This window comes from Cellulomonas hominis (genome assembly GCF_005239125.1).
In the GTDB taxonomy this organism is placed as follows: domain Bacteria; phylum Actinomycetota; class Actinomycetes; order Actinomycetales; family Cellulomonadaceae; genus Cellulomonas; species Cellulomonas hominis_A.
In genome coordinates this window covers 1-42,757 of record NZ_SZYE01000010.1, presented here as the reverse complement: position 1 = coordinate 42,757, position 42,757 = coordinate 1, and the positions used below count along the sequence as shown (strand labels likewise).

Annotated in this window: 38 protein-coding genes and 1 pseudogene; 15 read left to right on the top strand and 24 right to left on the bottom strand. The window is 71.7% G+C overall.

All coding sequences use genetic code 11. The annotated features are described in order from the left end of the window. The 4 genes from FA014_RS03000 to FA014_RS02985 all read right to left on the bottom strand — a co-directional run. Positions 1–1,546 (bottom strand): GH39 family glycosyl hydrolase (locus FA014_RS03000; RefSeq protein ID WP_154728230.1); only part of this gene is annotated, 1,546 nt, incomplete at its 3' end. 83 nt (positions 1,547–1,629) lie between these two features. Beyond that, the gene (locus FA014_RS02995) at positions 1,630–3,270 is read right to left on the bottom strand and encodes an ABC transporter substrate-binding protein (RefSeq protein WP_154728229.1); all 1,641 of its coding nucleotides are present in this window, start codon (positions 3,268–3,270) and stop codon (positions 1,630–1,632) included. A gap of 55 nt (positions 3,271–3,325) precedes the next feature. Continuing rightward, a complete protein-coding gene (locus FA014_RS02990; RefSeq protein WP_230322822.1) occupies positions 3,326–4,252 on the bottom strand; it encodes a carbohydrate ABC transporter permease in 927 nt (308 codons plus the stop codon). Further along, positions 4,246–5,292, bottom strand: a complete 1,047-nt coding sequence (locus FA014_RS02985; RefSeq protein WP_154728228.1) for an ABC transporter permease — start codon at positions 5,290–5,292, stop codon at positions 4,246–4,248. Before FA014_RS02985 ends, FA014_RS02990 begins: the two co-directional genes overlap by 7 nt. Before the next feature lie 266 nt (positions 5,293–5,558). On the opposite strand from FA014_RS02985, the gene FA014_RS02980 reads away from it, so the two are divergent. From FA014_RS02980 to FA014_RS02970, 3 genes are read left to right on the top strand one after another with little or no spacing between them, the layout of a single operon-like run. Then, on the top strand, positions 5,559–6,590 hold the full coding sequence (locus tag FA014_RS02980; RefSeq protein WP_154728227.1) for a LacI family DNA-binding transcriptional regulator: 1,032 nt from the start codon (positions 5,559–5,561) through the stop codon (positions 6,588–6,590). After that, positions 6,587–7,978 (top strand): serine hydrolase domain-containing protein, encoded by a 1,392-nt coding sequence (locus FA014_RS02975; protein ID WP_154728226.1) that lies wholly within the window; start codon positions 6,587–6,589, stop codon positions 7,976–7,978. Before FA014_RS02980 ends, FA014_RS02975 begins: the two co-directional genes overlap by 4 nt. Positions 7,979–7,999: 21 nt before the next feature. Further along, on the top strand, positions 8,000–10,051 hold the full coding sequence (locus tag FA014_RS02970; protein WP_154728225.1) for an alpha-glucuronidase: 2,052 nt from the start codon (positions 8,000–8,002) through the stop codon (positions 10,049–10,051). A gap of 192 nt (positions 10,052–10,243) precedes the next feature. Here FA014_RS02970 and FA014_RS02965 read toward each other — a convergent pair whose 3' ends face one another. Beyond that, positions 10,244–10,552, bottom strand: coding sequence for a hypothetical protein (locus FA014_RS02965; RefSeq protein WP_154728224.1), 309 nt, complete (start codon positions 10,550–10,552; stop codon positions 10,244–10,246). A gap of 127 nt (positions 10,553–10,679) precedes the next feature. After that, entirely contained in the window at positions 10,680–10,826 is a 147-nt protein-coding gene (locus FA014_RS02960; RefSeq protein WP_154728223.1) for a hypothetical protein, read from the bottom strand. A gap of 162 nt (positions 10,827–10,988) precedes the next feature. Between FA014_RS02960 and FA014_RS02955 the strand changes: the two genes are divergently transcribed. Then, positions 10,989–11,642: a DUF6308 family protein gene (locus tag FA014_RS02955; RefSeq protein WP_154728222.1), complete on the top strand. Its 654-nt coding sequence runs from the start codon at positions 10,989–10,991 to the stop codon at positions 11,640–11,642. A gap of 100 nt (positions 11,643–11,742) precedes the next feature. On the opposite strand, the gene FA014_RS02950 is transcribed toward FA014_RS02955, so the two are convergent. Beyond that, positions 11,743–12,138: a hypothetical protein gene (locus FA014_RS02950; protein WP_154728221.1), complete on the bottom strand. Its 396-nt coding sequence runs from the start codon at positions 12,136–12,138 to the stop codon at positions 11,743–11,745. Between the two features lie 424 nt (positions 12,139–12,562). On the opposite strand from FA014_RS02950, the gene FA014_RS02945 reads away from it, so the two are divergent. Together FA014_RS02945 and FA014_RS20995 are read left to right on the top strand one after the other, a co-directional pair. Further along, positions 12,563–13,600, top strand: a complete 1,038-nt coding sequence (locus FA014_RS02945) for an HNH endonuclease (protein WP_154728220.1) — start codon at positions 12,563–12,565, stop codon at positions 13,598–13,600. A 30-nt stretch (positions 13,601–13,630) separates the two neighbouring features. Then, on the top strand, positions 13,631–14,395 hold the full coding sequence (locus FA014_RS20995; protein WP_328288168.1) for a very short patch repair endonuclease: 765 nt from the start codon (positions 13,631–13,633) through the stop codon (positions 14,393–14,395). Here FA014_RS20995 and FA014_RS02935 read toward each other — a convergent pair. The 5 genes from FA014_RS02935 to FA014_RS02915 form a co-directional block, all read right to left on the bottom strand. Continuing rightward, on the bottom strand, positions 14,284–15,138 hold the full coding sequence (locus FA014_RS02935) for a hypothetical protein (RefSeq protein ID WP_154728218.1): 855 nt from the start codon (positions 15,136–15,138) through the stop codon (positions 14,284–14,286). The genes FA014_RS20995 and FA014_RS02935 overlap by 112 nt on opposite strands. Positions 15,139–15,265: 127 nt before the next feature. Then, positions 15,266–16,468 carry a DNA cytosine methyltransferase gene (locus FA014_RS02930; RefSeq protein WP_230322821.1) on the bottom strand — a complete coding sequence of 401 codons (1,203 nt, stop codon included), beginning with the start codon at positions 16,466–16,468 and terminating at the stop codon, positions 15,266–15,268. 273 nt (positions 16,469–16,741) lie between these two features. After that, positions 16,742–17,968, bottom strand: coding sequence for an aldose epimerase family protein (locus FA014_RS02925; RefSeq protein ID WP_195969138.1), 1,227 nt, complete (start codon positions 17,966–17,968; stop codon positions 16,742–16,744). Between the two features lie 219 nt (positions 17,969–18,187). Continuing rightward, positions 18,188–20,137, bottom strand: a complete 1,950-nt coding sequence (locus FA014_RS02920) for a DUF2075 domain-containing protein (protein WP_154728217.1) — start codon at positions 20,135–20,137, stop codon at positions 18,188–18,190. A gap of 186 nt (positions 20,138–20,323) precedes the next feature. Next, a complete protein-coding gene (locus tag FA014_RS02915) occupies positions 20,324–21,508 on the bottom strand; it encodes a restriction endonuclease (protein WP_230322820.1) in 1,185 nt (394 codons plus the stop codon). A gap of 246 nt (positions 21,509–21,754) precedes the next feature. Here FA014_RS02915 and FA014_RS02910 point away from each other — a divergent pair, with 246 nt between their 5' ends. The 9 genes from FA014_RS02910 (at position 21,755) to FA014_RS02870 (ending at position 31,218) form a co-directional block, all read left to right on the top strand. Then, positions 21,755–22,618: a nuclease-related domain-containing protein gene (locus tag FA014_RS02910; protein ID WP_154728215.1), complete on the top strand. Its 864-nt coding sequence runs from the start codon at positions 21,755–21,757 to the stop codon at positions 22,616–22,618. A 92-nt stretch (positions 22,619–22,710) separates the two neighbouring features. Beyond that, the gene (locus FA014_RS02905; protein WP_154728214.1) at positions 22,711–23,037 is read left to right on the top strand and encodes a type VII secretion target; all 327 of its coding nucleotides are present in this window, start codon (positions 22,711–22,713) and stop codon (positions 23,035–23,037) included. Next, positions 23,034–24,155: a WXG100 family type VII secretion target gene (locus tag FA014_RS02900; protein ID WP_154728213.1), complete on the top strand. Its 1,122-nt coding sequence runs from the start codon at positions 23,034–23,036 to the stop codon at positions 24,153–24,155. The genes FA014_RS02905 and FA014_RS02900 overlap by 4 nt, the downstream gene beginning before the upstream one ends. 8 nt (positions 24,156–24,163) lie before the next feature. After that, positions 24,164–24,739, top strand: a complete 576-nt coding sequence (locus tag FA014_RS02895; RefSeq protein WP_154728212.1) for a hypothetical protein — start codon at positions 24,164–24,166, stop codon at positions 24,737–24,739. 98 nt (positions 24,740–24,837) lie between these two features. Next, the gene (locus FA014_RS02890) at positions 24,838–26,013 is read left to right on the top strand and encodes an ROK family transcriptional regulator (protein ID WP_154728211.1); all 1,176 of its coding nucleotides are present in this window, start codon (positions 24,838–24,840) and stop codon (positions 26,011–26,013) included. A 16-nt stretch (positions 26,014–26,029) separates the two neighbouring features. Next, positions 26,030–26,836 (top strand): ATP-binding cassette domain-containing protein, encoded by an 807-nt coding sequence (locus tag FA014_RS02885; RefSeq protein ID WP_154728233.1) that lies wholly within the window; start codon positions 26,030–26,032, stop codon positions 26,834–26,836. 260 nt (positions 26,837–27,096) lie between these two features. Then, a complete protein-coding gene (gene mmsA, locus FA014_RS02880; protein ID WP_154728210.1) occupies positions 27,097–28,644 on the top strand; it encodes a multiple monosaccharide ABC transporter ATP-binding protein in 1,548 nt (515 codons plus the stop codon). A 41-nt stretch (positions 28,645–28,685) separates the two neighbouring features. Beyond that, positions 28,686–29,981, top strand: coding sequence for a multiple monosaccharide ABC transporter permease (gene mmsB, locus FA014_RS02875; RefSeq protein ID WP_154728209.1), 1,296 nt, complete (start codon positions 28,686–28,688; stop codon positions 29,979–29,981). Positions 29,982–30,108: 127 nt separating this feature from the next. Next, positions 30,109–31,218 carry a substrate-binding domain-containing protein gene (locus tag FA014_RS02870; protein ID WP_154728208.1) on the top strand — a complete coding sequence of 370 codons (1,110 nt, stop codon included), beginning with the start codon at positions 30,109–30,111 and terminating at the stop codon, positions 31,216–31,218. Positions 31,219–31,284: 66 nt separating this feature from the next. Here FA014_RS02870 and FA014_RS02865 read toward each other — a convergent pair whose 3' ends face one another. The 12 genes and pseudogenes from FA014_RS02865 to FA014_RS19815 all read right to left on the bottom strand — a co-directional run. Beyond that, positions 31,285–31,986 carry a hypothetical protein gene (locus tag FA014_RS02865; RefSeq protein WP_154728207.1) on the bottom strand — a complete coding sequence of 234 codons (702 nt, stop codon included), beginning with the start codon at positions 31,984–31,986 and terminating at the stop codon, positions 31,285–31,287. Between the two features lie 17 nt (positions 31,987–32,003). Further along, complete coding sequence (locus tag FA014_RS20555; protein WP_154728206.1) at positions 32,004–32,636, bottom strand: helix-turn-helix domain-containing protein; 633 nt, start codon at positions 32,634–32,636, stop codon at positions 32,004–32,006. Positions 32,637–32,733: 97 nt separating this feature from the next. Further along, entirely contained in the window at positions 32,734–34,359 is a 1,626-nt protein-coding gene (locus tag FA014_RS20915) for a methyl-accepting chemotaxis protein (RefSeq protein ID WP_154728205.1), read from the bottom strand. A 194-nt stretch (positions 34,360–34,553) separates the two neighbouring features. After that, a complete protein-coding gene (kduD, locus tag FA014_RS02850) occupies positions 34,554–35,330 on the bottom strand; it encodes a 2-dehydro-3-deoxy-D-gluconate 5-dehydrogenase KduD (protein ID WP_328288167.1) in 777 nt (258 codons plus the stop codon). Beyond that, a complete protein-coding gene (gene kduI, locus FA014_RS02845) occupies positions 35,327–36,145 on the bottom strand; it encodes a 5-dehydro-4-deoxy-D-glucuronate isomerase (RefSeq protein WP_230322819.1) in 819 nt (272 codons plus the stop codon). The genes kduD and kduI overlap by 4 nt, the downstream gene beginning before the upstream one ends. Before the next feature lie 11 nt (positions 36,146–36,156). Then, positions 36,157–37,032 (bottom strand): fumarylacetoacetate hydrolase family protein, encoded by an 876-nt coding sequence (locus tag FA014_RS02840; RefSeq protein ID WP_154728204.1) that lies wholly within the window; start codon positions 37,030–37,032, stop codon positions 36,157–36,159. 10 nt (positions 37,033–37,042) lie between these two features. Beyond that, on the bottom strand, positions 37,043–38,272 hold the full coding sequence (locus FA014_RS02835; protein ID WP_154728203.1) for a glycoside hydrolase family 88 protein: 1,230 nt from the start codon (positions 38,270–38,272) through the stop codon (positions 37,043–37,045). A gap of 59 nt (positions 38,273–38,331) precedes the next feature. Further along, positions 38,332–39,060, bottom strand: coding sequence for a ferredoxin-NADPH reductase (locus tag FA014_RS02830; protein WP_154728202.1), 729 nt, complete (start codon positions 39,058–39,060; stop codon positions 38,332–38,334). After that, positions 39,057–39,956 carry a carbohydrate ABC transporter permease gene (locus FA014_RS02825; RefSeq protein ID WP_154728201.1) on the bottom strand — a complete coding sequence of 300 codons (900 nt, stop codon included), beginning with the start codon at positions 39,954–39,956 and terminating at the stop codon, positions 39,057–39,059. The genes FA014_RS02830 and FA014_RS02825 overlap by 4 nt, the downstream gene beginning before the upstream one ends. Continuing rightward, positions 39,956–40,876: a carbohydrate ABC transporter permease gene (locus FA014_RS02820; RefSeq protein WP_154728200.1), complete on the bottom strand. Its 921-nt coding sequence runs from the start codon at positions 40,874–40,876 to the stop codon at positions 39,956–39,958. Before FA014_RS02820 ends, FA014_RS02825 begins: the two co-directional genes overlap by 1 nt. 85 nt (positions 40,877–40,961) lie before the next feature. Continuing rightward, positions 40,962–42,275: an ABC transporter substrate-binding protein gene (locus FA014_RS02815; protein ID WP_154728199.1), complete on the bottom strand. Its 1,314-nt coding sequence runs from the start codon at positions 42,273–42,275 to the stop codon at positions 40,962–40,964. 95 nt (positions 42,276–42,370) lie between these two features. Next, positions 42,371–42,757 (bottom strand): annotated as a pseudogene (locus FA014_RS19815) (hypothetical protein); the annotation flags it as partial.

Genomic DNA, 42,757 nt, shown 5'->3' with positions numbered 1-42,757 from the left:
CGCCGGCGGCCGCGGGCGCCCCGGTGCCCGCCCCGGCCCCCAGCAGCCGCGCGTCGTCCGTCCACGCCGGCGCCTGGTCCGGCGCCCCGGCGACCTCGACCAGCGCGATCCCGTGCCGCCCGAGCGCCACGTCCACGACCCACCGCCCCGCGTCGGCCGCGACCCGGCGCACCGTCAGCGCCGGCACCGACGCGTCGTGCAGGTCCGCGAGCGCCCGGTGGTCCGGGGCGAGCGGGCTGCCCATCGCCTGCCAGGCCGTGCGCACGTTCCCGCGCTCGGCGTCGACGTGCCGCTCGGTGACGACCGCGGGTCCGGCGCCCGGCAGGTCGAGCCGGATCCGGTGGCCCGCCTCGGCGGTCGCGATGCCGTCGAGCGGCTGCCACAGCAGCGCGGTGATGCGCCCGTCGGCGTGCCGGGTGACGAGGTGGTCGTCGCCGCGCGCCAGCACCGCGGACCCGAGCCGGGCCATGAAGGCGTACAGGTGGAACGCCGGCTTGCGCAGCTGGCGGTGGCCGAGCAGCCCGAACCCGCCGTGCAGCGGCGCGGTCGGGATGCCGACCTCCTCGAACACGTCGCAGAGCGTCCAGTAGGAGAACGAGTCGACCAGGTCACCGCCGCGGGCGAGCACCGGCGCGAGGTACGCGGCCTGGTAGGCGGTGTCGTGGATCGGGTTGTCCGGCCGGTACGACGAGGAGAACTCGGTGATGTGCACGGGCAGCCCGTCGAGCGCGGTGCCCGCGAGCAGCGACCGCGGCGTCGCGAGCTGGTCGAGCAGGTCCTGCGGCGGCCGCAGCGTCTGGTAGGTCCCGAACGGCACGTGCTCCGCCGGGCCCGAGGTGTACGCGTGCTTGCTGACGAAGTCGCACGGCACGCCGGCGTCGGCCACGTGCTCGGCGAACCGCGGCAGCCAGTCGTCGGCGCCGGGCGACACCGCGGGCCCGCCGACGGGGATGTCCGCGTCGACCTCCTTCACGGCGCGCGCGGTCGCGTCGTACAGCCGGTGGTAGGCGGCCTCGTCGGCGCCCTGCCAGAAGAACGGCAGGTTCGGCTCGTTCCACACCTCGACCGGCCAGGTGCGGACGGTCTCGATCCCGTAGCGGTCGACCAGGTGCCGCAGCAGCGCCCGCACCAGGTCGGCCCACTCGTCGTGGTCCCGCGGCGGCGTCACGTTGCCCTGCCACCAGAACACCGTCTGGTCCCCGGACGCGAGCGCCGCGGGCATGAACCCGAGCTCGAGGAACGGCGCCATCCCCGCGTCGAGCCAGGTGTCCACCACCAAGTCGAGGTACGCGAAGCCGTACCGCGTCCCGGTACGGCCGCCGTGCGACCAGGGCTGCACCAGCCCCATGTCGTCGTGCAGGATGCCGTGCGCGCGGGTGGCGCCGAACCCGATCTCGTCCTGCACCACCGCCAGCGAGTCGCGGTAGTCGGCGTGCAGCACCTCGCGGGTACGGCCGGTGCCGACGCAGGCGCGCCACGCGGGCGGCAGGGTGCCGACGGGCTGGGACGGGACGACGACGGCGGCGGGTGCGCCGGTGCTGGTCATGGTGGCTCTCCGGTCGGGGGTGGGGACGAAGCTCGCCGCCGTCCCGGGCGCGAGGGCGGTGCGCCCGGGACGACGGCGAGGGCTCAGCCGTTGTCGGCCACGTAGCGGTCGCGCGCGCCGTTGACGACGTCGACGTACTGCGTCGCGCCCTTGCTCTCCAGGTCGGCGACGAACGTGTCCCACTCGGACAGGTCGCGCTGCCCGAGGATGAACTGGATCGTGCCCTGCGAGACCGCGTCCCGGAGCGTGGTGTCGATGAGCGTGAGCTGCTCGTTCTCGACCTCGTCCAGCGGGGCCGGCGGCGCGAGGTCGATCATGTCGTAGTCGGCGATCGACTCCTGGAACGCGACCTCGGCGTCGGAGAACGTCGACCACAGCAGCTCGGTCGCGCCGCCGTAGGCGAAGTTGCCGCCCGAGAAGCCGAAGTCCTTCTGCAGGTGCTTCGTGCCCGACGGGTTGAGGCCCACGAAGTCGACGTCGGCGGCGAGGGTGCGGGTGCCATCAGCGGCCTTCTCGAAGGTCGTGCCCTCGACGCCCCACTTGGTGAACTCCTGGCCCTCGTCCGAGTAGAACAGCCAGTCGATGAACTGCATCATCGCGACGAAGTCCGGCGAGTCGGCCGCGTCGGCGTTGATCATGAGGCCGTTCTCGATCTGCGTGACCGGGTTCAGCACGCACCCGATCGGCCCGCAGGGGAACGGGATCTTCGCGACGGTCGCGTCCGGATCGTTCGTCGCGAGCCCGGGCTCGTACTCGTTGACGACGCTCTGCGCGTTGGTGCCGATCGCCACCGACTTCCCGGTGACGAACTTCTGGATCGCGCTGTCGTCGTCCTGGGTGAAGCTCTCGGGGTCCATCAGGCCGTCGGCGACGAGGTCGTGGAAGTACTCGACCATCTCCTTGTACTCCGGCATCGCGGCGGTGGCGACGAACTCCTCGGCGTCGCCGTCCCAGGTCGCGTTGTTGTAGCCCCAGCCGGCGGAGGTGCCGAAGCCGAGCGCGGCCATGTTGAGCAGGTTGCCGCCGGGATAGGTCTCGGAGAACCGGTCGGAGAACGGGTACTCGCCCGGGCGGGCCTCCTTGATCGCCTCGAGCGTGGTGCGGAACTCGTCCCACGAGGTCGGGGTGTCGAGCCCGAGGTCCGCGAGCACGTCGGTGCGCATCGCGATCGTGTAGTCCTGCCACGGCGCCTCGTGCAGGCCCGGCAGCACGTAGTACTTGCCGTCGGCCTGGCGGAGCTGGTCGATGTTCGCCTCGAGGCCCCAGTCGGCGACCTTCTGCTGGTAGTTCGGCATCAGGTCGACGTAGTCCGACACCGCGAGGATCGCGCCGGAGGACACGAACGCGTCCTCCTGGCCCGGGTAGGTCTTCGCGATGATCGACGGGGCGTCGCCGGCGCCGATCAGCAGGCTGCGCTTCTGCTCGTAGTCGGACATCGGCACGAGCGTCGGGTCGAGCGTCACGTTCGTGCGCTCGGTGATCTCGGACCACAGCAACCAGTCGTCCTGCGACGGGTAGTTCGGGTGGTCGGAGAACAGCATCGAGAAGGTGAGCGGCTCGGTCGCGGTGAACTGGTCGCCGGCGGCGTAGTCCTCCATCGCCCCGGTCCGGTTGTCGAGGCCCGAGCTCTCCTCGTCGTTCTCGGACCCGCCGGAGCAGGCGGTCAGGGCCAGGGCGAGAGCGGCGGCGGCGGCGAGGCCGCGCGCCCGCGTGCGCTGGGACATGGGCATTCCTTTCGTGACGAACATCGTCGTTCGTGGCGGGGAAGGGGAAAGGCGGTCAGCCCTTGACGGAGCCGAGCATCACCCCCGAGACGAAGTACCTCTGCACGAACGGGTACACGCAGAGGATCGGGAGGACGGTGAGCACCATCGTCACGGACTGGATGTTGGCCGAGACCTGTGCGACGTCGGCCGCTGCGGCGCCGGTGGACTGGGCGGTCGACGACCCCGCGATGAGGTTCCGCAGGTAGACCGTCACCGGGAACAGCTCGGACTTGTCCATGTAGAGGAAGGCCGCGAACCAGGAGTTCCAGAAGCTCACCGCGTAGAACAGCAGCATCGTCGCGATCACCGCCTTGGACAGCGGGATGACGATCTTCCACAGGATCCGGTACGTGCCGAGGCCGTCGATCTGCGCGGCCTCCTCCAGCTCCAGCGGGAGGTTCTCGAAGAACGCCTTCATCACCAGCAGGTTGAACACGCTGATCGCGTTCGGCAGGACGATCGCCCACAGCGAGTTCTTCAGCCCGAGGCTCGTGATGAGCACGTAGTTCGGGATCAGACCGCCGTTGAAGAACATCGTGAACACCGCGATGCCGATCAGCACCGAGCGGCCGCGCAGGTGGTGCTTCGAGATGACGTAGGCGTAGCAGGTGGTGAGCACCAGGGCGATCGCCGTCGCGACGACGGTGTAGATCACCGTGTTCTTGTAGTTGGTCCAGAACATCGCGTCGTTCATCACGAGCTGGTACGTCGTGAGGTTGAACCCGACCGGCCAGATGTTCACCTGGCCCGACCGGATCGCGGTGTCCGAGCTGAACGACCGCGCGATGATCATGAGGAACGGGTAGAGCGTCACGGCGACGACGCCGAGCAGCGCCACCACGTTGAACGCCCGGAACACCTTGTACCCGCGGGTCTCCCGCAGCAGGCTGCCGGTGCGCGCGGGCAGCGGGCCCGCGGAAGTCTCGACGGTCGTCACCACAGGCTCGCTCCCACCGCTCGCTTCGAGATCGCGTTCGCGGAGAGGATCAGCGTCAGGCCGATGATCGACTCGAACAGCCCGATGGCCGCCGCGTACGAGAAGTTGTTGGACACCAGGCCGACCCGGTACAGGTACGTCGAGATGACGTCGGCCGTGGGATAGGTCAGCGGGTTGTAGAGCAGCAGGACCTTCTCGAACCCGACCGCCATGAAGGTGCCGATGTTGAGGATGAGCAGCGTGACCATCGTCGGCCGGATGCCCGGCAGCGTGATGTGCCAGGTCTGCTTCCACCGGTTCGCGCCGTCGATCCGCGCCGCCTCGTAGAGGCTCTCGTCGACCGTGGTCAGGGCCGCGAGGTAGAGGATCGTGCCCCAGCCGACGGTCTGCCAGACCTCGCTCGACACGTACACCGCGCGGAACCACTCGGGACGTTGCAGGAACGGCACCGCGTCCCCGCCCAGCGCCGTGACGACCTGGTTCACCGTGCCCTCCAGCGAGAGCAGCTGGAACAGCATGCCGGCGATGATCACGATCGACAGGAAGTGCGGCAGGTAGGACACCGACTGCACGAACCGCTTGAACACCCGCGACCGGACCTCGTTCAGCAGCAGCGCCAGCACGATCGGCAGCGGGAAGCAGAACAGCAGCGTGAGCGCCCCGATGACCAGGGTGTTCCGGAAGACCATCCAGAACGTCGGGTCGGACAGGAACATCTCGACGTAGCGGAACCCCACCCACTCCTCGCCGAAGATGTTGCCGCCGGCGCGGAACTTCCGGAACGCGATGACGTTGCCGAGCATCGGCGTGTACCGGAACACCGCGAAGAAGATCAGCGGCAGCACCGCGAGCGAGTACAGCTGCCAGTCCTTGCGCAGCGCGGTGCGCCACGGGAGCTTGCCGTTCGCGCGGGACCGCCGGGCGCGGCGGGGCGCGCGGGCGGCGCGGGCCGGGTCCGCGGCCGGCGTCAGCTCCGCCGCCGGGCCGGCCGGGCCCGCCGGGACCGGCGCCGGCGTGGTGATCTCCGGGCCCTGGACGGTCATGCGCCACCGCCGTGCGCGGGCGCCGTCCGGCGCGCGTCGCGCCGGACGGGAGGTGCTGCGTCGCTCATGTCGGTCCACTCCGTCGTGGGTGCGGCGGGCTGCGCAGGTTTCGAAAGTTGCGCTGCTCACACCGATACTGTTTCACCCGCACCGTAGGGGCGTCTCACCGCCTCCGTCAACCATCCCCCGAGGGCTGCCGCGGGGCACGAGGCGTGCGCTACAGTCGGGAACCGCTGCTCCGACAGCGACAGTTTCGAAGGGGAGCCATGCCGAGAGGCCGCACGACGATCGCCGACATCGCGAGCGAGGTGGGCGTGTCGATCCCGACCGTGTCGAAGGTGCTGAACGGCCGCACCGACGTCTCGGAGGCGACCCGCGCCCGCGTCGAGGCGGCGCTCGAACGGCACGACTACCGCAAGCCCGTCGCCACCCGGGCCTCCGGGGCCGGCGTCCGGCTGCTCGACCTGGTGTTCCACGCCGCCGACAACCTGTGGGCGCAGGAGATCATCAAGGGCGTCGAGCGGGTCTGCGGCCCCGAGCGGGTCGGCGTCGTGCTGTCCGAGCTCGGCGGCGCGCACCGCCCCACCCAGGAGTGGATCGACGACGTGATGGCCCGCCGGCCGCTCGGCGTCCTCCTGGTCCTGTCCGGGCTCGACGCCAAGCAGCGGCACCAGCTCGAGTCGCGGAACATCCCGTTCGCCGTGGTCGACACCCAGGGCGAGCCGCCCGCCGGCGTACCGACCGTCGGCTCCAACAACTGGAACGGCGGCCTCTCCGGCACCCGGCACCTGCTCGCGCTCGGGCACCGCCGGATCGCCGCGATCTCCGGGCCGGACGACATGCTGTGCTCCCGCGCCCGCGTCGACGGCTTCCGCAGCGCGCACGACGAGGTCGGCGTGCCGTGGGACCCCGCGCTCATCCGGTGGGGCGCGTTCGACGCCGAGAGCGGCTACCGGCACGCGCTCGACCTGCTCGCCGGCCCCGACCGCCCGACCGCCGTGTTCGCCGGGTCGGACTACCAGGCGCTCGGCGTCCTGCGGGCGGCCCGCGAGCTCGGGCTGCGGGTGCCGGACGACCTGTCCGTCGTCGGGTACGACGACCTGCCGATCAGCCAGTGGATCGACCCCGGCCTGACCACGGTGCACCAGCCGCTGCGGGAGATGGCCGCGATGGCGACCCGGATGCTGCTGACGCTCGCCGCGGGCGGGGAGCCGCCGTCGACGCGGGTGGAGCTGGTGACGGAGCTGGTGATCCGGGCGTCGACGGCGCCGCCTGCCCCGGGCGGGGGTCGGTCGTGACTTGGGACGGGTTCGGCGGGGCGCTCGACGCGCTGGACGGGCTCGACCCGCACGCGCTCGTCGTCGCCCGCCACGGGACCGTCCTGGCGCGCGCGACCTGGGCGCCGTACGACGCGGAGCGCGCCGGGCTCGTGTACTCGGTGTCCAAGTCGGTCACCGCGATGGCCGTGCTGCTTCTCGAGTCCGAGGGGCGGCTGGGCTTGGGCGACCCCGTCGACCGGCACCTCGACCTGCCGAACCCGCACGGGTTCACGCTGCGGCACCTGCTCACCATGTCCACCGGGCACAGCCGCGAGCAGACCGCCGTGATGCCGGCCGACCCCGCGGTCCTGCTCTCGACGCCGCCGGAGCACCCCGTCGGGATGCGGTTCGCGTACTCCTCCCCCGCCACGTGCACCCTCGGCCGCGTCGTGCACGCCGTCGCCGGGGAGCAGCCGACCGCGTACCTGCGGCCGCGGCTGCTCGACCCGCTCGGCATCGGGCCGCGGTGGTGGCGGTCGCTCGCCGGCGTCGAGCAGGGCTTCTCGGGGCTGCACCTCACCGTCGACGACCAGGCGCGGCTCGGGATGGCCTTGGCGGCCGGGGGTGTGGCGCCGGACGGGACACGGGTGCTGCCCGCGGCCGCGGTCGACGCGATGGCGACGACGTTCGTGCCGACGGCCGAGACGGGCGTCGAGGACCACCAGGGCCCCGAGCCCGACACCGCCCACGACGACTGGGCGCTGGGGTACGGGTACGGGGTCTGGCGCAGCCGGCACGGCTACCGGATGGACGGGGCGTACGGGCAGTTCACGCTCGTCGTGCCGGAGTCCGGGGTCGTCGTGGCGTACCAGGGGTCGGCGATGGACACGCAGCGGGTGCTCGACGTGCTGTGGGGGCTGGTGGCGGCCGCTGCCGACTCGTCGGGGGCGCCGCTCGGCGGTGTCGCGGAGCGCGACTCGTGGGCGGTGCGCGACCGGTACGTCGCGTCCGACGCCCCGGCGCTCGACGTCGCGGGGTGGACGCTGGACGACGACGGCCCCGCCGCCGCCGGCTGGCGGTTGACGATCCCGGCCCGCGACGGCCAGCCCGGCGGCGGCGTCGACCTGCGCCCGGGCGCGTGGAGCCGCGGGTCCCTCGAGCTCCGCCCGGGCGACACCGCCGTCGGCGCCCCGAGCGACCCCGTCCCCGACGGCATCGTCCCCGTCGCGGGCCGCGCCGAGCGGCTGCCCGACGGCACCGTGCGCGCGCACCTCGTCGCGACGGCCTCGCCGCACCGCCTGCTGGTCACCCGCGCCCCCGACGGCGCGCTGTCCGCCCGCTGGCACACCGCGCCGCTGTGGGAGCCGACGCTCGCCACCCTCCTCGTCCCGCCGCTGGTCGCCGCACCGGCGCGGGGACCGTCCTGACCGTCGACCCCACCCGGAGCCATGACCCCCGACAACGCCGTCGCCGTCACCGTCCACCCCGCCTGGCTGCCCGACGCGGCCCTGGCCCCGCTGCGCGCGCTGCCGTCCGCCGTCCTCGGCGCCGGGCCGTGCCTCGACACGGTCCGCTCGGAGCTGTCGTCCGGTGATGGGGGTCCGAGGCCCGTCGAGGCGCGGCTGGTCGTCGCGCCGGTCGGGGCGGTCGCGTCGCCGTCGTCGGTCGGCCTCGACGCGCTCCCCGAGGTCCCCGCCGGGGGCCACGCGATCGTCCGGACCGTCGACCGCACGGTGCTGCTCGGTGCCGACGGCCCGGCCACGCTGCGCGGGCTGTACGCGCTGGCCCGGGAGGAGGCGGTGGCGCGGATGCTCGGCATGGTGCCCGCGCTGGGGACGACGACGAGCGCCCCCGAGCAGCCGCTCCGCATGCTCGACCACTGGGACAACATGACCGTGCACCCAGTGATGGGCCAGATCGAGCGCGGCTACGCCGGCGGCTCGATCTTCTACGCCGACGGCGCGGTCCGCGCCGACCTGAGCCGGGTCCGCGACTACGCCCGGCTGCTCGCCGCGACCGGCGTCGAGGCGGTCGGCATCAACAACGTCAACGTGCACGCCCACGAGGCGCGCCTGCTCACGGACGGCCTCGGCGACGTCGCCCGCATCGCCGACGTGTTCCGGGCGTACGGGATCCGGATCTTCCTGTCGGTGTCGTTCGGGTCGCCGCGCGTGCTGGGCGGGTTGGAGACGGCGGACCCGCTGGACCCGGCCGTCGCGTCCTGGTGGGCGTCGACCGCGGACCGCGTTTACGGCGCGGTCCCGGACTTCGGTGGGTTCCTCATCAAGGCCGACTCAGAGGGCCAGCCCGGCCCGTTCGCCTACGGCCGCAGCCACGCCGACGGCGCGAACATGCTCGCCGCGGCCGTGCGCCCGCACGGCGGCACCGTCCTGTGGCGGGCGTTCGTCTACAACCACCACCAGGACTGGCGGGACCGCACCACCGACCGCGCGCGGGCGTCGTACGACCACTTCGCGCCGCTCGACGGGACGTTCGCCGACAACGTGGTGCTGCAGGTCAAGCACGGGCCGATGGACTTCCAGGTGCGCGAGCCGCTCTCCCCCGTGCTGGCCGCGATGCCCCGAACGCGGCTGGCGATCGAGCTGCAGGTCACGCAGGAGTACACCGGGCAGCAGCGGCACGTCTGCTACCTCGCGCCGGCGTGGCGGGAGTACCTGCGGTTCCCACTGGACGGTTCGCGGGCGGTGGCGTCGATCGTCGGCGGGGGCGGCGGTTCGGCGCCGGCCGGCGGCGTGGCCGCGGTGTCGAACGTCGGGGACGACGCGTTCTGGACCGGGCACCCGCTGGCGCAGGCGAACCTGTACGCGTTCGGGCGGCTGGCGTGGGACTCGACGCTCACGGCCGAGGACGTGCTGGACGAGTGGATCGCGCTGACGTTCGCCTCGGCCGGTGCTGACGACCTGGCGCGGATCCGGTCGGTGCTGCACGAGGTCATGGACGGCTCGTGGGCGCGGTACGAGGGGTACACCGCGCCGCTGGGCGTCGGGTTCATGGTCGACCCCGGCACGCACGGCGGACCGTCCGTCGACGGGTACGAGTACTCGCGGTGGGGGACGTACCACTTCGCCGACCGGGACGGGATCGGGGTCGACCGCACGGTGGCGACCGGGACCGGGTTCGCGGGGCAGTTCCCGTCGCCGTGGCGGGAGACCTACGAGTCCGTCGACACCTGCCCGGACGAGCTGCTGCTGTTCTTCCACCACGTGCCGTACTCCCACGTGCTCCGGTCGGGGAAGACCGTGATCCAGCACATCTACGACTCGAGGGCCGAGGCGGTCGAGGGGCTCGACGCGGCCGAGGCTGCGTGGGGGTCGCTAGCGGACCTCGTGGGCGGGGCGGTGCCGGCCGACTTCGACGCGCGGGTGCGGGAGCGGCTGGAGGTGCAGCGGGCGTCGGCCGTGGAGTGGCGGGACCAGGTGCGGAGCTACTTCTGGCGGAAGTCCGGGGTCAAGGACGCGTCGGGGCGGGTCGTGTACTGAGCCGGGGTACGCGGCGTACCCCGGCGGAGGCGAACGACGTCCTGAGCGTGCGTACGCGGTGGACGCAGCGGCCGGGGAGCGAGTGGACCCGCCGAGCCTGGTCGGGGCGGCGTCCAGAGGTGCCGAGCCGCTTCTGACGGGCGTCGCGGGGGGGGGCGGACGCGTCGAGTCGGGTGATGGGTCGACCGGTCGTCAGAGGGCGCTGGCGTACACCGCCGCGCCGGTGGTGGCGACCAGCCCGACTGTCGTCGCGACCGCGGCGCTGATCCCCCGCCGCTCGGTCCAGGGCACCAGCCCGACCGCCAGTCCCATCACCAGGCCGGCCGCGAGGAGGCCGATGACCGCGGGCGTGGCATCGCTCGGGCTGCGCTGCTCGCAGCCCCAGACGCCGCACCACGCGAACACGGCGGCCCCGACCATCACGAAGGCGACGGCGGCCGCCAGCGGCAGCGTCCACAGCAGGTGCAGCGCAGCCCGCTGCCCTCGGCGCGGGGAAATCATCGCATCACCACCCGCTACCCGTAGCGCCGCGGCTCGACGGCGATCACCGGCTGGAGCGCGAACCAGGCGGCGGCTCGCGCCGCCGCTCGACCGTCGCCGGGCGCCCACCCCTGCCACGAGCCGAAGCTCACGACGGCACCCCCGCCCGGCAGCGCCGCTCATCGGCGTCCGGGAGAGGGTCGGGCAGCAGGGTCCGGATATCCGCCGAGAAGATCTGCCAGGGGTAGGCGGCGGTCAGGAGTGCGCGGGCGGCGGGGGTGATCACGGCGGTCACACGGGTGAGCGAAGCAGAGGTGGGGTGGCGGTGTGCGGGATCCACCGGTACGCCACCCGTCCGGCGCACTCACCCCACGGTCGGCGCGAGGACCACCCAGGGCCAATCGTGCCCTTCGCCGAAACGCGCTCGTGGCGCACGTCGGTCCTCTACGGTCGCACCGTGATCACGCTGAGCGCCCGGCTGGCGTCCCTGCTGAGCCCTACCCGGGTGGACCAAGCCGCCGAGGTGGTTCGCCGGTACTTCGCTTCCCGTAGCGAAGGTGGCTTCACTGGTGCGTACTTCGAACGCCTGGGCGGAGGCGGCGACCGGCCTGAGACCGCCGATGTCTTCACCGCCGAGGACCTCGTCGCCGTGTCCATGCTGTCCGTCCGCGTCGAGGGTGGCGCCGCCATCGAGCTCCTCCTCAGACGATCAGACCGCCTCACCGAGCTGCTCCGCGCCATCCCGGCCCATGTCCGCCTCGGCGAGCTCACGGTCGACGACCTCGGCGACACGTGGGCACCGCGCGCCCTCTACCGGGAGCTCCGCACCATCGAGAGCATCGGCCCGACCACAGCGTCCAAGCTCCTGGCGCGGAAGCGACCGCATCTCGTCCCCGTCTACGACACGGTGGTCGACCGGGAGCTCTCCCTCATCAAGGGAGACCTATGGAAGCCGCTGCACGCCTGGCTCATCGCGGACAGAGGCGCGAACGAACGCCACCTCACGCAGGTCCGTGATCGCGCCGGCGTCCCCGACATCTCAGTCCTTCGCATCTTCGACGTCCTCGCTTGGATGACGGGAAGCGGCAACGTCGAGGTCGACCATGAGTGAACCCGGAACCGCAGTCCCAGGGCGACCGCAGCTGAGCGAGATCGAGATGACGTGGATGCGAACGATGCGCGCTTCCGTGTGACCCTGTGGCGCTCGCGGACTACCGGAGCCGGTTCCACAGCTCTTGGTCGGCCAGCGCGTCGAGAACGGCGCGCTCGAGTGCAGCTGCTCCTTCACGGGTTTCGGTCGTCGCCCAGGCCACCTGCAGGTCGGCTCGCTGGACCGCGGCGCGAGCCCAGGCCTGGACGCCACGAGGCGCGCCTTCCTCGACCTCCGTGAGCCTCTTGTGCAGAAAGCCCGGGTCTGCGAGGGCCCGCTCGAGGGCGAGGTTGCCCAGGCCGCTGTGCGGCGCCCGCCCGGAGACGTAGATGCTCAGCCGTCCGCGCAACCCCTTCCCGCTGCGCTCCCCTGCCATGCCGACGTAGACGAGAACGCCGCCCTGCCGGAAGAGGTACACGCCCGGCACCGAAGGAGCGTCGCGGATCACCTCGGGCACGAACCGCTTCCATGTCGACCAGGCCGTGAGGTCAGCGACCGCCCCGGGGAGATCCGCATCATCGTGCACGCGGTGAGGCTATCGAGGCCGTCACGTCCCCCGCTTGCTCGCCGCAGTAGCGAGGCGGTCCGCGTCCGACAATCGCAGCCCCACGATGTCCAGCCGCCGCAGCGCCTCCCGCGGCCGCACCGTCGGCGCGGTGAGCGGCTCCGCCAGCGCGGCCATCGCGAGCTGGTACTGCCCCGCACCGGCGCCTTCGTCGCTTCGAGCGCCGCCACCGACACCCGCCTCGACGTCCAACCCGCTGGCTGCGGCCCCATCAGCTCTTGTGGACGCCACCCTCCTGCGCTCAACTCCCGCAGCAGTCTGCCGATGACTCCGGAGACGATCGCAATCTCCATCAGCCGAGCTCGACGGGGTCACCATGGCGCGGATCATCCGCATGTCCACACAAGTCGGTGATTCCGCGGAGAACGCGCGCCGTGCCCTCGACCGCCGGGTCGACCTCCGTCCGATCGCCGCCTTCCTCGCAGATCGAGGAGCACGTGTGCCGACCGATGGGCACGGTTACCTCTGGGGTTTCAAGCCCAGGTCTCCCGTGATCACGGCGGCCCAGCCCCTCACTGCAGGGGATGTGGCGCTGCGGATCGAGAAGATCGACGGGATCGCGCACGTCACGAGCGCCTACGTGGTCGCCTACGTGGCTCTGAACGACCCCAGCCTGCCGCGGCGAGTCGGCGTTTACTGGCAGGGGGACGGCGGATGGGCCAACAGCGTCGTCTTCGACCGCAAGATCACGCCTCCGCGTGCTTTCCCGTACTCCGACTACATGGACGCCTTCGGCTGGGTCACAGGATTCAACTACAAGGCGGACTTTCTGTCGGTCCCTGACGTCGAGCTGTTCTTGGAGAGTTTCGCGGCCGGCATACGCCCGGCCGACCATGACCATCGGTCTGGCGCTCCAGCGACGGCGGCGGCCGAGGTCGCGTCACCTGCGATGCCAGACCGGGTTGCCATCGACAACGACCCGGAGAAGCCTTGGCCTCGGCCTGGAGCGAACACCCGCCCTGCACGACCTGAGCAGCCGGCGTTCCGTCAAGAAGTACTTCGCGTCTACGCCGACCCCGCCAGCGGCACGACGCAGTGCGCCGCATGCGATGTCCACGACTCTCTGATCATCGAGGCGGCCCACGTCGTCGACTTCGGTCGCGGGCCCGATCGTTGGTACAACGGCCTTCCTCTCTGCAGGAATCACCACCGTTACTTCGACATGTGGATGCTCCGTCTCGACGACGGCTACAGGTGGCACCCGAGAGCCGGCGGGCCGAGCCTGTCGCAGATGGGGGTCACAAGAGCCGACATCAACCATCTCGGGGGACCCGGAAGACGGCCTCGGCCGCACCTCGACGTGGTGCGGTGGAAGTGGACGCTCTCAGGCGCGGGCGCCGAGGACACCATCTAGGACCACCTGGTGTCATGCCCGCGTTCACCCATGGCGAGGCGGCTCTCGCCAGATGTCGACGCTCTGGCCGTGAATCCCACCGGCCCGCCGGATGGCCCGACGCACCGGGACCCAGAGCGAGTCCGGCGCCCGCCCGTCGAGGAGACCACGAGGCGGTCGACCGGGTCTGCGCGGAGCCGGAGGATGGTCGTCATGCCGACCTACAACGTCCCGGCGCACCCCGGATCCTCAGGGGCTGGCGTCTCTCGTCGGATGAGCACACTGCGGCGTCGAGACAACGAGCGCGAGCTGAGCCTGCGGCGAGCGCTTCACGCCGCTGGCTACCGCTTCCGTGTCACGCACCCGGTGCCGGGGATTCGTCGGCGGACCATCGACATCGCATTCACACGACGCCGAGTGGCCGTCTTCCTCGACGGTTGCTTCTGGCACGGCTGCCCTCAGCACGGCACCGACCCACGCAGCAACAGCGCCTGGTGGGCCGAGAAGATCGCCTCGAACAGGGCCCGCGACCGCGACACCGACCGCCATCTGATCGCCCTCGGCTGGAGTGTGGTTCGAGTCTGGGAGCACGAAGACCTGGCGGAGGCCGTGGAGAGAGTTCGGGTTGCCGCTGGTCCTCCCCGGTCGGTTGGTGACGAGCCGGCGAGCGCGGCGGCGGTCCTGCAGGAGGACTCCCCGTCGCGTCACTCGCCGTCGTCGAAATCGTCCAGCGCGTCCTCGAACAGGAGCGGGGCTTCCGCTCCGAAGTCATCGGCTTCAGACGGAGGGCTCCACGACGCATCGTCCGGCGTATAGCGGTCCGCGGGAAGGCTGCCCACGTTCCGCACCGTGACCTCGTCGGCGAGTCGGTCCACCAGCTCGGCGAGGCTCAAAGTCTGGTCCGAGCGCGGCGGCTGGTTACGCCGAGGTGGCTGGGCGACGTCGAAGAACTGCACGGCTCCGTCGTCGGAGAACAGCCCGACGTACACCCGCTCGAAGAGATCGCTGCGAGAGGTGTGCGGATCCGAGCGGCCGGTCCGCTTGCGCAGTGTGAAGACGACGTGGGCGAAACTGCTGTTGCTACTCGCAGTCCCGGCGTCCCAGCACGCGTCGATCGGGAGGAAGAACAACGCAGCCAAGACGGCGAACGGCTGGCGCCGGTGGAGCACATCCGCCTCGTCACGCAGCTCCATGTCGTTGCGCTTGACGTTCTTCTGGTAGCGGCCGAGGCGGGTGACACCGTTCCTGGTGGACGGGTCCCGGAAGCTGTAGGTCTTGATGCTCACGCCCAGCACCAAGCCGGCGGCATCGTCCCAGACGCCCACGTCGGTCTTCTTCTTGTCGATGGCGGCGCCGACCGTGAACTCCTGGCCCCTGCCGTCCTCGAAGGGCGTGACCCGAGCTCGGGGATAGCGCGGGCGCAGCCTCTCGGCCACCACCTTCGCGAGCTCGTTGCTGAACCGCTGGGCGTAGTTCTTCTTCTCGGCCTGGGCGCCGGTGAGCGCATCCGGCTTCAGCCCGCCGGGACCACCTCGCGCTGCCTCCGCCAGGGGCACCACGAGGGGGAACGCATCATCCGCCGCGGCACGACGGTGCGGCGGCATCAGGCGTCTCCGGCGAGAGCGCAACAGGTCTTGGCCTCGATCAACACGGGTCCAACGTAGCGATCGGACGTCGATCCGGTACCTACACCGCGCGGGCGAGACCTTCGCTCGTCCGATCTCCTTCGACGAACCGCGCGACGTCCTCGCGGAAACCCGGATGCCGTCCAAGATTCCCCCGCTGGAGCCTGGACCAGAACCCGGCGGCGCCCCGCGGCGTGAGCACCTCGGCCTTGTCGGCGTCGACCACGTCGAGGAGATGGGTGTAGGGCCGGTGCTCCGGATACTCGCTGATCCCGTCGACACGGTGGACCTGACCGTTCTCGCCCCACGCGGCCGTGGGCCAGGCGCCGACAGGCTCCCAGGCAGAATCGCGACCCATCGCGTCACCTGGCGCCGCGATGCGGCGGGCGACCCACTCCGAGACATGAGCGGTGACCGCGTTTCCGACCAGCTTCCAGCGCGGCCGGCTGAGCCGCGGGTCCTGACCGAAGACATCGGTCCACCCGCGGTCGAAGCCCTGGAGGGCCTCTGCGTCGTCGATGGAGGGCTTCACGAGGCGGCGCTCCGCCTCTGCGGAGGGGACCCAGATGGCCGGGGGAGACGCGATGCCGAGCGTCGAACCACCCTTGAGCGTCGGCACGGCGTCCTGCGCCCAGCCGAGGCCACGAAGCCCCTCAGTCCAGTAGAACCCGTAGGCACCGCTCTCGTAGTGATCCTCCGGCCGCACCCCCGCGTCGTCCGCGAAGACCACACCGCGCGGATCCAGCTCCGTCGACGCGACGAGGATCACCCGGCGCCGGCGCTGAGGGACCCCCGTGAACCGCGAGTCGACGACGCGATACGCCCACCGGTACCCCAGGGACTCGATCTCCGCGACGAGGTAGCGCATGGCGTGACCTCGGTTGAGGGCGAGCATGTTGGGGACGTTCTCGATCAGCAGTGTCGGCAAGCGCCTGCCGGACCGCCGCACCGCCTGCAGAACTTCGAACACGTGCTTCACGAGGCCCGAGTTCACGCCCTCGATACCGGCAGTTCGCCCCGCCTGCGACAAGTCCGTGCACGGGAACCCTGCGGCGACGATCGTCGTGTCGGCCGGAAGATCCGTCAGCTCGCGCACGTCGGGATGCACCTCGACGTCGGGGAAGCGGGTCGTCAGGACCTGCTGAGCGGGTTCCCACCACTCGCAGAGGAGCGTCGTCTCGACATCGCTGCCGAGCGCGCGCTGGAAACCCAGCTCGATGCCGCCGACTCCCGCGAACAGTCCGGCGATCTTGTGGGTGCTCAACGGCCCTCCGCGCGGTGGGGGTACGAGTCAGCCGTCAGTCACCTCAGGCGCGCCCACCTCCACGCGCCTGGGATCGCCCCCGACTGTACGGGCTGCCTCCGACACGACCGCCCTCAGACACTCGACCGCGCCCAGGGGCTCGTGTGAGGCGCCGCACTGCCCCCGGAAAACGCAGGGCAGTGCGGCGCATCTCAGTTGGGACAACGCGCCGTCGCGGTGGCGTTGCGAGCTATCGGCGCGCCTCACCGGCCCGCCGTTCGGGGCCGGGCGAGGTCACCGCCGCCCGCGCGACAGGTCGAACACCGTCGTCGTGTCGTACGTCTCCCCCGGCCGCAGCGTCGTGCTCGGGAACTGCGGCTGGTTCGGCGAGTCCGGGAAGTGCTGCGTCTCGAGCGCCAGCCCGTCGGACTGCCGGTACACGTGCCCGCCGGTGCCGACGAGCGTCGCGTCCAGGAAGTTGCCCGAGTAGAACTGGATGCCCGGCTCGGTCGTCCACATCTTCAGCGTCCGCCCGGAGTCCGGGTCACGGAGCTTCGCCGCCAGCTGCAGGCTGCCGTCGTCGGGCCGGTCGAGCACCCAGTTGTGGTCGTAGCCCTGCCCGAACAGCAGCTGCTCGAACGGCTCGCGGATGCGCTCGCCGATCGGCGTCGCCGACCGGAAGTCCATCGGCGTGCCCGACACGTCGGCGATCTCGCCGGTCGGGATCAGCGTCGAGTCGACCGGCGTGTAGCCGCTGGCCGGCAGCGTGAGCTCGTGGTCGAGGATCGACGACGTGCCCTCGCCCTGGAGGTTCCAGTAGGTGTGGTTCGTCAGGTTCACGACCGTCGGCGCGTCAGTCGTCGCGGTGTAGTGGATCTCGAGCTTCTGGTCGCGGGTCAGCGTGTAGGTGACCTGGACGTCGAGGTTGCCCGGGTAGCCCTCCTCGCCGTCGGGGCTCAGGTAGTTGAGCTGGAGCCCGACGGTGCCGTTGCTCTGGATCGGCGTCGCGGTCCAGACCTTGGTGTCGAAGCCGTTGAAGCCGCCGTGCAGGCTATTCGGGTCGTTGTTGATCGGCAGCTGGTAGGTGGTGCCGTCGAGCTCGAACTGGCCGTTCGCGATGCGGTTGCCGTAGCGGCCGATGAGCGCACCGAAGTACGGACCCGGGTTGTTGTTGTCGAGGTAGCCCTGCAGATCGGCGAAGCCCAGGACGACGTTCACCGGGTCCTTGCGGCCGTTCGGGACCTCGAGCGACTGGATGATGCCGCCGTAGGTGAGGATCCGGACGGTCATGCCGCGGTTGCTGAGCGTGTACCGCTCGACGGCGGTGCCGTCCTCGGTGGCGCCCCACGGCTCGGACGTGATGGTGGCGGTGTCGTGGTGGCCGCCGCCCTTGTCACCGCCCCAGCGGTCGGTGGTGTCGTCGGCACCCAGGGCGGCGGGACCGCCCGAGACGAGCAGTGCGGCGACTGCGAGCGGGGCTACGACGCCCACGAGGCCGCGACGGAGTTGGCGCATGCGCATGTGACTCCCCCTTGTCCACGTCGGCCGGCGCCGCCCCCTGGGACGTCGGTGTCCCGCGGCGCGGCGACCCTGGCGCGTGACGTGGAGGGGGTCGGGGGCCCGGAGGGGCGGTGCGGTCGGGATCGACGCTAGGCCCGGGTCGCGCGACCGGTCAACGACTCTCTGCGCCCGACCGCAAACATGTCCCGACGAGGGCCGCCGACCCTACTCTTGACGACCTCACCCCACGAAGGGGTCGGCCACCCCCGCAGGTTCGAGCACCCCTCCCGTCTCCTCGCCCCGACCACGACTGCCCGCACTGATCAGCGATCGCAGCTTCTCCTGAGTCTCGTGGTCGGTGGAGTACAGGACCGTGCCGACCATCCCTCGGGTGAGCAGCACCTTGTAGACATTGCGGACCAGCCGGTCGAACGTCTCGTCGTCGACGGTCTTCCTCGAGCGGAAGTCGGGATCCCGGTTGTGCTCCCTTCGAGCCACCCATCGGTCGTCGCGCCACACCAGATCGGGTCCGAGAATGACGCCGTTCCACGAGTACTCGAAGCCCTGGGCCGTGTACACGCATCCCACCTGACCAAAACCTCCGTCGGCGGTCGCCCAGAGCGCCGAGGGCGGGGCACCGCCTACGGACCGATCTCCCCGGAGATTCCACGGGCGCGCCCAATCACCGATGCGCACGTCTTCCACGAGCGTCCCGTCGGAGCGCGGGTCGCTCCACGGCCAGCAATAGCCAGCCGTCATCCGCGCGTTGAGGCCGGCTTCCTGCTTGGCGCGGAGCCGTTGCTCCAGATCGGACGGGCTCTCCGCGACCTCGACGGCGAACCGATCATCGCCGGGCCACACGGCAGGCCCACCAGCCTCCAGTCCGAGGAGCCGCAGGATCCACGCAATCCATGCCTCGCTGCCGCCTGAACGGAACTGCCCGTGCAGGTCCACCTCGAGCACCTGAAGCCCGCGGCGCTCGGCGTGCTCACGGATCTCGCGGACGGAACCCATTTCGCCGGGGCGTACGACCTGGTGCTGGTCGAGCAGGAAGACCGGCGTCCGTGCCGCATCGAACAGCTCGTCCACCTGGGGCCGTGCGACCGCGCGGACCTCCTTGCGCGTGTATCGGTTCACCGACGTTGTCCGCAGCCGGTGCGCCTCGTCGAGGATCAGGACGTCGAGCCCGTTGCGTTCCGCCGTCATGAAGCTGTTGAAGTAGGCGAACAGGTTCCGAGTGCGAGGTGAGCCCTTCCCAGCGACGTTGCGAAGAGTCTGGGTGAAGGAGCGCGAGCCCGTACCGTGCGTGACCGTGCGCCCCTCGCGGGCCAGCTGGCCCAGGAGGGACAGCGCGATCACGCTCTTCCCGCTACCCGGCCCTCCCGCCACGACGACGACCGTCTTGGCGTCCTCCCGGCTCGCCGCGCGGACCGTGTCCATGACGAGCTCGTACGCGACCCTCTGCTCATCGAGCAGCCGGAACTGCTCGCGCTGACGGATCTCGTCGGCCGCGACCGCCAGCAGCTGACGCGAGGGCGCGATCCGCGACGAGAGCAGAACGTCCGCTGCCTGAACTCCGGACGTGGGTGCAAGCCGGGAGCGGAGGAAGTCGTGGAAGTCGGTCCTACGCTGCCCCGTGAAGAGCCTTGACGCAGCGCCTACGCCGGGAGCGCGGAGGGCGACGACGCCCGCCTCGGACGCGTTGTGGAGGTATGCGGCTCCGACCACCGATTTGGGCGACGGCGCCAACACGGCCACGAAGTCGCGGAGGTAGTCGACGTAGCCGTCGACCTGCAGCGCCGGGTGCAGCACCGGCCTGTAGCGAGCGCCGTCCACGTCCAGCAACGTGAGGCTGCCGTTCCAGCTGTGTGCTCGACTCCATTGCTTCAGCTCGATGACGACGTAGCTCGGGTCGCCGGAGCGCGGGTGGACACCGGCGAGGACGACGTCGGCGCGCTTGCTCGTCATCGGGAGCCGCTGCTCCATCAGCACCTCCACGTCCTGGAGCCCGGCGGCCCGAAGGTCGTCAGCGAGCGCAGCCAGCGACGCCCGCCACGACCGACGCTCACTCTCGCCCGGCCGACCCACGCCTTGGTAGCTGAGGTAGTCGGCCAAGGCCCGTTCGATCTCGCTGAAACCCGAGCCAGCGTGTGCGATCAACTCGGCCGCACTGCGGCGCAACGCTTCCATGACGACATCCCCGGGCAGCACGAATGGACGCGCGGGGGGACATGTCCTGAGGTCGGCGACCGGAAGTCCGTCGATCCGCTGATTCCACGACCCTAGCGACGGCGCCGCGACGCGCGGATCAGGCTCAACGACTGTCCGCCCATTTGGACCAACACCAATCGCCGCACGCTGGAGATCGGGCCGGCGCTACCGGACGCCCGGGAACTCCTGCCGCAGCCATCGCTCTACCGCCGCGACGTCCCGATACCCCCGCTCCCGGAGGAGCTGCACGATGTCGCCGCCGGAGATCACGACGACGGGGTGCTGATCCTCACGGATCTCCGAGTACGCCTGGCGCGCGAGGTAGGACGTCGTGACGAAGACTCCGAATTCGCGATGCCGCAGTCGAGAGATGAGCCGTGCCACCTCCTTGACGCCCACGCTGTTGTCGAGCCCGTAGCACTTCGCTTCGAGGGAGAAGGACAGCTCCACGCGGTCACCCAGCGGCCCGAGCGCGTAGGTCCCGACGGCGTCCCGGCCGCCGTCGACGCTCGCCCGCGTCACCACGACGTTGCTCACGGCGGGCGCCATCATCTGCCAGAGCCGAGCGGCGCACGCCTCGAACGCGGTGGGCGACGCCTCAAAGTACGACTTCACGGCCGCCAGGATCCGCAGCCCCTCGGGGTCCTTCGGCAACTGATCCTCCCGGGCACGGGTCTGCCGCGTCGGCTGCGCGACCAGGGGCCGGTAGGCACCGGAGGCGACCCACTCGCGCCATGCGGCGGGTGCGTGTGCGTCCGCGTCCTCACCCGACCGCAACGCGTCCAGCCAAGCTCGCGAGACGGACGCCTCGTCGAGGACCGTGAACGTGGCCCGGTAGTTCTGGAATCGCTGGCCGTCTCGCGACTTCCAGACCGCCACGAGCCGCTCATCCGGGCGGATCGCCGGCCCACCGGGTGCAAGGAGACCGCGGAACGCGACGCTCCGCCCCGGCACCGCCTTCTCGAAGAGGAAGATCGGCGGGACGGCCGCACGCTGCTCGGGGCCGCCCTCGGCGAGCTCGAACAGGTGCCGCAGCAGGAGGTTCCCCCGCCGCGGGGTGTCGTGCAGCTCGCGCCCGGGTTCCTTCTGGTCGCCGTGGTAGACGAAGCCGCCGGTGCGGGGGTCGAGCACGTCCGGCCAGTCCGGGTCGACCCCGCTGGTGTAGAGCACGACGTACTTCACCGTGCGCTTGACGATGCTCCCCAGTGGCCGGAAGCCGCCCGCGTTCCCGACGGAGAGCAGCTTGTTGATCGGGTCATCGCCCTGGTTGTTGGCCGTCCCACCCTCGTAGACGGCGTCGACGATCAGCGGGGCAGAACCATGACCTTCGAACGGGAACCTCTGCGTCACCGACAGCTTCTCCGCCCCGGGTCATCCCCCTCGCGCACCGGGAAACGACATCGACCGGTGCGTCTGTCCTGACGCCCTCAGCCAGGGACGTCGGTGACATCGTCATGGCCCGCACGCGGCGCGCATAACGAGGTCACCCGTTTGGCTGTTCTGCATTCGAGTGGCTCTCTGAGCGGGCGAGGACATCTCAGCGATGTCGTCGTCACTGCTCGGTCCGACGAATGGCCAGCCGCTATGGTCGCCGGGATGACCACCACTGGTGACGACGATGCACCTCAGGCGAAACTCCTGAACCTCCGGTACGCCGGCACCTGCGCCGCCTGCGGTGCGGAGCTGCCCGCCGGAACGCGAGCGGCCTACTTCCGCGCGACACGGACCGTCCGCTGTCTCTCGTGCTTCACAGGCGAGCCGCCGCCCGCGGCCACGGGGTCAGGAGCGGCTCCGGGACCCGTGTCTGCAGGGGGAGCCGGCGCATCCGCCCGTCGCGAGTACGAGCGCCGTTCCGCGAAGCGTGAGGCGCGCATCCGGGAAGCTCACCCGCGCCTCGGCGGCCTGATCCTTGCCATCTCCGAAGAGCCCCGCACCACTACCGCATGGGCGCGCGGTGCTCGCGGCGAGGAGATCCTCGGACGCAACCTCGACGGCCTCGAACCGCGCGGGGTGCGCGTCCTGCACGACCGCCGCATCCCGCGAACGCGCGCCAACATCGACCACATCGCAGTCGCCCCGACCGGCGTCCACGTGATCGACGCGAAGCGCTACAAGGGCCGTCCCGCGCTGCGCGCCGAGGGCGGGATCATCCGGCCGCGCGTCCACAAGCTGATGGTCGGCTCGCGGAACTGCACGTCTCTCGTCGAGGGAATGCACAAGCAGCTGGAGGTCGTGCGGACAGCGCTGGATCGAGCCGGGTTTACGGACGTCCCCGTCCACGGCACGCTGTGCTTCGTGGACGCCGATTGGCCTCTGTTTGGAGGCTCGTTCGCCATCTCCGACGTGGCGGTGCTCTGGCCGAAGAAGCTCGCTGAGCGCCTGCTCGCTCCGGGCGAGGTCACCACCGACGCCGCCACCGCCGTGCACGCGTCGCTCGCTCGCGCCTTCCCGGTCGCCTGACGCCAGCCGCGTCGAAGTCGCTCGCGGAACCAGCCCCTCGGGCGTCTCTTGCTTCGTAGCATGTTCAGGCTGGTGAACAGGCAGGGGGCTTCATGCTGGGAATGCGCGTCGACACGGACAAGCTCCGTTCCGCCGCCGACCGTCTCGACGCCATCGGCGGAGACATCGCCGGTCCCACCGCGGCGGCCGCGCTCAGCCGCACGGGCGAGTACGGCGGCGCCGCGCTCCAGTCCGCCGCGCGCACGTTCCTGGACTCGTGGACGCAGGGGCTTCGCCTCGCGGGAGAGGCACCCGCCGAGCTCGCCGCCGGCGTTCGCGAGAACGCGGGCACCTACGACGAGATCGACGCCTCCGTCGCGGACTCCTTCCGTCAGCTGCAGCAGTACGACCCGGTGCTGCTCGACGAGCTCCTCGAGTGACGACGTTCCAGATCGGGTTCGGCACTAGCGCCGCCGATCTCATCCCCGGCGAGCCCGCCGCACTGCAGAGCGACGCGGCGCACACGCGATCGGTCGCGCAGTCGCTGGACGAGGCCGCGACGGAGCTGGGCAGGGTCGACATCGGTCCCTGGGAGGGGCAGGCCGCCGACGGTTTTTCCGGGGCCCTCGCCACACTTCGAGCCCGCCTCATCGTCGCGTCGGACACGTTCACGGCCGCCGCGGACGCGCTGGATCGCCACGCATCCGTGCTGGCCGAGGCCCGAGAGCGCGCGCAGGTCTGCATCGACGGCTATCTCGCCGAGCTGCGCTGCCTGCCCGATGACTCCGCGAGCAACGGGCCGACGCCCGCGCAGTCCCAGGCGATGCTCGGGCTGGCTTCGACGTTGCGTGCCGTCGCCGACTCCGAGCAGATCACCGCGTCGACCTTGCGCGCCTGCGCGGAGGTCGGGCCTAGCGGGACGAGCGTGTTGGACTGGCTCCGCCGGAGCGACAACCCTTGGCACGCCGACGCGTACACCACGACCGAGTCCTTCCAGATGGCGAGCGTCTTCGCCTTTGGTGGTGGGAGAGGCGGCGCGAGCCGCGGTGGGCTGAGCGCACTCAGCGCGGAGCGCGTGGCGATGTACGAACGACTCGCCACGCGTTCGTCGACGCCCGAGTGGCTCCGGCCGCTCCACCGCGGCCAGCAGTTCAACTGGCAGAACTACGATCGCTACGTCGCGCGAGAGGTGTGGATCGACAACACCAAGAGCGGCGCTCGGTTCCGACTCGATTCGTACTCGCCCGACGAGGTCGTCGTGTCACGGCGATGGACGCAGCTGGGCGAGATCACCGAGATCTCGGGCAAGCGCTACATCGACGAGATGGTCCAGAAGTACAACCCCTGGGATCGGTCGCTGAGGATCGCGGACACTCCGGGCAACCAGGCACAGCTGGGAAGCCGCCCAGGCGCCATCGGCGGAAACTTGTCCGGAGACATGGTCTTCGAGGTGCCGGTGCAGACGTCCGGCGTGCCGCAGTCAGTCCTCCGGCGCGCGGACGAGTTCGACATCCTGATCCGAGACCCGCAGGGCACGATCTATCGTCTGGATCCGTGAGGAGCGATATGGGCACGTCCGACGTCCTGTACACCGGCCGCTGGAGCAGCAAGACGCGCCTCCCGTTCCCCGGCGTGGGCTGGTACGACGAGGCGAAGGCCCGCTCGATCTACGACGCGCAGCAGGAGTTCCTGTGCGTCGTCGACGCCAGCGAGCGCCTCGAGGACGACCGCCCGCGACAGCGGTGGATCATCGGCGTCTCGGGGAGCGAGGGCTTCCGCTGCGCCTTCTTCACGCCGGCCGGAACCCTCTACCGCCAGATCGACTACGCGCCCCGGCAGGGACGGCTCTGGCGCGAGACGACCGTCGACTACCGATACCCGGACGACACGCGGTTCTACGCCCGGGGCGTCGAGTCCCTGGGCCACACCGTCGCCCGCTTCGAGCCCGACGGCAGCGGCACCGTCCTGTACGTCGAGAGCGGCAATCCGGTCGGCGAGGAGGTCCAGCTCCACGACGCCCCGGTCTCGGGGTTCTGGCTGGATCGGCCTGAGTTCGGCGACTGGTCGCAACTCTCCGACCCGATGTACGGCGTTCCGACCGACGATGACGTGGACCGCCACATCGCCAGCCGCCTGTCCTGACCGGCCAGCGCGCCTGGGACCACCGCCGCCGAGCCGCTCCGGAGTACCCTCCCCCCAGCACACAGCGACGGCGCGGCAGGACGGGAGGGCAGCCAACGATGGCCGGCTCCCAAACAGCCCTGCGCGAAGCCAACCGCGCCACCGTCGTCGACACCATCCGCCGCTACGGCGGCCTCACCCAGGTCGAGCTCGCCTCCACCACGGGCCTGAGCGCCGCCACGGTCTCCAACATCGTCCGCGAGCTCCAGCAGGCCGGCGAGGTCGACGTCAGAGCCACGATCCACAACGGCCGCCGCGCCATGCTCGTCACGATGGTCCACCGCACGGGCCTCGCGGCGGGCGTCCACGTCGGCACGCGCCACATGAGCATCACCCTCACCGACTCGGCCCACCAGGTCCTCGTCGAGCAGGCTCTCCCCCTGCCCCACGAGCACCGCGCCGACACCAGCCTCGACCGCGCCGCCCTGCTCATCGTCGAGATCCTCGAGCGCGTCGGCTCCGGCCTCGACGAGCTCCTCGGCATCGGCATCGGCCTCCCCGCGCCGGTCGACGCCGCGACCGGCACCGTCTCGGTCCCGGGGATCCTCCGCGGCTGGGACGACGCCCCCGTCGCCCAGGTCATGTCGAAGCGCCTGGGCGTCCCGGTGTTCGTCGACAACGACGCCAACCTCGGCGCCCTCGCCGAGAGCCGCCTCGGCGCGAGCCGGCACTTCCAGGACTCCGTCTACGTCCGAGCGAGCCACGGCACCGGCGCCGGCATCTCCCTGCACCAGAACCTGCACCGCGGGTTCGCCGGCACGGCGGGCGAGATCGGCCACGTCCAGGTCGATGCCCAGGGCCAGGTCTGCCTGTGCGGGAGCCGCGGCTGCCTCAACACCGTCGTCGGCGCCCCCGCCCTCATCGAAGTCCTCCGCGCCTCCCGCGGAAGCCTCACGCTGAGAGACATCGTCGCCCTCGCCAACGACGGCGACCCCGGCTGCCGCCAGGTCGTCGAGGACGCCGGCGCCACGATCGGCGCGGTGGTCGCGGGCCTGGCGATCGCCGTGAACCCGCAGTGCGTGGTGGTCGGTGGCGAGCTCGCCGAGACCGGCGAGCTGCTGATCGGCCCGATGCGCGAGGCCATCCGCCGCCGGGTGCCGCTCAACCACATCGCGCCGCTCGAGGTGGTCGCCGCGGAGCTCGGCCCGAACGCCGAGGCGATGGGCGCGGTGCTGCTCGCGCTGGAAAACACCCGCACCACCCTCCCCACATACGCCCGGCCGGACGGAGACTGAGACCGTGGCACTCGACGTGGAGTGGACGACGACGGCGACGCAGGGCCGATCACAGCCCGGCGGCCCGCCCCTGCTCGCCCTGCGCAAGGTCACCAAGCGGTTCGGCGCCGTCGAGGCGCTGACCGACGCGGACCTCACCGTGCACGCGCACGAGGTCGTCGCGCTGGTCGGCGACAACGGCGCCGGGAAGTCGACGCTCGCCAAGATCATCTCGGGCGTGCTCCAGCCCGACAGCGGCACCATCGAGATCGACGGCGACCCCGTCGCCATCCCCAACCCGGCCGGCGCCCACGCCCTCGGTATCTCGACGGTGTTCCAGGACCTCGCGCTGTGCGAGAACCTCAGCGTCGCGGCGAACATCTTCCTCGGCCGCGAGCTGCGGGCGTCGAAGCGCAGCCCGATGGACATCGACGGCATGGAACTGGCGTCCGCGCAGATCCTCCGGGACCTGACGATCACCGTGCCGTCGGTCCGGACGCCGGTGCGCGAGCTGTCCGGCGGGCAGCGGCAGGCCGTCGCCATCGCGCGGACGCTCACGACGCGGCCCCGGATCCTCGTGCTCGACGAGCCCACCGCCGCGCTGTCCGTCGTGCAGACCGCCGAGGTCCTGATGCTGGTCGAGCGCCTGCGCGAGATGGGCCTCGGCGTCGTGATCATCAGCCACAACCTGGCCGACCTGCGGGCGGTGTCCGACCGGATCGAGGTGCTGCGGCACGGCCGGAACAACGGCTCGTTCGACGCGGCGACGTCGGCGCCCGAGGAGATCATCGGCGCCATCGCCGGCGCCACGCGCGCCGTCCGCCCGGCGTGGGCGACGCGCTAGCCCTGGCTTCACTCTCCGCACCGGATTGCCTTCAGAAGTTGTCGGCAATCCGCTACCCGGGACCGCGACCCCGCCCGACCCGCCCTGGTTCGCCCAGATCCCGACCGCCCGATCGGCCTTTGGTTGCGGTTTGGTCACGCCAAGGCGCGGCGTTGCCTTCAGAGGTTGACGCGTAGGCCTCGGCGGTCCTAGCGTCCACCCGAGCTCGACAGACCGGCACCGACGCCGGCCGTGCAGCGCGGCACAGGGAGCAGGCACCGATGCTGGACACCCCCGTCGTCCTCGAGATGAGGTCGATCACCAAGACCTTCCCCGGCGTGAAGGCGCTGGACCAGGTCCGGATGACGGTGCGCGAGCGCGAGATCCACGCGATCTGCGGCGAGAACGGCGCCGGCAAGTCGACGCTCATGAAGATCCTGTCCGGGGTCTACCCGCACGGCACCTACGAGGGCGAGATCGTCTACCGGGGCGAGGAGGTCCGGTTCAAGGACATCAAGTCCAGCGAGCGGGCCGGGATCGTGATCATCCACCAGGAGCTGGCGCTCATCCCCGAGCTGTCGATCGCGGAGAACATCTTCCTCGGCAACGAGGTCGCCGGGCCGCTCGGCATCGACTGGGACGCCACCCGCGAGAAGGCGGCGGAGCTCCTGGCCCGAGTCGACCTGAACATCTCCCCCGACGAGCAGGTCAAGAACATCGGTGTCGGCCAGCAGCAGCTCGTCGAGATCGCCCGGGCGCTGGCCAAGGACGTGCAGCTGCTCATCCTCGACGAGCCGACGTCGGCGCTGAACGAGGAGGACTCCGCGCACCTGCTGGACCTGCTGCGCGACCTCCGCGCGAAGGGCATGACCAGCATCATGATCAGCCACAAGCTCAACGAGATCGCCGCCATCGCCGACTCGATCACGATCATCCGGGACGGGAAGACCGTCGAGACGCTGGACGCCGGCGCGGGCGAGGTCGACGAGGACCGGATCATCCGCGGCATGGTCGGCCGGTCGCTCGACCACCGGTTCCCCGACCACACGCCGAACATCGGCGAGACGTTCTTCGAGGTCCGGGACTGGTGGGTCGAGCACCCGACGGTCGCGGACCGGATGGTCTGCAAGGGGTCGGCGTTCGAGGTCCGGCACGGGGAGATCGTCGGCTTCGCCGGGATCATGGGCGCCGGCCGCACGGAGCTCGCGCGGTCGATCTTCGGCCGGTCGTACGGGCGGTTCCGCGGCGGGGAGATCCTCATCGACGGGAAGCCGGTCGAGCTGCACACCGTCCAGCAGGCCATCGACCACAAGATCGCCTACGTCCCCGAGGACCGGAAGGTCCAGGGCCTCAACCTGCTGGACAGCATCCTCGACACCATCGTGTCGGCGGACCTCAAGCGGATCACCCGGCGCCGCGTGCTCGACACGGACCTGGCGTACCTGGCGTCCGAGCACTACCGGAAGTCGCTGAACATCCGGACGCCGTCGGTCCGGCAGGGCGTCGCCAAGCTGTCCGGCGGCAACCAGCAGAAGGCGCTGCTCGGGAAGTGGATGTTCCCGGAGCCGGACCTGCTGATCCTCGACGAGCCGACCCGCGGCGTGGACGTCGGCGCGAAGTACGAGATCTACGGCCTCGTGCAGCGCCTCGCCGACGCGGGCAAGGGCGTCGTCGTCATCTCCTCCGAGCTGCCGGAGCTGCTCGGCCTGTGCGACCGGATCTACACGATCTTCGAGGGCCGGGTCACCGGCGTCCTCGACCGGGAGCAGGCCGACCAGGAGGCCCTCATGCGGCTCATGACCGGCACCAGCCCGGCGCTCACCAACTGACCCAGCCCCCCCAGCGGAACCCGACGAAGGACTACCGGACGATGACGTCTCTCAAGCAGCTGTTCGGCGGCGGCGCCCGCCAGTTCGGCATGGTGTTCGCGCTGATCGCGCTGGTGATCATCTTCCAGATCGCGACGGGCGGGAAGGTGCTCACGCCCACGAACGCGCAGAACATCATCAACGGCAACTCGTACGTGCTGATCCTGGCGATCGGCATGGTGCTGGTGATCATCGCCGGGCACATCGACCTGTCGGTCGGGTCCGTGGCCGCGGTGGTCGGCATCATCGTGGCGCTGGCGATCCGGGACTGGGGCATCCCCTGGTGGGCGGGCATCCTGCTCGGCCTCGCGGTCGGGGCGGTGATCGGCGCCTGGCAGGGGTTCTGGGTCGCGTACGTCGGCATCCCGGGCTTCATCACCACGCTCGCCGGGATGATGTTCTTCCGCGGGGCGAACCAGTACATCGGCAAGTCGAACACCGTCCCGGTCCCCGAGGAGATCCAGACGCTGGGCGCCGGCTACCTGCCCGAGTGGGGCCCGGACACCGGCCTGAACAACTGGACGCTGCTGCTCGGCATCCTGGCCATCGCCGGCGTGGTCTACGGCGAGCTCCGCCGGCGCCGCTCGGCCCGCCGCCTCGGCGGCACCCCGGTCCCGCTGTGGGTGTCGGTGGTGCGGATGGTCGCCCTCGGGGCGGTCATCGCGTACGCCACGGTCCTGTTCGGCAGCGGCCGCGTCGGCACCTCGTTCCCGGTGTCCGGCGTGATCCTCGGGGTCCTCGTGCTGGTCTACGGCTTCGTCTCGAGCCGCACGATCACCGGCCGGCACGTCTACGCGGTCGGCGGCAACAAGGTCGCGGCGGCGCTGTCCGGCGTCAACATCCGCCGCACCAACTTCTTCGTCATGATGAACATGTCCGTGCTGGCGGCGCTGGCCGGCATCGTCTTCATCGGCCGGTCGACCGCCTCCGGGCCGTTCGACGGCACCAACTGGGAGCTCGACGCGATCGCCGCGGTGTTCATCGGCGGCGCGGCGGTCTCCGGCGGCGTCGGCACCGTCGTCGGGTCGCTCATCGGCGGCCTGGTCATGGCCGTCCTGAACAACGGCCTGCAGCTCTTGGGCGTCGGCTCGGACAGCACCCAGATGATCAAGGGCCTGGTGCTGCTCGCCGCCGTCGCCTTCGACGTCTACAACAAGGTCCAGGGCCGCCCGTCCATCGTCGGGCTGCTGATGAAGGGCGCGCGCCGCGGCCGGCCCGAGGGCCCCGGACCCGACGACACCGACGCGGGCACCTCCGCCGTGCCGGTGTCCCAGAACGAGACGCTCGCGCGGAGCTGACCGGCCGCGCTCCCCCGGGGCCCGCGGGCCCACCCCTCCCCCACACGAACCCCCTCGTGCCGACCCCCGGCACGACGCTCGACCGCACCCAACGGCGGGTGCCCAACCAGGAAGAGTGACACCACCCATGAAGAAGCTGACTGCGGCGCTGGTCGCCGCCGGAGCCGCCGGAGCCCTGCTCCTCACCGGCTGCTCGTCCGAGCGTGCCGGCTCGTCCACCGAGGAGACGGCCGGGTCCGCCGAGAGCGGCGGCGGCTTCGCGGCCGACGCCACGATCGGCGTCGCCCTGCCGCAGAAGACGTCGGAGAACTGGGTGCTCGCCGAGCAGCTGTTCAAGGACGGGCTGACCGAGGCCGGGTTCGACCCGATCGTGCAGTTCGCGAACAGCGGCGTCACCGAGCAGCAGAACCAGATCCAGGCCATGACCGAGCAGGGCGCCAGCGTGATCGTCGTCGGCGCGATCGACGGCTCGCAGCTGGGCTCCCAGCTCGAGGCCGCCGTCGACTCCGGCGCCCACGTCATCGCCTACGACCGGCTGGTGAAGAACACCGACGCCGTCGACATGTACGTGGCGTTCGACAACTACCAGGTCGGCGTCCTGCAGGGGCAGGCGCTGCTCGACGGCCTCGCCGAGCGCAAGGGCGAGGGCCCGTACAACATCGAGCTCCTCGCCGGCTCGCCCGACGACGCCAACTCGACCCCGTTCTTCGAGGGCGCGATGAGCGTCCTGCAGCCGAAGATCGACGACGGCACCCTCGTGGTCGTCTCCGGCCAGACGTCGTTCGAGCAGGTCGCGACGCAGGGCTGGAAGGCCGAGAACGCGCAGAAGCGCATGGACACGATCCTCGCCGGCTCCTACGGCTCCGAGGAGCTCGACGGCGTCCTGTCGCCGAACGACACCCTTGGCCGCGCGGCGCTCACCTCCGTGGCGCAGGCGGGCAAGGAGACCCCGGTCGTCACCGGCCAGGACTCCGAGGTCGAGTCGGTGAAGTCGATCATGGCCGGCGAGCAGTACTCGACGATCTACAAGGACACCCGCGAGCTCGTGGCGCAGACGATCAAGGAGATCCAGGCGCTGCAGAAGGGCGAGGACCCGGAGATCAACGACACCGAGTCCTACGACAACGGGGTCAAGGTCGTGCCGTCGTTCCTGCTGACGCCCGTCATCGTGACGAAGGAGAACGCGGCCGACGTGTACAAGGACGACGACACCCTGGCGCCGCTGACCCAGGGGTGACCCTGTAGCGGGTCGTGCGGTCGAGACGGCGAGGGGCGGGCCCGGGTTCGGGTCCGCCCCTCGCCGCTACGCGTCCAGGATCTCCCGCAGCGTGGCGACGCCGTCCGCGGCCCCGTCGACCCGGAGCAGCGTGCGCCGGTCGTCCGCGAGCGCCGCGAGCATGCCGTGCAGGTAGCCGCGGTCCCGCGGTCCCGCGTCCTCGATCCGGTCCGACGGCGCGATCAGCGTCGTCAGGACAGCGAAGTCGGCCCGGTGCCGCGCACGGCCCGGGTCGAGCACCACCGTGTGCGCCGCCGCCTTGGCGACGAGTGCGCCGAGCAGGTTCGGCCGTCGCACCCGGCCGTCGACGCCGGCCGCCGTCACCTCGACGACGGCGCTGCGGTCGAGCGCCTGCTGCGCGGCGGGCGTCTCCAGCGTCGTCCCGCCGTGCACCCCGCGGCGCCCGGCTGCACGCTCACCCACCCGGCGCGGGATGAGCACGTCGATCTGAGCGGGCCCGCGCGTCCAGCGGTGCTGGTGTCCGGCTGGGCTGGTGCCGGCCGAGGTGAAGCCGAGGTCGACCAACGCACTGGTGAACCGGTGCAGGATCCGGCCGTCGGCGCGCACGTCGAGGACCGCGTCGAGGTCGTCGGTGGGCCGAGCCGGAGCGGCGCCGCGCTCGGCGCAGTGCAGGTGCACCATCTGCCCACCGACGAGCGTCCAGCTCCGGGGCAGCCGCTCGTGCACCTGGAGGAGCGCGTGCCACCCGGCCGTCTGGGCGTCGGTCATGGGCGGCAGCGCGATCGTCATGCGGCACGCACGACCTGGGCGATCAGCTCGCCGGCGCGCGCGAGCTCGCGCGGGCCCTCGTGCTCCGCCAGGTCGGCGGCCAGCACCAGCGGCGGCACCGGATCGGCGGGGAGCGCCGCCACGACGTGCAGGATGACGTCGGGCCGGCCGACGGCGGGGCGCAGGAGGTGTCGCCGGCGCACCGCGTCGAGGTCGTCGCTGCGGACGTAGCCCTCGGCGAGGTCGACGGCGCCGAGGCGGGAGCGCGGGTCGGACACCCCGGACCGGACGACGGCCGGATCCGCCAGCACGCCGGCGGGCTCGCGGGTCGTGAACAGCAGCCGGTCCCCGCGGGCGGCAGCCCATGACGCCAGGAGCGACGCCGGCGACGGGTCGCTCCGGAGGCGGTCTCGGCGCTCGCGCCACCGTCCCGGGCGACCACGGGGCGTCTCCTCCGTCGCCAGCAGGAGCCACGCCTCGGTCGGGCTGAGCGGTCGGCTGCGACGCGGAGCCATCGGGAGCGAGGCACCGTCGACGAGCCACTGCGACCCGACGCGACGGGCGCGGATCCGGCCGGCCTCGATGAGCTGGCGCACGCGGCGGTCGCTGACGCCCAGCGCGTCAGCCGCCTCGCGGACGGACACCTCCATGCCCACTTGTCTACCGCGCACGGAAGGGATGTGGCAACCCCGGTCGGCCGCCCTGCCCCCGCACCATCGGAGAGCGGAGCGGCGCGCGCCCCTCGCCTCAGCAGCGGAAGCGGGCCACCTGCGAGCTGAGGTCCTGCGCCATCGCCGCGAGGCCCTGGATGCGCTCGCGCGCCTGCGCGATGCCGCTCGCGACCTCGCTGGTCGACTGGGCGACCCCGGAGATGTGGGCGGCGATCTGCTCGGACCCGTTGGCCGCCTCCGTGATGTTGCGGCCCGACTCGTTGGTGGTGGCGGTCTGCTCCTCCACGGCCGAGGCGATCGTCATCTGGTAGTCGTTGATCGAGCCCACGATCTGCCCGATCTCGCGGATCGCGTCGGCGGCCCCGCGGGAGTCCGACTGGATCGCGTCGATCCGGCGGGAGATCTCCTCGGTCGCCCGCGACGTCTGCTGCGCCAGCTCCTTGACCTCGCCCGCGACGACCGAGAAGCCCCGGCCGGCCTCGCCGGCGCGCGCCGCCTCGATGGTGGCGTTGAGCGCGAGCAGGTTGGTCTGGTCGGCGATCGCGGTGATGAGCCGGAGGACGTTGCCGATCTCGTTGCTGGAGTCCGCCAGGCTCACGACGGTCGCGTCCGTCCGGTCGGCCGCCTGCACCGCGGTCGCGGCGACCTGCGTGGCCTGGGTGGCGTTGCGCGAGATCTCCCGGATCGACGTCTCCATCTCGTGCGAGCCGGACGCCACCGTGATCACGTTCGCGGACACCCCGGCCGCCGCGTAGGTGACCTCCCCCGCCTGCTGCGACGCCCGGTCCGAGGCCGCGGCGACCGCCTCGGAGACCGACTCGAGCTCCTGGCTCGCGCTGGTCAGCGCCGCCGTCGTCGACGAGATGTCCTGGACCAGCCCCGAGACCCGGACCGCGGCCTCGTTGAGCGCACGCGCCATCTGCCCGGTCTCGTCGCCCGAGTCCTCCGGGACGCGGACGGTCAGGTCACCCTCGGCCAGGCCACGCAGCGCGCCGCGCACGGCGTGCAGCCGGCGGATGATCCCGCCGGACACGAACCACGCGAGCACGCCCCCGGCGATCAGCGCGACCAGCGCCGTCCCGATCGTGACCCAGCGGTTGCGCGCCTCGGTGGTGGCCACCTGGGCGTCGAGGTCGTCGACCTGGGCCTGGACCGCCGTGCGGAGGTCGTCGAGCGAACCCGACACCACGAAGTAGGCGTCCCACCGGTCCCCGACCCAGATCGCGTCCCCGTCGTCGAGGCGACCGGCGCGCCAGGCGGCGAAGATGCTCTGGTCGGCGTCGACGTAGGTCTGCCACGCCTCGTTGATCCCGGCGACGGCGTCCTTCCCGGCGGCGTTCAGCTGGTCCGGGTCGAGGTCGACGACGTTCGTCTGGAACTGCGTGATCCCCTCCTGGTACCCCGCCATGTTGTCGCCGTCCTCGGCGGCGGCGACGTCCCCGCCGTCGACCCGGGACGACCACGCCATGATCGCGAGGTAGTCGGCCGCCCACAGCATCCCGTACCGGCCGGCCTCGACCCGGGCCTGCACCCGCACGGACTCGTCGGCCCGTTCGCGCAGCGCCGCGACCTGGGCGCTGCCCCGCAGCGCGGTGGCGGTGACGACCACGAGACCGAGCATGAGGACGGCGACGATCGCGAAGATGCGGGTACGCACGCTGCGGTCGTCGAACCAGCGGCGGCGGGGGCGGGACTCGCTCATGGGGTTCCTCCGGCACAAGGGGGATGACGCCCGTCCGATCGACCGGCCGCGCGCGATGTGAGGCACACGGGCGGATGAAGGTGTCGGACGACCGCACCGCCGCGACCTCCCGGCGCCGGGGCACGGCGCAGCTCGCGCGGTTGCTCCCCTGGCGGCGCCGGGCCCCGTTGCGCGGCGCCGCCTGAGGGGCGGGGTCAGCGGGTCAGCCACCCCCCGTCGACGGCGAGGACGGACCCGTGCACGTACGCCGCGGCGTCGGAGGCCAGGAAGACCGCGGCCCCCTGCAGGTCCTCGGGAGTCCCCCACCGGCCGGCGGGGATGCGCCCGAGGATCTCGGCGGACCGGTCCCCGTCGGCGCGCAGCTGCGCGGTGTTGTCGGTGGCGAAGTACCCGGGGGCGATCGCGTTGACGTTGATCCCGAGCCCGGACCACTCGCTGGCCAGCGCCTTGGTCAGACCGGCGACGGCGCTCTTGGACGCGGTGTAGGACGGCACGATCTTGCCGCCCTGGAACGACAGCATCGAGGCGATGTTGAGGATCTTCCCGCCCCCGCCCTGCTCGACCAGGACCCGCGCGACGGCCTGCGACAGGTAGAACACGGTCGACAGGTTCAGGTCGATGACGTCGTCCCAGTTCTCCGCGGAGAACTCGAGCGCGGGCTGCCGGCGGATGATCCCGGCGTTGTTGACCAGGATGTCGACCCGGCCGGCCAGGCCGACGACGCGTGCGACGAGCGCCGCGAGGTCCTCGGGCGTCGCGGCCAGCAGGTCGGTCGGGACGTCCCACGCCCGCCGCCCGGTGGCCTCGATCGCGGCCACGGCGTCCGGGGACTCGCCCTGCCCCACGACCACCACGTCGGCGCCCGCCTCGGCGAGCGCGGTGGCGATCCCGAGCCCCAGCCCGCGCCCGCCGCCGGTCACCAGCGCGACGCGGCCGTCCAGCCGGAACCGGTCGAGCACCGTGCCGGTCACCGGAGCTCCGCCGGGTCCACGGCGACGACGTCCGTGTAGTCGGTGTTCTCGCCCGCCATGGCCCACACGAACGAGTAGGCGCCGGTCGCCGAGGCGCAGTGGATCGACCACGGCGGCGAGACCACCACGTCCCGGTCGTGCAGCAGCAGCTGCCGGGACGCCCCGGGCTCGCCCATCAGGTGCACGGCGACGCCCGGGCCGAGCCCGTCGTACAGGTAGATCTCGGTGCGCCGGTGGTGCACGTGCGGGGGCATGGTGTTCCACACCGAGCCGGCCTCGAGGGTCGTGATCCCGAGCACCAGCTGGTTGGACTCGATCCCGTCCGCGTGGACGTACTTGCGGATGGTGCGGTGGTTCGACTGCTCGGCGGAGCCCAGGACCAGTGCCTCGACGCCGTCGCGGGACGCGAGCGCGGCCGCGGTGCGGCGGTGCGCGGGGGCGGACACCAGGTACACGGTGCCGGTGCCGTCCAGCACGATGTCGCGCGTCCCCATCGGCAGGTAGAGCACGTCCTGGGGGCCGACCTCCCAGCGGTCGCCGTCGGCGGTCACGGTGACCGCACCGGACAGGCCGACGACCCCGAGCTCGCGCCGCTCCAGCAGGTACGCGGCGGCCAGCTCCGCCGGCGCGTCGAGGGCGACGGCCTGGCCGTCGACCGCGAGGCCGCCGACCAGCAGCCGGTCGTCGTGCGCGTAGCCCCAGGACACGGTCCCGGAGGTGAACAGGCCGGACAGGACGAAGCGGTCGCGCAGCTGCTCGCCGCTCAGTGCGCCGACGTCGGCGGGGTGGGTGCTCCACAGGCGGGTGACGGACACGGGTCTCTCCTTCAGTGCTGGACAGCAGGGGTGCGGGGGTCGGCGACGCGGCTGCGCAGGGTGCCGATGCCGCCGACGGTGATCTCGACGACGTCGCCGTCCCGCAGCCAGCGCGGGCCGCGGTCGAGGACGTGCTGGTGCTTCTGCGGGGTGCCGGTGGCGATCACGTCGCCCGGCTGCAGGGTGACGACCTGGCTCAGGTAGGACACGAGGTGGGCGACGCCGAACACCTGGTCCCGCGTGGAGCCGGACAGGGTCGGCTCGCCGTTCACGTGGGCGGAGACCACGAGGTCCTGGGGGTCCGGGACCTCGTCCGGCGTGACGACGGCGGGGCCGAGCGGGGCGAACGTGTCGAACGCCTTGCCCAGGACCCACTGGCTGGTGCGGCGCTGCCAGTCCCGGGCGCTGACGTCGTTCAGCACCGTGTACCCGCCGACGTGGTCGAGGGCGTCGGCGGGCGCGACGTCGTGGGCGGTGCGGCCGATCACGACGGCCAGCTCGGCCTCGTAGTCCACCTCGGTGCTGGCGCGCGGCAGCACGACGGCGTCCTCGGGACCGACGACCGCCGACGCCGGCTTGGTGAAGACGTCCGGGAACTCCGGGTCGTCCTGCGCGGTGTGGCCGCGGTAGTTGTAGCCGACGCACAGGATCGTCCCCGGCCGCGGGACCGGGGCCAGGAGCCGCACCGATGCGCGCGGCAGCACCGCCTCGGGGTCCGGTCCCGCGGCCGCGGCGCGCACCGCGGCGTGGACCTCCGACGGCGCGGCCAGCAGGTCGACCAGCCCGCGCGGCGCCGACGGCACGGCCGCCGCGACGTCCAGGACGTCGTGGCCCAGCAGCAACCCGACCCGCGGCCCGGCGGCGTCGGTGAACGTCACGAGGCGCACGGCGACCCCCTCAGGCCCGCTCGGCCGGGACGGCCGCCGCCGGGCCCGCCGCGGCACCGCGCACGGACCACGGCGAGCGCCAGCCGGGGACCAGCCGCCGGGTCAGCGCCTCGAGGTAGTAGTAGTCGCCCCAGAGGGTGCCCTCGTCGACGCCCACCCGCTTGGGCATGTCGTAGACGCCGTGCAGCAGCAGCGGGCCCGACGCCGTCCCCGGTGCCGAGGCGTACGACGCGGCGAGGGAGTCGAGCATCGCCGCGGCCGCGGTGCGGTACCGCTCGCCGTCGACGTCGCCCTCGGGCAGCAGCCGGGCGAGCTCGTCCAGGCCGCACGCGGCGATCGCCGCGGAGGACGAGTCCCGCTCCGCGCCGGAGCCGTCGGTGAGCGCGAGGTCCCAGTACACGACGTGGTCGGCGGGCAGGTGGGCGAGGAAGTAGTCGGCGCACCGCCGGGCCGCCGCGAGGAGCGTGGCGTCCCCGGTCTCCCGGTGCGCGAGCGCGAACCCGAAGATCCCCCACGCCTGTCCGCGGGCCCAGCACGAGTCGTCGGCCAGCCCCTGCTCGGTGGCGCCGCGCAGCGGCTCGCCCGTCACCGGGTCCCAGTAGAAGGTGTGGAACGTGGTGTCGTCGTCGCGGACGATGTGGTCGCGCAGCTGCACGGTGTGCCGGTCGGCGGCCTCGGCGTACCGGGGATCGCCCGTCTCGGCCGTGGCCCACCGCAGCAGCGGCATGTTCATCAGGCTGTCGATGATCGTCCGGCCGCGCTGCGCGGGGTCCGTCAGGTCGCCCCACGCCTGCACGATGCCGGCGGGTTCGAGGAACCGGTGCATGAGGGCGTCCGCGGCCGCGAGCGCCGCCGTGCGCGCCGCGTCGTCCCCCGTGCGACGCCACGCGGTGACGCAGGACAGCGTGTACAGGAAGCCGAGGTCGTGGGTGTCGACGTCGACGGCGCGCGCGATGCGGTCCGCGAACGAGGCGACGTGGCCGAGGGCGGCCTCGAGGTAGCGCGGGGCGCCGGTCAGCTCGTGGGCGAGCCAGAGCTGGCCGGGCCAGAAGCTGGTGGTCCAGCCGCGGTTCGCACCCTCGGGCAGGTCGGCGGTCGCGGGGCGCAGCGGGTAGCGGCCCGCGGTGGTGGTGTCGTCCGGGTACGCCTCGCCCCACGAGGCGAGGTTCGCGTCGACGGTGCGCAGGGCGGCGGCGACGGCGTCGCGCGTCGAGGACGCCGGGGCGTCGGTCGTCGTCATGGGTGTCACTCCAGGGAGGCGGGGCGCGTGCAGGACGCGCGGGTCGGGGTGGGCCGGGTTCAGGCGGCCGCGGGGGTGCCGGGCGCGGACGCACCGGCGGCGGGCGCGCCGGCCACCGGGGCGTCGGCCGCGGGCTCGGCGAACGCCGGGCGCAGGGCGTGCCGGCAGTTCGCCCAGACCGCGTAGAGCAGCGGCGAGGCGGCCAGGCCGAGCCCGAGGGCGGGCCGGCTGAGCACGAAGGCCGCCAGCAGCCCCAGGACCAGCAGGGAGGCCGCCGTCAGGTACCACCGGCGCAGCGCGAGGTAGGCGGACCAGAACAGCAGGTCGCGCAGCCGCGCGTCCGGGGCCTGCCCCAGCGCGGCCACCGCGTGCGGGCAGGCCGCCGCGACGAGCAGCGCGGCGACCGCGAGCACCGGGATCGCGACCGCCCCGGCCGTGCTGCCGAACAGCGCCCGCACGTCGACCACCAGCACCGTGAGCAGGGCGGTGAACAGCGCGCCCAGGCCGAGCGACCGCCCGAGCGACGCGCGCCAGGCCCGGCCGAACGTCCGGAGCACGTCGGAGTGCCGGTCGGCGAACACCGCGCACACCCCGACCAGCGTCGGGAACGACAGCGGGGCCAGGGCCACCAGCAGCGGCCAGGTCCGTCCGAGGTCGGTGGCCACCAGCACCACCGTGAACGGCAGGTTGCCCGCGACCAGCAGCACGTTGGTGACCAGTGCCCGGAACACCGTGTCCAGGACGGTGAAGAGGGTGTCGTGGGAGATCCAGCGGTGCACGCCCGTCACCCCTTCATCCCGGACGTCGCGATGCCCTCGACGAAGTACCGCTGGCCCAGCAGGAAGATGATCGCGATGGGCAGGACGGACAGCACGGAGCCGGTCATGATCAGCGCGTACTCGGCGTTGTACTGCGAGATGAACGTCCGCAGGCCCAGCTGGATGGTCCACAGGTCCTTGTCCCGCAGGTACACGAGCGGCCCGAGGTAGTCGTTCCACGTGTTCACGAACGTGAGCAGGGTGAGCGACGCGAGCGCGGGGACCGACAGCGGCAGCATGATCCGGCGCCAGATGCCGTACTCCGACAGCCCGTCGAGGCGCGCGGCCTCGGAGAGCTCCTCGGGGACCGTCTCGTAGAACTGCTTCATGAGGAACACGCCGAAGGCGCCGAACGCCTGCAGGGCGATGATCGACCACAGGCTGTTCGCGAGGTTGAGCTTCGAGAACAGGATGAACTGCGGGATCATGTATGCCTGCCACGGCACGGCGATGGTGCCGATGTACGTGAGGAACAGCGCGTCGCGCCCGGGGAACCGGGTCTTGGCGAACCCGTAGGCGGCGAAGGAGCCGGTCAGCACCTGCAGGAACGTGACGACGACCGACAGGATCAGCGTGTTCTTCAGCCAGGTCGTCATGTCCGACCGCGTGAAGATGTCGACGTAGTTGTGCCACTGGAAGACCTCGGGCACCCACTGGATCGGCGCCGTGAAGACGGTGTTGTTCGTCTTCAGGGACGACATCACCATCCAGTAGAACGGCAGCAGCACGGCCGCCGAGGCGGCGATCAGGACGAGGTACCCGAGCACCTTGCCCAGCACGGACACGGGGCGGCGTCGCGCCGGCGGGCGGATCGGCGCGCCGGCCAGGCCGGGCAGCGGAGCCGGGCGCAGGGTCGAGGTGGCCATCAGCGGTCCCTCCGCTTGTTGACGACGAACTGCACCACCGTGATCGCGATGCAGATCCCGAAGAGGACGATCGAGCTGGCCGACGCGTAGCCGAACTGGTTCTCGACGAAGCCCTTCTGGTAGATGAACTGCGACAGCACGAGGGTCGACTGCCCGGGGCCGCCGTTCGTCATCACGAGGATCAGGTCGAAGATCTTGAACGACCCGATGGTGAGCAGGACCATCACCAGGAACGTGGTCGGCCGCAGCGAGGGCATCGTGACGTTCCGGAACCGCTGCCAGGGGCCCGCACCGTCCATCCGCGCCGCCTCGTACAGCTCCGGCGGGATGGTCTGCAGCCCCGCGAGGAACAGCAGCATGTAGTAGCCCATCTCGCGCCAGGTGGCGACGATGATGACCGCCGGCATCGACCAGTCGGCCGAGGTGGTCCACCCCGGCGGGTCGTCGACCCCGAGGAACGACAGGAACTGGTTGATCGGCCCGAACTCGGGGCTGAACAGCATGTTCCACACGACCGCGATCGCGACGATCGAGGTGATGTACGGGAAGAACGCCGCCGTGCGGAAGAACGCGACGCCGCGCAGCTTGCGGTTGAGCAGCAGCGCCAGCCCCAGCGAGGCAGCGAGGGTCAGCGGGATGTGGAACACCGTGTAGTAGACGGTGTTGAACAGCGCCGTGTGGAACGACCGGTCGTCGACCAGCCGCGTGAAGTTCGCCAGCCCGACCCACGGTGCCGTGCCGAACGCGTTCCAGCTCGTGAACGCCAGGTAGAACAGCGCGATCACGGGCACGAGCGTCAGGACGGCGAACCCGACGAAGTTCGGGAGGATGAAGCTCCAGCCGACGAGCGCGTTCCGGCGGCGGAGCCGGCCCCGGCGGCGGCGCGCCGTCGCGTCCGGGGCGAGGGTCTGAGGTGCCATGGGTGTCGTCTTCTCTCGGGTGCGGTCCGGCCTGGTGCCCGGCCGGCGCGCTGTCGTGCGCGCCGGCCGGGACGTCGGTCGGAGGTCAGCCGATCCCGACCTCGGAGGAGACCCGTCCCTCGGCCTCGGCGATGCCGTCGGCCACCGGGGACGAGCCGGACATGATCGCCGAGTGGGCGTCGTTCAGGATCGCCTGGATCGAGGCGGTCTCCGCGGCGACCGGGTTCTCCGGCCGGGTGTCGTGCGTCGAGAACGCGAACTTCGACAGGTCATCGACGGGCATGCCGTCCAGGCCGAAGAACGTGTCGGTCACGGTGTCGTTGCTCAGCGCCGGGGTCACGCCCAGGTCGCTGAGGACGGTCGCGCCGCCCTCGCCCGCCGCCCACGCGAGGAAGTCCTTCGCCGCGTCGAGCTTGGCGTCGTCGATCGCCGGGTTGATGCCGAAGGCGGTCGGGTCGCCGAAGGTCACCGGCGTGCCGTCCGTCCCGGTGGTGCTGTCGTCGAACTGCGGCGCGGGCGCCATGCCCCAGGCGAAGTCCTCCGCCTCGCCGTTCTCCTGCTGCGCGAGCAGGGTGGCGATGTACCAGGAACCCATCGGCATCATGGCCGCCTTCTGGGTGCCGAACTCGGCCTGGTAGGTCAACGAGCTGGTCGTGACCGTGCCGTAGGTCTGCTGCGCGCCGGCGTCCTGCAGCTCCACGGCCCGGTCGTAGTACGGCTCCAGGTAGGAGTAGTCGCCGCTGAGCAGGTCGGCGTCGGGCGTCTGCGCGAGCGCGAAGCCCTGGACCAGCGACTGCCAGGAGTGCTGGTAGGTCCCCTTGGCACCCTGCTCGGACAGGCCCGCGCTCAGCTGCTCCGCGGCGTCCGCGTAGTCGTCCCAGGTCCAGGAGCCGTCGGGGTACTCGACGCCCGCGGCGTCGAACAGGTCCTGGTTGTAGTAGAGCAGCCAGGAGTCCTGGCGGTACGGGATCGCCCAGGTCTTGCCGTCGATCTCGTAGGAGTCGACGCCGTTGACGTCGGCGTCCAGGCCGTCGGCGACGTCGGACACGTCGAGGAGCTGCCCGCCGGACTGGAAGGTCCACAGCCGGTTGAGGTTCTTCAGGACGTACAGGTCCGGCGCGGTCCCGGCGGCCAGGTCCGAGATGATCTGGGTGTCGTAGTCGTTGCCGTCGCGGTACTCGGTGACCTCCACCGTGACGTCCGGGTTCTCCTCGTGGTACGCGTCGGCGAGCGCCTGGAACTCCGGGGTGGTGTTCAGGGCCCAGCCCGAGATCGACAGGGTGATCGGGCCGTCCGCGGTCTGGTCGCCGCCGGCCTCCTCGCCGCCACCGCCGCAGGCGGTCAGGGCGAGCGCCGCGACGGCGGCGACACCGGCAGCGGTCATCTTCGAGCGCTTCATCGTTGCTCCTTCGAGGGATCCGGGCCCAGCGCTGGGTCCGGGAGGGTCCGGGCGGCCCGGGCGGCCGGCCGGTTCGTGACGGGCGTGGTGCGGTCTCAGGGGCCGGGCGCGACGACGGACGCCGGCAGCGGGGTGCGGGTGGCGGCCCCGTCGGGCCAGGTGACGCGGACGTCGACCCCGTCGGCGACCGCGGCCACCTCGACGGACGCCGCCGGCGCCGGGTCGGCCGCCGCATCCGGGCGGCCGTCGAGCGTGACGAGGACCGCGGCCCAGGTGCCGGGGCGCACGGAGAGGTCCAGCCACGGGACGAGCGCCGGGTCCCCCAGCGGACTCGCGCCGGACCGGCGCGCGAGCCCGGCGTCGAGCGGCTCGCCGAGGGCCGGCGAGACGGCGGAGGTCAGGCGCCCCGCGCGGGCGACGGCGGCGGTCCGACCGCCGGGCGCGGGGGCGGGATCGGCCGACCCGGCCGATCCCGCCCCCGC

Coding starts and splice junctions, on each gene's coding strand:
- FA014_RS02995 (WP_154728229.1), bottom strand. CDS start 3,270: ATGTCCCAGCGCACGCGGGCGCGCGGCCTCGCCGCCGCCGCCGCTCTC.
- FA014_RS02985 (WP_154728228.1), bottom strand. CDS start 5,292: ATGACCGTCCAGGGCCCGGAGATCACCACGCCGGCGCCGGTCCCGGCG.
- FA014_RS02980 (WP_154728227.1), top strand. CDS start 5,559: ATGCCGAGAGGCCGCACGACGATCGCCGACATCGCGAGCGAGGTGGGC.
- FA014_RS02970 (WP_154728225.1), top strand. CDS start 8,000: ATGACCCCCGACAACGCCGTCGCCGTCACCGTCCACCCCGCCTGGCTG.
- FA014_RS02965 (WP_154728224.1), bottom strand. CDS start 10,552: ATGATTTCCCCGCGCCGAGGGCAGCGGGCTGCGCTGCACCTGCTGTGG.
- FA014_RS02945 (WP_154728220.1), top strand. CDS start 12,563: ATGGCGCGGATCATCCGCATGTCCACACAAGTCGGTGATTCCGCGGAG.
- FA014_RS20995 (WP_328288168.1), top strand. CDS start 13,631: ATGGCGAGGCGGCTCTCGCCAGATGTCGACGCTCTGGCCGTGAATCCC.
- FA014_RS02925 (WP_195969138.1), bottom strand. CDS start 17,968: ATGCGCATGCGCCAACTCCGTCGCGGCCTCGTGGGCGTCGTAGCCCCG.
- FA014_RS02920 (WP_154728217.1), bottom strand. CDS start 20,137: ATGGAAGCGTTGCGCCGCAGTGCGGCCGAGTTGATCGCACACGCTGGC.
- FA014_RS02910 (WP_154728215.1), top strand. CDS start 21,755: ATGACCACCACTGGTGACGACGATGCACCTCAGGCGAAACTCCTGAAC.
- FA014_RS02905 (WP_154728214.1), top strand. CDS start 22,711: ATGCTGGGAATGCGCGTCGACACGGACAAGCTCCGTTCCGCCGCCGAC.
- FA014_RS02895 (WP_154728212.1), top strand. CDS start 24,164: ATGGGCACGTCCGACGTCCTGTACACCGGCCGCTGGAGCAGCAAGACG.
- FA014_RS02890 (WP_154728211.1), top strand. CDS start 24,838: ATGGCCGGCTCCCAAACAGCCCTGCGCGAAGCCAACCGCGCCACCGTC.
- mmsA (WP_154728210.1), top strand. CDS start 27,097: ATGCTGGACACCCCCGTCGTCCTCGAGATGAGGTCGATCACCAAGACC.
- mmsB (WP_154728209.1), top strand. CDS start 28,686: ATGACGTCTCTCAAGCAGCTGTTCGGCGGCGGCGCCCGCCAGTTCGGC.
- FA014_RS02870 (WP_154728208.1), top strand. CDS start 30,109: ATGAAGAAGCTGACTGCGGCGCTGGTCGCCGCCGGAGCCGCCGGAGCC.
- FA014_RS02865 (WP_154728207.1), bottom strand. CDS start 31,986: ATGACCGACGCCCAGACGGCCGGGTGGCACGCGCTCCTCCAGGTGCAC.
- FA014_RS20555 (WP_154728206.1), bottom strand. CDS start 32,636: ATGGAGGTGTCCGTCCGCGAGGCGGCTGACGCGCTGGGCGTCAGCGAC.
- FA014_RS20915 (WP_154728205.1), bottom strand. CDS start 34,359: ATGAGCGAGTCCCGCCCCCGCCGCCGCTGGTTCGACGACCGCAGCGTG.
- FA014_RS02835 (WP_154728203.1), bottom strand. CDS start 38,272: ATGACGACGACCGACGCCCCGGCGTCCTCGACGCGCGACGCCGTCGCC.
- FA014_RS02825 (WP_154728201.1), bottom strand. CDS start 39,956: ATGGCCACCTCGACCCTGCGCCCGGCTCCGCTGCCCGGCCTGGCCGGC.
- FA014_RS02820 (WP_154728200.1), bottom strand. CDS start 40,876: ATGGCACCTCAGACCCTCGCCCCGGACGCGACGGCGCGCCGCCGCCGG.
- FA014_RS02815 (WP_154728199.1), bottom strand. CDS start 42,275: ATGAAGCGCTCGAAGATGACCGCTGCCGGTGTCGCCGCCGTCGCGGCG.